Below are 56326 nucleotides of genomic sequence, written 5' to 3'. Positions count from 1 at the left end.
CGCGCGATCGACGCTCTGCGAACCGGACAGGCCGGCACGCGACTCGTTGGATGGTGACACCCTGGCGTCCTCAGGTCGGTCCACGATATGGACCTTGTTCTTGTTCGTCGAGCGTAGTTCGACCGTTTGCGGATTGCAATGCAGAGACTGTCGTGTAATCTCCGCGACAACCAAATGTGATCCAGGTCACAGTATGGACCGCATCGACGGCTGCCCGACAAGCCACCAAGATCGATGCGCATGGGAGAGATGAATTCATGCCGATGCAGGCCACCAGCAGGGTCGCGGGCTCCGTGCCGACCACGACCGCCTTCTCGCCCGACCACCCGGTCGCGGCGCCTCGCGCGCCGCTTTGCGGCTGAGCCGGCGTCATGGTCGACATCGCCGACAGGATCGCCCTGCCCGAGGCCCTGGCCGAGCTGGACGACGTCCGCCCGGGCTCGCCCTTCATGCGCCCGGTCGAGGCGATCGCGGCAGCTCTCGTCGCCCTGATCATCGGCGTGCTTCTGCTCGGCGTCACCTCGCGCTACGTCTTCTCGCTGCCGGTGATCTGGATCGACGAGGTCGCCTCGATCTCGTTTCTCTGGCTCGCCATGCTGGGCTCCGCGATCGCGATCGACCGCAACGAGCATCTGCGCCTGACGCTGTTCATCGGCATGATGCCGGAGCGCCTGCGCGGCTTCGCCAACACCTTCGCGCTCTTGGTCGTCGCCGCCTTCCTGATGGCGATGATCTACCCGGCGATCGACTATGCGATCGAGGAGAGCTTCGTCACCTCGGCCGCGCTCAACATTCCCAACAGCTGGCGCGTCTCGGCCATCGCCACCGGCATCGCCCTGATGACGCTGCTGGCGCTGCGCCACGCCTATCGGACCTCGACCCTGCGTGACCTCGTGCTGGCGAGCGCGCTCGTCGTCGCCATCGGCGTGGCGTTCTGGCTGCTGACCCCGACCTTCAAGGGGCTGGGCTACGGCAACATCCTGATCTTCCTGCTCGGCGTCGTGGCGCTCTGCCTGGTCGCCGGCGTGCCGATCGCATTCTGCTTCGGCATGGGCACGCTCTGCTTCCTGATGTTCTCCACCAGCGTGCCGATGATCGTCATGGTCGGCCGCATGGACGAGGGCATGTCGAGCATCATCCTGCTGTCGGTGCCGATCTTCGTGCTGCTCGGCTGCGTGCTCGATGCCACCGGCATGGGCAAGGCGATCGTCGATTTCCTCGCCTCCATGCTGGGCCATGTCCGCGCCGGCATGTCCTATGTGCTGCTCGGCTCGCTGTTTCTGGTCTCCGGCATTTCCGGCTCGAAGGTCTCCGACATGGCGACCGTGGCGCCGGCGCTGTTTCCCGAGATGAAACGCCGCGGCTACAAGCCCAAGGAACTGATCGCGCTGCTCGCCACCGGAGCGGCCATGGCCGACACCGTGCCGCCCTCGATCGTGCTGATCGTGCTCGGCTCGGTCGCCGGCGTCTCGATCGCCGGGCTGTTCAACTCCGGCTTCGCCATCGCCATGGTGCTGCTGCTGGCGCTCGCCATCCTCGCCCGCTGGAAGGCGCGCCACGAGGACATGCAGGGCGTGCGCCGCGTCTCGCTCTCGGTCATCGGCAAGACCGCGTTGATCGCCGGCCCGGCCCTGGTTCTGCCCTTCATCATCCGCGGCGCGGTCGGCGGCGGCGTCGCCACAGCGACGGAGGTCTCGACGATCGCCGTGCTCTACGCGCTGATCATCGGCATGATCCTGTATGGCGGCATCAGCCGGCGCAAATTCTACGCGATGTTCGTCGAGACCGCGGCTCTGTCGGGCGCGATCCTGATGATCCTCGGCACCGCGCTCGCCATGGCCTGGGCCCTGACCCAGACCGGCTTCGCGCGCGACCTGGCGAACGTCATGGTCGGGCTGCCCGGCGGCTGGCTGACCTTCATGGCGGTGACGATCGTCGTCTTCATGATCCTCGGCTGCGTGCTGGAGGGCCTGCCGGCCATCGTGCTGATGGCGCCGCTGATGTTCCCGATCGCCAAGAACCTCGGCATCAACGACGTGCATTATTCGATGGTCGTGGTCACCGCGATGAACATCGGCCTGATGACGCCGCCGATCGGCATCGGCTTCTACATCGCGTGCAAGATCGGCAACGTCTCGCCCGACGAGGCGATGGGCGCAATCTGGCCCTATCTGATCGCGCTGCTGGCGGGCCTCATCGTCATCGCCGTCGTGCCGGGCCTCTCGACCTGGGTGCTGTGAGGATGGGCTGTTTACCTGCCCCCACCCACAGCCCTCATCCTGAGGAGCGAGCCCGCAGGGCTCGCGTCTCGAAGGATGTTCCAGGAGGCTCCGGAACCGTCTGGAGCATCCTTCGAGACGCTGCTGCGCAGCTCCTCAGGATGAGGGCTGAGGGGATGAGATCGAACGGGTAACAGATCGACTTCGACACCAATCAAAACAAAACCACCACAGGGAGAAACGACCATGACCATCTCACGCCGCATCCTGCTCCAGGGCACCGCCGCCGCCTCCGCGATCGGCACCTTCCATATCGGCACGGCTTCCGCCCAGACGCCCGAATTCTCCTACAAATACGCCAACAACCTGCCGCTGGCGCACCCTTTGAACGTGCGCGCCAATGAGGCGGTCGAGAAGATCAAGGCCGAGACCAAGGGCCGCGTCGCCATCCAGATCTTCCCCAACAACCAGCTCGGCTCCGACACCGACATGCTGAGCCAGGTCCGCTCCGGCGGCGTCGAGTTCTTTACGCTGTCGCCGCTGATCCTCTCGACGCTGGTGCCCAACGCCTCGGTCTCCGGCATCGGCTTCGCCTTCCCCAACTACGACTCCGTCTGGAAGGCGATGGACGGCGAACTCGGCGCCTATGTCCGCGGCCAGATCGGCAAGGCCAATCTCGTCGTCATGGACAAGATCTGGGACAACGGCTTCCGCCAGATGACCTCGTCGAAGGCCCCCATCAACACCCCCGACGATCTCAAGGGCCTGAAGATCCGCGTGCCGGTCTCGCCGCTCTGGACCTCGATGTTCACCGCCTTCCAGTCGGCCCCCGCGAGCATCAACTTCGCCGAGGTCTACACCGCGCTGCAGACCAAGATCGTCGACGCGCAGGAGAACCCGCTCGCGATCATCTCGACCGCCAAGCTGTTCGAGGTGCAGAAGTACCTCTCCGTCACCAACCACATGTGGGACGGCTTCTGGTTCCTCGGCAACAAGCGCGCCTGGGACCGCCTGCCCGAGGACCTGCGCGCCATCGTCGCGAAAAACCTCAACGCCGCCGCCGAGCTGGAGCGGGCCGACGTCGCCAAGCTCAATGCCGGCCTGCGCGACGACCTCACAAGCAAGGGCATGGTCTTCAACGACACCAAGGCCGATCCCTTCCGCGACGCCCTGCGCAAGGCCGGCTTCTATGCCGAGTGGAAGAAGAAGTATGGCGACGAGGCCTGGGCGATCCTCGAGAAGGCCGTCGGCGGCTCGCTGAGCTGAGGCCTTCGACGACCGCGCCCGTCATTCTCGGGCGAAGCGCAGCGCAGACCCGGGAATCTCCTGCAGGAGATGCTCGGGTCGAGCCCGAGCATGACGGCGCGGTTCGACCGCGAGACGAAGGAAGACCACCATGGCCGACCGGCTCAAGGGCAAGATCGCCGTCGTCTTCGGCGCCGGCTCCTCCGGCGAGGGCTGGGGCAACGGCAAGGCGGCCGCCGTCGCCTTCGCCCGTGAAGGCGCCCGCGTCGCCTGCATCGACATCAGCCAGCCGGCGGCGGACGAGACCGCGCAGATCATCGCCGATGAAGGCGGCGTCGCCATCGCGCTCGCCGCCGACGTCACGCGGCAGGACTCGATCGATGCCGCCGTCGCCGCGACGATGACGCGCTTCGGGCGCATCAACATCCTGCACAACAATGTCGGCGTCACCCATATGGGCGGGCCGGTCGAATTGTCGGAGGAGCAGTTCCAGGCCGCGATCGACCTCAATCTCGGCCCGGTCTATCGCTGCTCCAAGGCCGTCATTCCGCATATGCTGGCCGGCGGCGGCGGCGCCATCGTCAACATCTCCTCGATCGCCGCGATCCGCTGGGTCGGCTATCCCTATTTCGCCTATTATGCGACCAAGGCCGCCGTGAACCAGGCGACGGTGGCGATCGCCATGCAGTATGCCCGGCAGGGCATCCGGGCGAACTGCATCATGCCCGGGCTGATCGACACGCCGATGATCTACAAGCAGATCTCCGCGCAGTACCCATCCGTCGAGGAGATGGTCGCCGCCCGCGACGCGCTCGTGCCGATGGGCAAGATGGGCACCGCCTGGGACATCGCCAACGCGGCCGTTTTCCTCGCCTCCGAAGAGGCCAAGTTCATCACCGGCGTCTGCCTGCCGGTCGATGGCGGCCAGACCTGCGGCGCGAGCGGGGTGGGGTAGAGGTCTGCCGTCATTCCGATCATGCTTTGAAACGCGCCGTCATCCTGGGCGGCCAAAGGCCGACCGGGATCCATCATCGGGCGCCGCGGAGCCCGATGATGGATCCCGGCCTGCGCCGCGGAGCCTGTCCTCGGGCCTGCCGCAGGCAGGACCCGGGGGCGGCTTGTCCAGGATGACGGGGGTGGCTCTGGCTGCAAGTTGCGACGGTTACCCCCGCCTTGCGATCCAGTCCGCCAGCGGTCCCGCCAGCCCCACGCTCTCCTTGCCCGCCGGGCGCGCGAAGCTGCCCGTGCGCGCCTTGAGCGGGCGCAGCAGCGCCAGCGTCTCGGCCTGCTTCACCGCCGCCTGAACCTGGTCGATGACGGGCACGGGAATACGCTCACGCACCTTCGCTGCCAGCCCCGCCAGCGGCGCCCCGGCCAGGATCACGACATCGGCCTGCGTGCTGGCGACCGCATCAATGGCGAGCGCGACCAGCAACTCCTCCTTCTCCTCCTGCACGTCGGAGATCGAGCGGAAGGCGCCGTCGAGCATGCGGATGCCGGCGCAGCGATCGGCCATGCCGTGCATCTCGACGCATTCCTGGTACCAGGGCCCCAGCGCGCTCGCGAAGGTGACGATCGCGAAGCGCCGGCCGAGCATGCAGGCGGTCAGCATCGCGGCCTCCGCCATGCCGACCACCGGAACCTCGAACAATTCGCGCGCCGCAAACAGGCCCGGGTCGCCGAAGGCCGCGATCACCGCCGCATCATAGCTGCCCGCCCGCTCCGCCAGCATCTCGAGCGCGATCGCGCCGCCGATCTGCGCCTCCGCCCGCGTCGAGATGTAGGGAACGCCGCGCGGTGCGGTCGCGGGCACGATCTGCGTGTCAGGGCCCACGACCTGCACCGCCGCATCGCGCAGCCGCGTCGTCAGGCTCTCGCTGGTGTTGGGGTTCAGCAGCAGAATCTTCATCGGGGCTCGCTCTCTTGGGATGGCGCGCCGCGCCTGCAGGCTGCGTGCCATGGCGCCGGCCTCCGATCCAGCCCGGATCGCGCGCACGCCGCAGCGCGTTCCATCTCTGGAACACTTGATCCATTCCGCGCACGCTGCCAGAAGGGCTGACGCGCGGCGCGCGGCCGGGAGAGCGATTACATGACGGACGAGACGGCCCTTTCGGCCCCTCGCGATTTCGACGGCCTGAGATCGCTGATCCTCGCCCGCCGCCAGTCGCTGCCAAAGCGGATCGCCCAGGTCGCCGCCTATGCGCTCGACAATCCCGACGAGATCGCCTTCGGCACGGCGGCCAGCATCGCGGACGCTGCCGGTGTCCAGCCCTCGACGCTGGTGCGCTTCGCCCAGCATCTCGGCTTCGACGGCTTCACCAGCCTGCAGAGCGTCTTCCGCGAGCGGCTGCGCGAGCGCAATTCGAGCTATGAGGAACGGCTCAATGCGTTGCGCGCCGATGTCGGCGGCAACGGTGCCAATCACCGCATCCTCGAGGGGTTCCTGACCGCGTCCGGCACCTCGCTCGACCTCATGGCCCGCTCGCTCGACGAGGCGCAGCTCGACCGCGCCATCGCAGCGCTCGCCGGGGCGGAGACGGTCTATATTCTGGCGCGACGTCGCTCATACCCGGTGGCGAGCTACATGGCCTATGCGCTCGGCAAGCTCGGCGTGCGCAACCAGCTCGTCGAATCGGCCGCTGGCTTGAGCCCCGAGATCCTCTCCTTCGCGACCCAGCGCGACGTCGCGCTCGCCGTCAGCTTCTCGCCCTATGCGGCCGAGACGATCGACGAGGCCCGCCAGCTCTCCGAGCGGGGCGTGCCGGTCGTCGCCATCACCGACAGCGCCTTCTCGCCGCTCGTCCAGTTCGCGACGCTCTGGTTCGAGGTCGCGGAGGCCGATTTCGGCGGCTTCCGCACGCTCTCGGCCACCATGGCGCTGTCGATGGCGCTGGCCGTCGGCATCGGCGACGCGCGCCGGGACCGCAAGCCCGGCAAGCCACGCGGACCCACACGCAGCGCCTCCTGACACGCGCTGCCGCTGTCCAGATCGGGAACATACGTTCCGAATTGACTGGAAAGTAGAACTGTTATTTCGTAAGCGACGGATCGCCCGGAGCGTGCTGCGCAGCCGGGACCAGGGGCAGGACAAGCCGGGAGAACGACATGGCCGGACCGCAGGGCGGACCCGCGCAAACGCTCGACGTCATCACCATCGGCCGGGCCTCGGTCGATCTCTACGGCCAGCAGATCGGCTCGCGGCTCGAGGATGTCGGCAGCTTCGCCAAATCGGTCGGCGGCTGCCCGGCCAACATCGCCATCGGCACGGCTCGGCTGGGGCTGCGCTCGGCCCTGCTGACACGCGTCGGCGACGAGCAGTTCGGCCGCTTCCTGCGCGAGCAGCTCGCCCGCGAGGGCGTCACCCTCGACGGGCTGAAGACGGACCCGACGCGACTGACGGCGCTGGCCATCCTCTCGGTCGAGAGCGACAAATCCTTCCCGCTGCTGTTCTACCGCGAGAACTGCGCCGACATGGCGCTGGAGGAGGCGGACGTCGACGCGGCCTTCCTCGCCACGGCCCGCGCCGTCGTCGTCACCGGCACCCATTTCGCGAGGCCCAACACCGAGGCCGCCCAGCGCAAGGCGATGCGGCTGATGCGGGCGCAGAGCGGCAAGGTCATCCTCGACATCGACTACCGGCCCAATCTCTGGGGGCTCGCCGGCCATGCCGCCGGCGACAACCGCTACATCGCCTCAGCCGCCGTCTCGGAGCGGATGAAAAGCGTCCTGCCCGGCTGCGACCTCGTCGTCGGGACCGAAGAGGAGATCCTGATCGCCTCGGGCGAGAGCGAGCTGCTGCCGGCGCTGAAGACGATCCGCGCGCTCACCCCCGCCACCATCGTGCTCAAGCGCGGCCCGATGGGCTGCATCGTCTATGAGGGCGAAATCTCCGACGATCTCGAGGACGGCATCATCGGCAAGGGCTTCCCGATCGAGGTCTACAATGTGCTCGGCGCGGGCGACGCCTTCATGTCCGGCTTCCTGCGCGGCTGGCTCGGCGGCGAGACCCTGCAGACGGCCGCGACCTGGGCCAATGCCTGCGGCGCCTTCGCCGTCTCGCGCCTGCTCTGCTCGCCCGAGAGCCCGACCTTCGCGGAGCTGCAGTACTTCCTCAAGAACGGCAGCCCGCATCGCGCGCTTCGCAAGGACGAGGCGATCAACCACATCCACTGGGCGACGACGCGCCGCCGCGACATCCCCTCGCTGATGGCGCTCGCCTGCGACCACCGCGCCCAACTGGAAGAGGTCGCGCAGAAGCTCGGTGCCGACCCCGCCCGCATCCGCGACTTCAAGGTGCTGGCGGTCAAGGCTGCCGCCCGCGTCGCGGCCGGCCGGCCGGGCTACGGCATGCTGCTCGACGAGAAGCATGGCCGCGAGGCGATGTTCGAATTCGCCCGCCACCCCTTCTCCTGGCTCGGCCGCCCGGTCGAGCTACCGGGCTCGCGGCCGCTGCGCTTTGAGGGAAGCCAGGATATCGGCTCGGCTCTGCCGGAATGGCCGGTCGATCACTGCATCAAGGCGCTGTGCTTCTACCACCCCGACGACGAGCCCGCGCTCAAGCAGGCCCAGCAGGAGACGCTGCGCGGCCTGTTCGAGGCAGCCCGGAAGGTCGGCCGGGAGCTGCTGGTCGAGATCATCGCCAGCAAGCATGGCCCGCTCGGCCCCGACACCATCGCCTGCGCGATGCAGGAGCTCTACGACCTCGGCATCAAGCCCGACTGGTGGAAGCTCGAGCCGCAGGCCTCTCCCGCCGCCTGGGCCGCGATCGAGCAGACCATCGCCCGCAACGACCCCTGGTGCCGCGGCGTGCTGCTGCTCGGGCTCGACGCCCCCGCCGAGGCGCTGGAGGCCGGCTTCGCCGCCACGGCCGCCACCCCCATCGTCAAGGGCTTCGCCGTCGGCCGCACCATCTTCATGGCCGCCGCCGAGGCCTGGCTCGCCGGCCGCATCGACGACGAGGCCGCCATCGCCGATATGGCCCGCCGCTTCGGCGCGCTGACCGAGCTCTGGCTCGCCACGCGTGGCCGGAAGGCGGCCTAGGCCGTGTTCGGCCGGACGCCACCTCTGTCATTCCGGGGCGCGCCGCAGGCGCGAACCCGGAACCCACGACCGGGTAAGACATCTCAAACCCGATTGCGACCGGCTCACCCGGTCATGGGTTCCGGGTTCTTCGCTGCGCGAAGCCCCGGAATGACAGCGTTATTCGTGATGGAGAGTCGAAACCCGACATGACCGCCACCATCCGCCTCACCATGGCTCAGGCGCTGACGCGCTATCTCAGCCGCCAGATGACCGAGATCGACGGGGAGCGCCTGCCCATCTTCGGCGGCGTCTGGGCGATCTTCGGCCATGGCAATGTCGCAGGCCTCGGCGAGGCGCTCTGGCAGGAGCGCGAGCGCCTGCCGACCTTCCGCGCCCATAACGAGCAGGCCATGGCCCATGCGGCCATCGCCTATGCCAAGACGAACATGCGCCGCCGCTTCATGGCCGCGACGACCTCGATCGGCCCCGGCGCAACCAATCTGGTGACGGCTGCGGCGCTCGCCCATGTCAACCGCCTGCCGGTGCTGCTGCTGCCCGGCGACGTCTTCGCCAACCGCATCCCCGATCCCGTCCTCCAGCAGGTTGAGCATTTCAGCGACGGTACGGTCTCCGCCAATGACTGCTTCAAGCCGGTCTCGCGCTATTTCGACCGCATCACCCGGCCCGAGCAGATCATCCCGGCGCTCCAGCGCGCCATGCAGGTGCTGACCGACCCGGCCGAATGCGGCCCGGTGACGCTCGCGCTCTGCCAGGACGTGCAGGCGGAGGCCTATGACTATCCCGCGAGCTTCTTCGAGGAGCGGCTCTGGACGCCGCGCCGCCCGCGGCCCGACCGCGGCGAGCTGGCTGCGGCCGCAGCCGCGCTCAAGGCCGCGAAGCAGCCGCTGATCGTGGCCGGCGGCGGCGTGCTCTATTCCGGCGCAAGCGACGAACTCGCCCGCTTTGCGACGCAGACCGGCATCCCCGTCTGCGAGACGCAAGGCGGCAAGTCCGCCCTGCCCGACGATGCGCCGTTGAACATGGCCGCCGTCGGCGTCACCGGCACGGGCGCCGCCAACCGCCTCGCGGCGGAGGCCGATCTCATCCTCGCGGTGGGCACGCGCCTGCAGGATTTCACCACCGGCTCCTGGGCCCTCTTCGCCGCCGGCAAGAGCGTGATCGGCCTCAACGTCCAGGCGTTCGACGCCGGCAAGCACCGCGCCTTGCCGCTGGTGGCGGACGCCCGCGAGGGCCTCGCCGAACTGCGCGACGCGCTCGGTGGCTGGCAGGCACCCGCCAGCTGGACCACCGGCGCCAAGGCCGGCAAGGCCGCCTGGCGCCAGGAGGCGCAGGCCGTCACCGCCGCGACCAATGCGGCGCTCCCCTCGGACGCGCAGGTCATCGGCGCCGTCCAGCGCAGCCTCGGCGCGGAGGTCATCCTGCTACATGCGGCCGGCGGGCTGCCCGGCGAATTGCACAAGCTCTGGCAGGCGGGCTCGCCCGGCTCCTACCACGCCGAATACGGCTTCTCCTGCATGGGCTACGAGATCGCCGGCGGGCTTGGCGCCAAGATGGCGCGGCCCGACCGCGAGGTCGTCGTCATGGTCGGCGATGGCTCCTATCTGATGATGAACTCCGAGATCGCGACCTCGGTGATGCTCGGCCTCAAGCTCACCATCGTGCTGCTCGACAACCGCGGCTTCGGCTGCATCAACCGTCTCCAGAACGCGACCGGCAGCGCCTCCTTCAACAACCTGCTCAAGGACGCCCGGCATGAGACCCTGCCCGAGATCGACTTCGTCGCCCATGCCGGAAGCCTCGGCGCGATCGCGCTGAAGGCCGGCTCGATCGCGGAGCTGGAAACCGCGCTCGCCCAGGCGAAAGCGAACACCCGCACCACGGTCGTCGTCATCGACACCGACCCGCTGGTCTCGACCGGCGCTGGCGGCGCCTGGTGGGATGTCGCGGTGCCGGAGGTCAGCGAACGCGCCGAAGTCCGCGCCGCACGGGCAAGCTATGACGAGCGCCGCAAGCGGCAGACGATTGGTATCTGAAGCCCGGATAATCGCGCCGTCATCCTGGGCGACCGCAGGTCGACCGGGATCCATCCAAGGCAACAGCGCCCTCCGATGGATCCCGGCCTTCGCTTCGCGAAGTCCAGGATGACGACCGAAGACGATCAGCGAACGTAAGAGAGACCCCACACATGATCCGCATCGGCGCAAACCCCATCGGCTGGTCGAATGACGACATGCTGGAGATCGGCGGCGACATTCCGCTCGAGACCTGCCTCAGCGAGGCCCGCACGGCCGGCTTCACCGGCATGGAGCTCGGCAACAAGTTCCCGCGCACCGCCGCCGCGTTGAAGCCGATCCTCGACGCCCATGGCCACACGCTCGTCTCCGGCTGGTACTCGACCGAGTTGCTGATCCGCGACGTCGCCGCCGAGATGGCGGCCGTGAAGGCTCACGCCACCCTGCTGCGCGACATGGGCTGCACCGTGCTGATCGCCGCCGAGACCTCGAACGCGATCCATTCCGACATGGCCAAGCCGCTCTCGGCCCGCCCGGTTCTGGCGAAGGATGGCTGGGCGCCGTTCGGCGCGCGCTACACGAACTTCGCTCAAGGCCTGAAAGCCGAATACGGCCTCCAGCTCGTCTATCACCACCATATGGGCACGGTGGTGCAGACCGAATCCGAGATCGACCGCTTCATGGCCGTGACCGGCGACGCCGTCGGGCTCCTGCTCGACACTGGCCACGCCACCTGGGGCGGCGGCGATCCCGCCCGCATCGCAAGACACTGGAAGCCCCGCATCCACCATGTCCATTGCAAGGACATCCGCGAGGCCGTGATGTGGCAGTCCAACAAGGAGGACTGGTCCTTCCTGCAGTCGGTGCTGGCTGGCGTCTACACCGTGCCGGGCGACGGGCTGATCGACTATGTCCGCGTGCTCAAGGAGTTGCAGGGCTATTCTGGCTGGATCGTCGTCGAGGCCGAGCAGGACCCGAAGAAGGCAGAGCCCAAGACGTACGCGAAGCTCGGCCACGCCAATCTCAGCTGCTTCATCACCGAAGCGGGGCTGGTGTGAAGCCAGCGTCATTCTCGGGCGAAGCGAAGCGCAGACCCGAGAATCTCTTGCAGGAGATGCTCGGGTCGAGCCCGAGCATGACGAACCCGGATTGGAGCACCCCATGTCCCACCTCAAGATCCGCCCCTCCGGCAGCCACGGCCGCGTCACCCGCGTCACGCCTGAGAGCGCCGGCTGGACCTATGTCGGCTTCGAGCTGCACCGGCTCAAAGCCGGCGAGAGCGTCGCTGCGGCAACGGGTGATCGCGAGGCCTGCCTCGTCTTCGTGACCGGCAAGGGCAACGTCGCCGCCGGCGGGCAGGCTCTCGGTGAACTCGGCCAGCGCATGTCGCCCTTCGAGGGCAAGCCCTGGTCGGTCTATGTCCCGCAAGGATCAAGCTGGTCGGTGACGGCGACCACCGATCTGGAGCTGGCGGTCTGCACCGCGCCCGGCCTGGGCGGCGGCCTGCCGGTGCGGGTGATCGCGCCCGATGATCTCGGCCAGGAGGTCCGCGGCAAGGGCTCCAACACCCGCCACGTCACCAACATCCTCCCCGAGAACGAGCCGGCGGATTCGCTCCTCGTCGTCGAGGTGATCACGCCGGCCGGCAACACCTCGAGCTATCCGCCGCACAAGCACGACCGGGACGACCTGCCGCGCGAAAGCTATCTGGAAGAGACCTACTACCACCGGCTGAACCCGCCGCAGGGCTTCGGCTTCCAGCGCGTCTACACGCACGACCGCAGCCTGGACGAAGCCATGGCGATCGAGGATGGCGACGTCGTTCTGGTGCCCAGGGGCTACCACCCCTGCGCCACCTGCCACGGCTACGACCTCTATTATCTCAACGTCATGGCCGGCCCGAAGCGGACCTGGAAATTCCACAACGCCGCCGAGCACGAGTGGCTGACGAGGCTGTGAGGCGGCCGACGTCTTGGCGTCGTTCTCGGGCTTGACCCGAGAACCTCGGGACGAGAAGGCTGGAGCCGGAGATGGTCGGGTCAAGCCCGACCATGACGAGACCCCTCACGCGCCGCATTTGTAGACCGTCCCCGTGGTGGACGGCCCCTTCCACTTGATGTCGGCGACGCTGCTGAGGACATGGGTGCCGCCCATGTCGGCCGCGCGGATCTTCAGCCGCGAGATCGCCGCTTCGCGCGCCTTGTCGAGCACCAGGATCGCATGCAGCTCCGAGGCGCCGTCGATCTCGCCGAGCTTGGTGCAGGGCTCGACCACGCTCTTGTTCTCGGTCAGCACGACGATGTTGGAGCGCGAGGTCGGGATCGCGCAGGCGCCGAGCAGGAGGGGCAGCGCCAGAGCGGGCAGCAGCGGGAGACGGGGCATGAAGGCTGTCCTCGGGCGGTGACGAAACATCGGGCGCCATGATCCGCCGCTTTGCCGCAATTTCAAGGCCGGATCGACCGCCTCAGCGCACGGTCGGCCCGCCGAGATGCAAGACCGCCTCGAGCAAGGTCCGGGCATAATCGGTCTGCGGCGCGGCAAACAGCGCCAGGCTCTCGCCCTGCTCGACGATGGCGCCGTTCTGCATCACCACGGTGCGCTCGCACATCATCCGGACGACGTTGAGGTCGTGGCTGACGAAGAGCAGCGCCAGATCGTCCTCGCGCCTCAAGCGGTCGAGCAGCTGCAGGATCACCGCCTGGACGGAGACGTCGAGCGCCGCCGTCGGCTCGTCGAGGATCAGGAGCCGCGGCCGGCAGGCGATGGCGCGCGCGATGCCGACACGCGCCTTCTGCCCGCCCGAGAGCTGATGGGGGAAGCGCTCCAGCAGGCTGCTCGGCAGCCCGGCGCGCTCCGCACATTCGCTGACGCGTGCGGTGAGTGCCGCCCCGTCCTTCATGTTCAGCAGCCGTCGCAGCGGATGGGCGATGCAGTCGAAGGCGTTGAAGCGCGGGTTGAGGCTGTCGGTCGGGTCCTGGAAGACGATCTGGATGTCCTTGCGTAGCGGCGAGCGATGAAAATCGCGCGCCGGCAGCGTGCCGATCGCCTGGCCGTCGAACAGGATCTCGCCCTCGCTGGCGTCGATCAGCCGGCAGACCAGCCGCGAGATCGTGCTCTTGCCCGAGCCGGATTCGCCGACGAGCCCGAGGCTCTCCCCGGCCCGGATCGCAAAGGAGACGTCGTTCACCGCGACCACGCCGCGGTCGTAGCGCTTAACCAGGTTCTGGACTTCGAGCAGCAGCGGCGTGCCGGGGGCGGGCTTCTTCCCCGAGCCCTCATCCTGAGGAGAAGCCACAGGCTTCGTCTCGAAGGATGCTCCAGAAGGCTCCGGGACCGCTGAACCATGCTTCGAGACGGCCGCTGGCGCGGCCTCCTCAGGATGAGGGCTATGGGAGACGGCTGACGGCAAAAGCGCTTCCGGCGCGAGATCCGCGATCGTCGAAGTCGCGGTCGGCGAGGCCGCGACGAGGCGCTTGGTGTAGGGGTGCTGCGGCGCGCTGAACAGCGACAGCGGCTGCGCCTCCTCGACCACCTGGCCCTGTTCCATCACGCAGACGCGCTGGCAGTAGCGCGAGGCCAGCCCGAGATCATGCGTGATCAGGATCATCGCCATGCCGCGCTCGGCGGTGATCTTGGCGAGAAGGTCCATCACCGTCTTCTGCGTGGTGACGTCGAGCCCCGTCGTCGGCTCGTCGGCAATCAGGAGCTTGGGGGCGCAGGCGATCGCCATGGCGATCATGACGCGCTGGCACATGCCGCCGGAGAGCTCGTGCGGATAGGCGTCGAGCCGCTTCTCGGGCTCGCGGATCAGCACCGCCTTGAGCAGCTCGAGCGCCCGCGCCCGGCCCGCGCCCGCCGAGATCGGCTCATGCGCCATGATCGCGTCTGCGATCTGCTGGCCGACCGTGCGGATCGGGTTCAGCGCGCCCCGCGGGTTTTGGAAGATCATCGATATCGCCGCGCCATGGATGCGGCGCAGCTGCTTCGAGGAGGCTCTGGTGATGTCCTCGCCGGCAAAGCGGATGCGGCCCTGGCTGACTCGGCCCGACGCATCGAGCAACCGCGTCACCGCAAACGCGGTCACCGACTTGCCGGAGCCGCTCTCGCCGACGACGCCGAGCGTCTCGCCCGCCGCGACCGAAAAGGACACGCCGCGCACGGCCTCGACCAGCCCGCGCCGCGTCGAGAAGGTGACGTGGAGGTCTTCGATGGCGAGCAGCGGGGCGGTTTCGGAAACGTTCACTGTCAAAACTCTGACGCCCAGCCAAACCGCGCCGTCATCCTGGGCCGAAGGCCCGGGATCCATCCTAGAGCGCTGTCGCCCTTCGATGGATCCCGGAGCTGCGCGGCTGCGCCGCTTGTCCAGGATGACGCCGTGTTTCCGAGAAAAGCCGGCATGATCACGTCCGCATCCGCGGGTCGAGGATGTCGCGCAGGCCGTCGCCGAGCAGGTTGAAGCAGAGCACGGTCAGCATCAGCGCCAGCCCCGGAAAGGCGACGAGCCACCATTTGCCGGTCGAGATGAAGCGCGCGCCTTCCGCGACCATGATGCCCCATTCCGGCGTCGGGGCGGAGACGCCCAGCCCGATGAATGAGAGGCCCGCCGCGTTCAGGATCGCCCAGCCGAGATTGAGCGAGACCTGCACCGCCATCGCCGGCAGCACGTTCGGCAGGAGGAAGCGCAGGACCACCGAGACATGGCTGTCGCCGCTGGCGCGCGCGGCTTCCACCCAGCCGGCATTGCGCCGGACATTCACCTCCGCCCGGGCGAAGCGGATGTAGAACGGCAGGTTGATGATCGCGGTGGCGATGACGATGTTCTCGACCCGGTTGCCGAGCGCGGCCACCATCGCCATCGCCAGCACGAAGAGCGGGAAGGCCATCAGCACGTCGACGAAGCGCCCGACATAGCGGTCGAGCCGCCCGCCGGTATAGCCGCAGAGCGCGCCGACCACCGCACCGAGCACGAAGGACAGGCTCACCGCCGACGCCGCGATGGCAAGATCGAGCCGGGTCGCCACGATCAGCCGGCTGAACACGTCGCGGCCGAGCTGGTCGGTCCCCGCCCAGTATTTCGCACTGGGCGGCTGCAGCGCATTGGCGACGTCGGACGCGATCGGGTCGAACGGCACGATCCAGGGGCCGATGATAGCGAGCAGGCACAGGATGAAGGCGCCGGCGGCCGCAATGGCGGTGACCGGATTGCCGCGCAGGATCCAGACGGTGTGGCGGAGGGTGGAGGAGGTCATGGGTACACCGCCCCCTTGTCTTTCCGGGGCGCGCCACGGGCGCGAACCCGGAACCCACGACCGGGTGAGCCCGTCCCGTCATTCTCGGGCGAAGCGAAGCGCAGACCCGAGAATCTCAAGCAGGAGAGGCTCGTTTCCGAGATGGTCGGGTCAAGCCCGACCATGACGCGCGTATGAAAGCCCCTCATTCCACCGACACCCTGGGATCGGCGATGCCGTAGAGCACGTCCACGGTCAGGTTCACCACGACGAAGATCGAGGCCATCAGCAGCACGAAGCCCTGCACCGGCGCATAGTCGGAGGAGAGCAGCGCATCGAGCGCATAGGAGGCGACACCGGGCCAGGAGAACACCTTCTCGACCAGGACATTGGCACCCAGCATGGTCGAGAACACGATGCCGGCGATGGTCAGCACCGGTAAAAGCGCGTTCCTGAGCGCATAGGTGACGATGACCTTGGACGGCGGCAGGCCCAGCGAGCGCGCCGTGCGGACGAAATCGCTGCCGAGCGAGGCCAGCATCGCGGCCCGCGTGATGCGCGCCAGCGGCGCCACCACGAACAGCGCCATGGTGAAGGCCGGCAGCACGAGTTGCGAGGCCGCGGCGCGCCAGCCCTCCCAGTCGCCTGCGACGGCAAAGTCGATCAGCAGGAAGCCGGTCAGGCGCGGCGGCAGCGAGGTGAAGATGTCGACCCGGCCCGTCGGATCGGGCGCGATGCCAAGCAGGTAATAGAAGGCGTAGATCAGCAAAAGCCCCGACACGAAGGTCGGCACGCAGACGCCGAGCGCGCAGATGAAGCGCACGATGTGATCGACCCATGAGCCCTGCCGCAGCGCCGCCGCCACCCCGAGCGGGATCGCAGTCACAAGCGCGATCAGCAGCGCCGAGAAGGTCAGCTCCAGCGAGGCCGGCAGCCGCGATTTCAGATCCGCCAGCACCGGCTGCCCCGTCGTCAGCGAACGCCCGAGATTGCCCGCGCCGATATCGCCGAGATAGCGCACGAGTTGCTCGGGCACCGGCTTGTCGAGGCCCATCTGCTTGCGGATCATCTCGATCTCTTCCTTGCCCGCGCTGGGGCCCGACGCGAAGAACACCGCCGGATCGCCCGGCAGCACCCGCATCAGCAGGAAGGTGAAGACCAGCACGCCAAACAGCGCCGGCAGCGACGATGCGAAGCGCCAGCCGGCCCGTTTGGCGGTGGTGGAGAGTTGCGACATGTGTTGTCTCGCTCGCCCTTGATCAATTCCTCACCGTCACCCTGGACAAGCCGCGAAGCGGCGCAGGCCGGGATCCATCATAGGGCACCGCAGTGCTTTATGATGGATCCCGGGACTTCGCATGCGCGAAGCCCCAGGATGACGGTGTGCGTTTGCGAGCCACTCAGCCCAACATCACTTCCGGCTCAGATCCCGGAAGTCGATCTGGCGGTGGAACTGGTAGACATAGCCTTCGACGGAAGGCGCCATCACCGCGTCCTGCGAGGGCTGCCAGAGCGGGATTTGCGGCATCAGCTCGAAATGCCGCGTGTTGAGCTGCTTGCCCAGCGCCGCGTACTTGGCCGCATCCGGCTCGAAACGGGCCGCCTGCGCCCATTCCGTGATCTGCGGATCGTTGATCGAGGAGTAGTTCCAGCGGATCGGGCCGATGTAGAAGTTGCGGTAGAAGTAATCCATCGAGGGCAGCCAGGCGACGATGCCCTCGGTGAAGAACGGCACCTTCTTTTCGTTGATCAGCGTCGACATCTGCGCGTCCGGCAGCTTCTGGATGTCGACCTTGATGCCGATCTTGGCGAGCGATTCCTTCAGCAGCGCCGCCATCGGCTCGGCCGTGCCGGCCTGCCCGACATTGAAGGAGAAGGTGGTCGAGAACCCGTCGGGGAAGCCCGCCGCGGTCAGCAGCTTCTTGGCCTCCACGAGGTCGGTCTTCACCGGCTGCGGGATCGGGAAGACGGCGCCGGTCGGGGCCTTGCCGTCCGCCCAGGTCGCGCCGTAGAGCGGCGCGCCGCGCCCGAACAGCGCAGCCTTGAACATGTCCTCATAGGGCAGCGCGGCGGCGATCGCCTTGCGCACCTCGAGCTTGTCGAAGGGCGCCATCTGGTTGTTGAACGAGACGAAGGTGATGGCGTTGTACTGCGGCGTCGAGATGACCTTCAGCTTGCCCTTCTTCTCGAGATCGGCGGCGTCCGTCGCCTGCAGGTCGATGGCGATGTCGGCATCGCCCTTCTCGACGAGGTTGGCGCGGGTCGCAGCCTCGGGGATCGTCTGGGTGATGATGCGCTTGAAGGCGGCGGGCTTCTCGGCCGAGCCGCGGTTCCAGTCCGGGTTGCGGCGCAGGATCGTGGTCTCGCCGGGCTTGAAGCTCTCGATGATGTAGGCGCCGGAGCCGGCGGTGTTCTCCTTCAGCCAGGCCAGCGCCCAGGGATCTTCGGCGGTCGCCTTCGACTTGGCGAGCTTGGAGTTGAAGATCACCGGATAGACCACGGCGAGGTTGGCCAGCGCCAGCTTGTCCGGCTTGGGCAGCGTCACCTCGAAGGTGTGCGCGTCGACGACCTTGAACTGGTCGGGGCTGGTCAGCGAGCCCGTCAGGAGCTGGCCCTTGCCGAGCACGTTGGCGGTCACCGCGCGGTCGAGCGACCACTTCACGTCCTCGGCGGTCACCGGCGTCCCGTCATGGAACTTGGCGTCCTTGCGCAGCTTGAAGGTGATCTTCAGCCCGTCGGGGCTGACCGTGTAGCTCTCGGCCAGCTCCGGCTTGAAGGTGTCGAGATCGAAGACCCATTTGCCGTCGAGCTGCTTCTTCCCGAAGGAGAGCAGGCGGTCATAGGTCAACAGCGACAGGCCGAAGGCCTCGCGGGTCGAGCCCGGAATGTTGGGGTCGAGCGTGTTGATCGCGGCGCCGGTGACATGGCGCAGCGTCTCGGCGCGGGTCTGCGCCAGCGCCGGCAGGGCGGTCGAAGACAGCAGCGCCGCGGCAAGGCCGACGGTCCTCAAGATGCTCATGATGATCCCCTCGCTTTTTTTTGGTGACGATCGACAGGTTGGTTCCGAACGGAACATTATGCAAGGCCGGTGCCATGCCCCGCGACTCAGGATGCGGGCTGGCCTGCTGGGTGCCGCACCACCGCCTGCGGCACGTCATAGGCCTGGAATTCCTCCCACAGCTTTTCGACATCGGCGCGGAACAGCCCCCGCGTCAGACCCGACACCAGCCGCGGCACGGCGGTCGTCATCGCGTTGATCGACGAGCCCGAGGCGCCGAAGCTCATCGTCGAGGCGATGCTGAAGAGATGAATGTCGGCGATCCAGGGCGTCGCGCCCGGCACGCGCTCGGTCAGCGCGTAATCGTCGCCGAGATAGGGAAAGCGGCCGAGCCGGTCGTCCCGCTCGGCAGCCGGCGGGGTGTAGCGATCGGCCCAGGTCGCGATGTTGCGGGAAAAGCGCGACAGCTCGGGCCGCGCCGAGAGGTCGATCTCGATGCCCGCGGCGCAGATCACGAAATCCACCGCCAGCGAACCCGTGGGCGTCGCCAGTTCGACGCCGCCGGACCCGTCGACAGCGCTCAGAACCGGCGCCCCCAGATGCAGCCGGAAGGCGTCGTGGTCGGCGCAGCGGTCATAGGTCGCCTGCGGAAAGCCCTCGCGCAGGCCCATCACCGCGCTCATGAAGCGCCAGCGCCAGGCATCGTCGAGATCGCCGAGATGGCGCAGGAAGCCGCGGAAGGTCAGCCAGCGATAGGGCTGCACCACCTGGATCTCCTTGCGCCGGCAGAGCAGATGAACCTCCGCCGCCCCAGCCTCGAGCGCGGTCGCGGCGTTGTCGAAGGCCGAGGCTCCCGCCCCGATCACGGCGACGCGCTTGCCCGCCAGTGCCCGAAAATCGATCGGCTCGGCGCTGTGCGCGCGCCGCCCCGCCGGCAGCGCCGCGATCAGCGCCGGCAGGCTCCAGTCGCCCATGCTCTCCTGGCCGGTCGCGAGCACGATCTTGCGGGCGTGCAGGCGCTGCGTCTGCCCGCCGCTGCGCACCGTCACCGCGAGCAGGCCGCCGGCGGGCGCGATGTCGACCACCTCTGCCTCGTTGCGCACGGGGATGCCGGTGACATGGCGATACCAGTCGAGATAATCCGCCCAGTGCCCCTTCGGGATCAGGGCAAGCTCGTCCCAGCTGTCGGTACCGAACTTCGCCTCGTGCCAGGACTGGTAGGTCAGGCAGGGCATGTCGAGGTCGGGGCCGGTGAAATCCTTCGGGCTGCGCAGCGTGTGCATCCGCGCATAGGAGCGCCAGGGCCCCTCCTGCCCGGCCGGCGCCTTGTCTAGCACGAGGATGTTGTCGACGCGCGAGCGCAGCAGCCCGAAGGCCGTGGCGAGCCCGGACTGGCCGCCGCCGACGATAATGACGTCATGGGCGGGCGTTCCGTCCGGCGCCGCGACGGGTTTCAGCCAGGGCGCGCGCGGATGCGCCGTGCGGGCGAGGTCGGCCGCAACGCGGCTTTCGAGAACGGAGAGGCCATCATGTTTCATGCTCGCCCCGAATGCAGCCTTCATGCCGGACAATCTTGCGCCGTTCGCGCGGCCTGTCGACAGGCTCAGGCCGCCAGCCAGCCGCCATCCACGACGAGCGTCGTGCCCGTGCTGAAGGAAGAGGCAGCGCTGGCGAGATAGAGGGCGCCCTGCGCGACCTCCTCGGCCCGGCCGAAGCGCTTCATCGCATGGCGGTTGCGCGAGGCCTCGCGGATCGGCTCGGGATCGGCATGGCGGGCAAAGCTGCGCCGCAGCATCGGCGTGTCGATGGCGCCGGGCGCAATCGCGTTCACGCGAATCCCGTCCGCCGCATAGTCCAGCGCCATCGTCCGCGTCAGGCTGAGGATCGCGCCCTTGGCCGCGATATAGGCGCTGTTGCCGCGCCCGCCGGCGAGCGCGAGCTGCGAGGCGAAGGTGACGATCGCCCCGCCGCCGCGCGCCTGCATCAGCGGGATCGCGGCACGCGCGAACAGGAAGGTGCCGCCGACATTGGCGCGGAACACCGCGTCCCAGTCCTCGGGAGCCGTCGTCGTCACCGTGCCGCCGCAGGAGTAGCCCGCCGCCGTGACCAGCACATCGAGCCCACCGAAGCGTTCAGCGCAGGCCGCGACCGCCGCACTGGCAAAGCCCGTCTCGCCGACATCGCCGCGCTGGATGATCGCCGCGCCGCCCGCCGCCGCGATCTGCGCCTGCGTCTCGGCGAGGCCGTCCTCGTTACGGTCGACCAGCGCGATTTGCGCCCCCTCGGCCGCGAACAGAAGCGCGATCGCCTGGCCGATGCCGGAGCCCGCGCCCGTCACCAGTGCCGTCTTCCCGGCGAGTTTCATCGTCCCGTCTCCATGGTCCGTCCGTGGGTGTGCCACCAGGCCGCGAGCCTGTCGGCCGTCTCCAGATCGTCCGTTGTCGCGTGCCAGCCGAGATCCTGCGCGATCCGGGCCACCGCCATGGGCGCGCGGTCGGTCGGGCCGTGAAAGTCGATCGTCGCAGCCTCGCCGGGCGCCGCCAGCCGGCAAACGAAACCCGGGAAGGCTTTCGCCAGCCGCGTGCCCCAGTCGAGCAGGGTGAAGCGGCGCCCGGTCGAGACATTGTAGACGCCGTGCGCCAGCGTCGAAGCGCCCGTCACGGCCAACACCGCATCGGCGACATCGGGCGCATAGATCCAGTCGCGCAGGCCCGGCCGCGGCAGGATCGCCGCCTCGCCCGCCACAGCCGCCGCCAGGATCTGGCAATGCGGGCTCAGCGTGTCGCGCACACCCGTGGCGCGCTCCCAGGGACCGAAGACGCCGCTCAGCCGCAGGCTGACGACGTCGAGACCCCAGAGATCGCCAAGCCGCGCGCCGACGCGTTCGCTCGCCCATTTGGTGATGGCATAGAGCCCGACCGGATCGCCCGGCGTCGCCTCGTCGAGTTGAGGCAGTCGCTCGCCAGCCGCGCCATAGGCCGCCGCCGAACTCAGATTGATGACGCGGCGCACCCCGGCCGCCCGCGCGGCTGCGAGGATCGGCACCTGCGCCAGCAGATTGACCTTGAGTGTCGTGGCCGGATCGCTGGCGTCGCGTGCGCGGCCTGCGGTGATCGCCGCCCCCATCAACACGATGTCGGTGCCCGCACGCACCGCTTCGGCGACAGCGGTCTCGTCGGTGACGTCCCCCAGGATCGCCTCGAACCGCCCCGGCAGGCCGGCAAAAAACTGGGCGGCAGCTTCGGGCACCGGCGCGCGGTCGAAGACCGCGACATCATGCCCGGCGCGCAGGGACATCTCGGCGATGTTGAGACCGACGAAGCCGACGCCACCGAAGATCAGGATTTTCACGAGGGCCCTTTCGCGTGGAAAACGTCGCCACGACCGGCACCGGCGCGCCGAACGGTGGCCTCGCGCCCTGCAGGGACGCGGGCGGATGAGGGCGAGCTAAGGACGTCGGGCGGCGTTCGGCAAGCCCGTGCCGGGCGGGGGCGCCTGCGGATTCGACAGGGCGGACGCGATTGCACGGCGCGCCGCCATGGGCTAGGCGTCCCAGCATCAACCTCCGGTCCGCCCCTCGCTTCGGCAGCGCGCGCTCTCGCGACGCGCCGCCGTGACCACGCCGGGCGATCCCGGGGCGACCCGCGTTCAAGAGGAGCCTGTCATGGCCCGCAAGAAGTCGAAGCCGCTCGAGGCTGAGTTCGTGATGTTCGACGTCGTCTATGTCGACGGCTCGCGCCGTTCCAACCGGCGGGTGCCGACCGAGCTGCTAGGCGGGCTCGACGGGGACGAGCCGGCCCGCGACGCCATCATGGAGCAGGACCGGCTCATCGCCGAGAAATCCGGCATGCCGCCGCTCGAGATCGAAAGCCTGGTGCGCTCGGGCAAGCCCGTCGAGAAGCCCGCCCGCAAGGCTGGTTGAGCGGGGCCGAGGCCGCGCCGCAACCGATCTTCGTCGCGGACGCCGGGATACTGGGCGTGAGCACGCGGCTTTGCCGTCACGCGAGCCAGGGATTTGTTTCCAAATGGCGCTGTTGTGCTTGACCTCCCCCAGGTCCTGCATTTTAGTCCCCGACAGCCTTTGGGAGGCTGCAAAAAGGGACAAGAAATGCGTACCATTCTGATTGTCGGAGCTTTGGCGACGCTGCTCGCCGGCTGCCAGACGGCGCAGGAGTCACTCGCCGACGCCGAGATCACCTGCGAGTCTCAGGGCTTCCGCCCCGGCACCCGTGCCTATCAGCAGTGCCGCTCCGCCAACTATGTCGAGAACCGCCGCGCCTCCAACGAGACCGCCAGCGCGGTCACGGCAGGTGTCGCCGCCGGCGTCATCGGCGGCGCGATCGCGGCCTCCGCCGATCGTGGCTATTACGGCCGTGGCTATTACCGCCGCGGGTACTACGGCGGCGGCTGGTGGTGAGCCACCGCCCCGGGATGGCTCCAGCCATCCGCGTCTGACATGAAGAAGCCCTGCCGCAGCGATGCGGCAGGGCTTTTTTTAAAACGACGACGCGATCCGGCCTTCCGGCCGGTTCGCGAGCGTCGTCAGCGCTTGGTCGTGCGCCGACGGGCCGGGGGGCTGTCGCTGGCGGTCGCCGAGGCGATCAGCGACCCGATGAAGTAGACGGCAATGCCGACGCCCAGCAGCGCTGCGACCGGCTCGCGCTCGGCCCGCTTGGCGATCATGCGCCCGCCGTAATCGGCATAGTCGCGCGCCTGGCTGGCATAGTCGCGTGCGTGGTCACGCGCCGACGAGCCATGGCTGCGCAGCCACTTCTCGCTGCTCTTGAGTGCGCTCTCGCCTGTATCGGCGGCCTCGTGGCGATAGCTGTCGAAAAGGCTGCGCAGACGGCCGTATTCGGGCTCGTAGCGCTCGAAGCGCGACGCGGACGACGAACCGCGCAAGGTCGCCCAGGCGATCAGGCCGACGCTGAGCGCGCCAAGCCCGAAGGCGGCGAGCGGATGCCGCTCGACGGCATCGCGAACCGCCTCGCCGCCTTCGCGCACCATCTCGGCCGGGTCGGCCTCGGTGAGCGCGTCCTTGGCGCGGTAGTAGCCGTCGCGCACGGTCTCGGTCGCCTTGTCGGCAAGGTTGGAGGCCTTGGCCCGCACGGTGCCGACGGCGCCCTCGATGTCGTCTTGCGCCTCGTCCAGATCCTTGGGCACGTCGGGCGGGAAGCTGTTCATGGTCGCCATCGCGAAATCTCCATTTAGCGGACAAAGGTCTCGAAGCCGCGCCCGCCGCCGACGGTGTCCATCGGGCGGCGTTGGCGAGCTGTTGCCGACAAAACGGGCCACGGCCCCGAGAGTTCCCGGCCGCGGCGAGAAAGCCGCTGCGCACAAGGCTGGAAACAGTTTCGACGCTCATCATCCGCATGCGGCCATCACCCGGCCGCGATTGGCTGCGAATATCGTGGCCCGCCAGCGAAAGGAGACGCTCATGGCCATTCAGCACCTCCTGACCCAGCATCCCGGCGTGATGTCGGATCCCCAATGGATCGCTCTGGAGAGCATCGGGGAGCAGACCCAGCGCTTTGTCTTCGACGACGCGATGCTGAGGATCCTCGAAAGCCTCGGCCTGGTCGAACCGGCCGGCGAACATTGGCAGATCACCGAGCGCGGCCAGCGCACCCTGCACGAACGCAGCGCCTGACGCGCGGCGATCCAGCCAGCCGCCACGCGCTGCGGCTGGCCGCGGACCGCCGCAGGCGCCTGCGCGTAAGCGTGACGCCGATCCGGCGATCGTCTGGAAATTGCGGTTCCGCCTCCCCATTGTCAGCAGCCGCGTTCGCAATCGCGCATGGAGCGTCATGGCCAAGCCCGTTACCATCTCCGTCTCGCATGACCTCGGCCGCGAGGGTGCCACTGCGCGCCTGCGCGAGGGCATCGACCGCATTCGCGACCGGCTGGGTGTCGTGAAGATGCAGCTCGTCGAGGAGCGCTGGGAGGGCGACAGCCTGCATTTCGGTGTGGCGGCGCTGGGCTACACCGTCCGCGGCCGTCTCGATGTCGAGCAGGCGCTCGTCCGTGTGGAGATGGTGCTGCCCTGGATGCTCGCCATGTTCGCAGAGAAGCTCAAGATCGGCGTCGAGAAGCAGGGACAGATCCTCCTGGAGAAGCCGAAGGCCTGACCGCGCGCGGTTGAAATCACGCGGCGCAGCCGGCATGGTCTGCCCCGCCGCCCCTCGTCACCGCGCATCGTTTGGGAGAACCATGCATCACGGCCCGCTGATCGCCATTCTCGTCGCGGGCCTCGGCCTCGCCTTCGTCTTCGGGGCGCTGGCCCACAAGCTTCGGATCTCGCCGCTCGTCGGCTATCTCGTCGCCGGCGTGGCGGTCGGCCCGTTCACGCCGGGCTTCGTCGCAGACCAGAACCTCGCCAACGAACTCGCCGAGATCGGCGTCATCCTGCTGATGTTCGGCGTCGGCCTGCATTTTTCCCTGAAGGACCTGCTCTCGGTCAAGGCGATCGCGGTGCCCGGCGCCCTCGTCCAGATCGGCACGGCCACGCTGCTCGGCATGGGGCTGGGCTATCTGATGGGCTGGACGTGGGTAGCGGGCTTCGTCTTCGGCCTGGCGCTCTCGGTGGCGAGCACGGTCGTGCTGCTGCGCTCCCTGCAGGAACGCCGCCTCGTCCAGACCGAGAAGGGCAAGATCGCGGTCGGCTGGCTGATCGTCGAAGACCTCGCCATGGTTCTGGCGCTGGTCATGATCCCCGCCGTCGCCGAGGCCCTGCGCGGCGCGCAGCCCGGCATGCCCTCGCCGCTGTCGGGCCAGTTCGATCTCGGCCTGTGGGGCGTGCTCGGCTTCACCCTGATGAAGGTCGTCGCCTTCATCGCCTTCATGCTGGTCGTCGGCCGGCGCGTGATCCCCTGGATCCTGCACTGGGTCGCCCATACCGGCTCGCGCGAGCTCTTCCGCCTCGCCGTGCTGGCGGTGGCGCTCGGCGTCGCCTTCATCGCCGCCAGCCTGTTTGGCGTCTCCTTCGCGCTCGGCGCCTTCTTCGCCGGCATGATCCTGAGCGAATCCCCGCTGAGCCAGCGCGCGGCGGAGGAATCGCTGCCGCTGCGCGATGCTTTCGCCGTGCTCTTCTTCGTCTCGGTCGGCATGCTGTTCGACCCCGGGATCCTGCTGCGGGCGCCGGGGCCACTGCTGGCGACGCTGGCGATCATCCTGATCGGCAAATCGCTCGCCGCCTGGCTGATCATGCGCGCCTTCGGCAAGTCGAACGCGGTGGCGCTGACGATCTCGGCCTCGCTGGCGCAGATCGGCGAATTCTCCTTCATCCTGGCGGGGCTCGGCGTCTCGCTGGCAATCCTGCCGGCGCAAGCGCGCGACCTGATCCTCGCCGGCGCGATCCTCTCGATCCTGCTCAATCCGGTGCTCTTTGCCCTTGTCGATCGGTTCGTCGGCGAGACCGGCTCCGTCAGGCAGAAACCCGCTCCTGCGGAGGCCGCCCCCGCCACCGCGACGGAGTTGGAGCCCGAACTGGACATCGTGCCCACCACCTTGTCCGACCACATGGTCGTCGTCGGCTATGGCCGCGTCGGCGCGCTGCTCGGCGCCGGCCTTCTGGCGCGCGGCGAAACCGTGCTGGTGATCGAGGAACAGGGCGACGCGGTCGCGATCGCCAAACGCGACGGCGCCGAACTCCTGCGCGGCAACGCCGCCGACCCGGCGGTGCTGGCGGCCGCCGGGCTCGGCCGGGCCAAGCGGCTCTTCGTCGCCATCCCGCAGAGCTTCGAGGCCGGCCAGGTCTGCGAGCAGGCACGGCGCGACAACCCGGCCCTGCCGATCGTCGCCCGGGCCCATTCGGACGCCGAGGTCGCGCATCTCACCAAATGCGGCGCGACGTTGACGATCATGGGCGAGGCCGAGATCGCCCGCGCCATGCTGGCGCTGTGCGGGGCGGGAGAGCCGCCGGCGGAGGGTGAGCCGCAGCCGGCGGCGTGACACGAAGGACGTCGGATGCGGAAGCACGACCGTCATCCTGGGCGGCCGCTGGCCGTCCCGGGATCCATCATCGAGCGCGACAATGCCCTATGATGGGTCCCGGCCTGCGCAGCTTCGCTGCTTGTCCAGGATGACGGGGCCCGTGGGCGCCGGTGCCGCAGCAGACCCTCAGACCATCTCGAACTTGATCTCCTGCGCGCCCTCCCAGAGCGTCTTGCGGCCCAGCGTGTAGAGGTTCTCCAGCCCCGAGGTCAGGGTGATGAAGTGGTTGCCGGCGAGCTGGCCCATCTTGCTGGCGAAGTGCACGCCGCCATAGGCGAGCAGGATCTCGGTCTCGCTGATGCCGCCGGGATAGAGGATGATCTGGCCGGGAGCCGGATAGCTGGTGTGGTTCTCGTAGCCGACGCCGAAATCGAGCTCGCCGAGCGGCATCCAGACGCCCTCGCCGCTCCAGCGCACATGCACGATCTTGCTGGTGAAAGGCATGTGCCGGAGGAAGGCGGCGCAGGTCTTGGGCGCGTTCTCGAGTTCGAGCTTGGCCTCGAAGGTGAAGGGGCCGGCGGTGACGATGAGCTGGGACATGGGACGACCTTTCGCGTGGCTTCGCCGGGATCGGATGAGGCGAGGGAGATGGGGCCTTGAGCCCTCATCCTGAGGAGTCGCGAAAGCGGCGTCTCGAAGGATGCTTCAGGAGGCTCGCGAACCATCTGGAGCATCCTTCGAGACGCGTGCTGCGCCCGCTCCTCAGGATGAGGGCTGGTGAGATATCGCGCGTTCTCTACGAGAACGCCGCCTTCAGGTCGAGGGTCCCGACCGTGCCGATCGCCTCGTAATTGCGCTTCAGCCAGCGCTTGGCCGCCGCCCGGCCGATGTCGCGCAGGCGCAGAAGAAAATCCCAGTCCGCGTTGAGCCGCGAGGACGAGGTCATCTCCGCCAGTGGCGGGCCGCCGTCGATCCGGTGCATCAGCACGCGCTTGTATTCGGTCTTGTCGAGCTTGCCGCCATCGACCAGCCGGTTGACGAAGTCGATCGCGCGCAGCTCGCGCATCAGCGAGGCGTTGAAGGTGATCTCGTTCAGCCGGTCCTGGATGTCGCGCGCCTTGGTCGGCAGATCCTTGCGCTGGAGCGGGTTGATCTGGACCAGCAGGATGTCGTCGCCCGCCGCCTCGTAGAACAGCGGATAGAGCGCCGGATTGCCCATATAGCCGCCGTCCCAATAGGCCTCCTTGCCGATCTCGACCGCCTGGAACACCATCGGCAGGCAGGCCGAGGCCATCAGATGGTCCGCCGTCAGTTCCGGGCCGTTGAACAGCTTGATCTTGCCGGTGCGGACATTGGTGGCGGCGATGAACAGCTTCACCTGCGTGCAGGCGCGCACCTTGTCGAAATCGATCAGGTCCGCGATCACCCCGCGCAGCGGATTGATGTTGAGCGGGTTGATGTCGTAGGGGCTCGCCACCTTCGAGAACATCTCGAACCAGATCATGCCCGGCGGCACGCCGTTGGAGCCGCCCCAGGCGCCCAGCATCGTGTCGATCAGCGAGCGCTCCGAACCGCCATACTTCCCGTCGACGCTGATCGCCCGCCAGAACGCCTCGAGCTTGCCGCGCGCGCCCTCCGGGCCGCCCTCGATCCAGCCCTCCGCCAGCACGACCGCGTTCATCGCACCCGCGCTGGTGCCCGACAGCGCCTCGATGGCGAGCCGCCCATCCTCAAGGATCGCATCGAGCACGCCCCAGGTGAAGGCGCCATGCGCGCCCCCGCCCTGCAAGGCGAGCGAGATCGACTTCTGCGCCTTCGGACCGGCGAGCCCGAGAACGGGAGAAGTCGCCTTCTTGCGCCCGCTCACGCGGCGGTCCAGCCGCCATCCATCGGCAGCGTCGTGCCGGTGATGGACTTGGCGGCATCGGTGCAGAGAAACACGGCCAGCGCCGCCACCTGCTCGACCGTGACGAACTCCTTGGTCGGCTGCGCCGTCAGCAGCACGTCATTGATGACCTGCTCCTTGGTCAGTCCGCGCGCCTTCATCGTGTCCGGAATCTGCTTTTCGACCAGCGGTGTCCAGACATAGCCGGGCGCAATCGCGTTCACGGTGATGCCCTTGGTGGCGACTTCGAGCGCGACCGTCTTGGTCAGGCCGGCGATGCCATGCTTGGCCGCGACATAGGCGCTCTTGAAGGGCGAGGCGACAAAGGCATGCGCCGAGGCGGTGTTGATGATCCGCCCCCAACCCTTCGCCTTCATCTTCGGCAGCGCGGCGCGCGTCGTGTGGAAGGCCGAGGACAGGTTGATCGCGATGATCTGGTCCCATTTCGCCAGCGGGAACTCGTCGACCGGCGCGACATGCTGGATGCCGGCATTGTTGACGAGGATGTCGACCGCCCCGAACTCGGCCTCCGCCTGCGCGATGAAGCCGGCGATCTCCTCGGGCTTGGTCATGTCGGCGGCCGAGAACAGCACCTTGACGCCGAACTCGCTCGACAGTTCGGCCCGGAGCTTTTCGGCCTCGTCCGGCGGCAGGATGCCGTTGATCACGAGATGGGCGCCTTCGTTGGCCAGGGCCCGCGCATAGGCGAGCCCGATGCCCGAGGTGGAACCCGTGATGGCGGCCGCGCGGTCTTTGAGAAACATTGGCTTCAAGGCTCCTGACAATCGCTTGGAAAATGCTTAGGTTCGGGCGCGACAAGGCCTTGTCGCGATGACGAGACAGCCTGGACAGGACAGCCCGCACGTTGCCCGATGACCCTTCGCAACGCAACATGACCGAAATGCAGCCGCACGCCCACAGCCATGCCGACCACGACCACGCCGCCCATGACGAGGCCGGCTGCCGGCATGCGCATGACCATCGCGCGCATGCAGCCGAAGCGCTGGCGCGTGCCGAGCGGGTCTGCCGCGAGCGCGGGCTGCGGCTGACGCCGATCCGCGCCAAGGCGCTGGAGGCGCTGCACGCCGACCACCGCCCTGTCGGCGCCTATGATCTGGCGGACCGGATTTCGCCGGCCGGCGGGCGCAGGCTGGCGCCGATCTCGATCTATCGCGCGCTGGATTTTCTGGTCGAGCAGGGCTTCGTCCATCGCCTGTCCTCGCGCAACGCCTATGTCGCCTGCCTGCACGGCCATGGCGCCGGCGAGGTCGTGGCCTTCCTGATCTGCGAGGCCTGCGGCGGCGTCGACGAGGATTCCTCGCCCGCGATGAAACTGGCGGTCACCGCCATGACCCAGTCGCGGCATTTCGCGCCCTCGCACCAGGTCGTCGAGATCGTCGGCCGCTGCGAGCATTGCCGGACCGCACAGCCATGACGGGCTTGAGAGCCAGGGGGCACAGCCGATGAACGAGCGGGCCTTTCCGGGTCTGGCAGCGGAGCATTCCGGGCCGCAGCCGCGCCACCTCACCGTGCCCGTCAGGGTCGGCAACGTCGTCGTCGGCGGCGGCGCGCCGATCGTCGTCCAGTCGATGACCAACACCGACACCGCCGACATCGACGGGACGGTCGCGCAGGTCGCGGCGCTCGCCCGGCAGGGCTCGGAACTGGTGCGCATCACGGTTGATCGCGACGAGGCGGCGGCCGCCGTGCCGAAGATCCGCGAGCGGCTCGACCGTGTCGGCATCGACGTGCCGCTGATCGGCGACTTCCACTATATCGGCCACAAGCTGCTGGCCGATCACCCGGCCTGCGCGCAGGCGCTGGCGAAATACCGCATCAACCCCGGCAATGTCGGCTTCAAGGACAAGAAGGACCGCCAGTTCGGCCAGATCGTCGAACTCGCGATCAAGCACGGCAAGGCGGTCCGCATCGGCGCCAACTGGGGCTCGCTCGACCAGGAATTGCTGACCGCGCTGATGGACGAGAACGCGCTCCAGCCGCGCCCGCTCGACGCGCGTGCGATCATGCGCGAGGCGATGGTGCAGTCGGCCCTGCTGTCGGCGGTGCGCGCCGAGGAGATCGGGCTCGGCCGCGACAAGATCATCCTCTCCGCCAAGGTCTCGGGCGTGCAGGATCTGATCACCGTCTACCGCATGCTGGCGCAGCGCTCCGACTACGCCATCCATCTCGGGCTGACGGAAGCCGGCATGGGCTCGAAGGGCATCGTCGCCTCCTCGGCGGCGCTGGGCGTGCTGCTGCAGGAGGGGATCGGCGACACGATCCGCTTCTCGCTGACGCCGGAGCCCGGCGGCGACCGCACGCTCGAGGTCAAGGCGGCGCAGGAGTTGCTCCAGACCATGGGCTTCCGGGCCTTCGTCCCGCAGGTCGCCGCCTGCCCCGGCTGCGGCCGCACCACCTCGACGGTGTTCCAGGAACTCGCACGCGACATCCAGGACTGGATCGCCGACTCGATGCCGGACTGGAAGACGCGCTATCCCGGCGTCGAGGAGTTGAACGTCGCCGTGATGGGCTGCATCGTCAACGGCCCCGGCGAATCCAAGCATGCCGATATCGGCATCTCCCTGCCCGGCACCGGCGAGGAACCGACCGCGCCGGTCTTTGTCGACGGCAAGAAGGTCAAGACCCTGCGCGGGCCCGGCATCGCCGCCGAATTCAAGACGATGGTCGACGATTATGTGGCACGACGCTACGGCGGACGCGCCGATGCGGCCGAGTGAAGCTGTCCAACTGCGCGACGAGACCTTGTCCTGAAAGCATGACAGTGCCTTTGCGTGCTTCCGGCATTGTGCTAGAGGCCCCGGCCTTCCGCTGCTCTGCAGCGCGCGCGGAGAACCCCTATGGGGCATGACCAGACGAATCCACCGGCCCCGTGCGCGGAGGATTCTCGTAACGGCCAGCACGACGGACATCACGGCGCGACCAAGCACAGCCATGGCGGCTACGCCGCGCTGGCGCTGGGCGCGCTCGGCGTCGTCTATGGCGACATCGGCACCAGCCCGCTCTACGCGCTGCGCGAAACCGTGCTGGCGGCGACCGGCGCCGCCTCGGGCGGCCATGGCGGCGCGGCCGGCATCGTGCTGGCGGCTCCCGTGCCGCGCGAAGTCATCATCGGTGTGCTGTCGCTGATCCTGTGGTCGCTCGTCATCGTCGTGACCCTGAAATATGTCGTCCTGCTGCTGGCGGCCGACAACAACGGCGAAGGCGGTACGCTGACGCTGGTCGCCCTGGCCCAGCGGGCGCTCGGTCGCGCACGCGGCGGCGTCGTGCTCTTCCTCGGCATGGCCGGCGCGGCGCTGTTCTATGGCGACGCCGTGATCACGCCGGCGATCTCGGTTCTGTCGGCCGTCGAGGGCATCAAGCTGGTGACGCCGGCGCTCAACGACTATGTCGTGATGATCGCCTCGGGCATCCTGATCGGGCTGTTCATGGTCCAGAGCCGCGGCACGGCCAAGGTCGCGAATTTCTTCGGACCCATCATGATGGTCTGGTTCCTGACGCTTGCAGGGCTGGGAATCTACCACATCGCCGACGATCTCGGCGTCTTCGCCTCGATCAATCCCTATTGGGGCCTGCATTTCTTCATCAACAACCCCGGCGTCTCGCTGGCCGTGCTCGGCTCGGTCTGCCTCGCGGTCACCGGCGCCGAGGCGCTCTATGCCGATATGGGCCATTTCGGGCGCGGGCCGATCCGCAGCGCCTGGATCTGGATGGTGTTTCCCGCCCTCTGGCTGAACTATCTCGGCCAGGGCGCGCTGATCCTCTCCGACCCGACGGCGATCGACAACCCGTTCTACAAGCTCGCCCCGGAAGGCTTCATCCTGCCGCTGGTGGTGATGGCGACGATCGCCACGATCATCGCCAGCCAGGCGGTGATCACCGGCGCCTTCTCGCTGACCCGCCAGGCGATCCAGCTCGGCCTGCTGCCGCGCCTCGAGATCCGCCACACCTCGGAGACCACCTCGGGGCAGATCTACATCCCGCGCATCAACATCATGCTGCTGGTCGTGGTGCTGCTGCTGGTGTGGACCTTCCGCACCTCGTCGAACCTGTCGCATGCCTATGGCATCTCGGTCTTCGGCGCGATGATGGTCGACTCGCTGCTCGCCTTCATCGTGATCTGGAAGGGCTGGCGCTGGTCGCTGGCGGCGACGATCGCGGTGGTGACGCCCTTCCTCGTCATCGACATTGCCTTCTTCTCGGCGAACATGCTGAAGCTGTTCAGCGGCGGTTACGTGCCCGTTCTGCTCGCCATCCTGCTGGTCGTGATGATGTGGACCTGGGTGCGCGGCACCAAGATCCTGTTCGACAAGACCCGCAAGACCGACGTGCCGTTGCTGGAGCTGGTCGGCATGCTCTCCAAGAGCCCGCCCTACCGGGTCAAGGGCATGGCGGTGTTCCTGACCAGCGACCCCGAGACGGCGCCCGCCTCGCTGCTGCACAACCTCAAGCACAATAAGGTCCTGCACGAGCGCAACGTCATCCTGACCGTGCGCTCCGCCGATACGCCGCGCATCGCCGAGGAGGAGCGCGTGCGCCTCTCCCGCATCACCGACGATTTCTGGCGGGTCGATCTGGTCTATGGCTATATGGAAAGCCCCAACGTCCCCAAGGGGCTCGCGGTGCTGCGCAAGCAGGGCTTCAAGTTCGACATCATGTCGACCTCGTTCTTCCTGTCGCGCCGCTCGATCAAGGCCTCGCCGCAATCGGGCATGCCGCCCTGGCAGGACAGCTTCTACATCTCGCTGACCAAGAGCGCGACGGACGCCACGAGCTTCTTCCAGATCCCGACCGGCCGCGTCGTCGAGGTCGGCACGCAGGTGACGGTCTGACCCGCCTTCATGGTTTCGGACTGAACCACCGCCGTCATCCTGGGCGACCGAAGGTCGTCCCGGGATCCACCATAGGGCGGCTCAGAGCCCGATGATGGATCCCGGCCTGCGCCGCTGCGCGGCTGGTCCAGGATGACGTCGTGTTTCTGAGCGATCGGACACGGACGGCTCCACTCCGCCCGGGAATGACGCTCTCGGTCAATCGATCCGCGCCGCCGGCCCAGGCACCTTCCGCACCCGCTCGCGATAGAGCAGGTAGAGGCCCGACGCGATCACGATGGTCGCGCCGGCGAAGGTCCAGCCATCCGGGAACTGCCCGAAGACGACCCAGCCCAGCAGCACCATCCAGACGATCTGCGAATAGATGAAGGGCGCGAGCACGGTCGCAGGCGCCAGCCGGTGCGCCAGGATCAGCAGCCAGTGACCGAAGCCACCCAGCAGCCCGGTCCCCAGCAGGATCGCCCAGGCGAGCGGCGTCTGCGGCATCGTCCAGACGAAGGGAATCACCGGCAGCATGACGAGCGTCCCGGCGACGCCGGAATAGACCATCGTCGTCTCGGGCGGATCATAGGCCGCGAGCTGGCGCGTCGCGAGCGCATAGAAGCTGTAGCAGATGCAGCCGAAGACGCTGAGGATCGCGGCCGGATGCATGCCGCCGAAGCCCGGCCGCGTGATCACCAGCACGCCGAGGAAGCCGACCGCGATCGCCGCCATCCGGCGCGGCCCTGGCCATTCGCCCAGCAGGGGCCCCGCCACCAGCGCCACCAGCAGTGGCCCCGCGAACATGATCGAGACGGCCTCCGCGAGCTGGAGATACTTGATCGCGATGAAGTTCAGGACCGTCGAGCCCAGCAGCAGCAGCGACCGCACGCCCTGCAGAACCGGCCGCTTCGTGCGCAGCACGCCCGGCCGGCTCCACGGGTTCAGCAGCATCAGCACCAGGACCATGCTGCCGGCATAGCGCGCGAACACCACCTGCAGCGGGTCCATATGCGCCGAGAGCCATTTGGCGCTGGCGTCGAGCAGGGCGAAGAACAGCACCGCGCCGCAGATCAGCGCGATGGCGATCAGCCGCGAGCGGCGCGTTTCCGGAAGATGGCTGGAGGCGGCGGGCAATTCGTGTCCGTCAAGGGGCGGCGAGAATGGCTGCGCCAGAGTGGACCGATTTGCGCCGGTGGGCCAGCGGCCCCGCGCATGCGCTCCATGCGCCGCCCGGGTCGAGGCGCCCCGGCCGCGCGCGCCGGCTCAGGCGTCGCTGTCGGCCTCGTCGCCATCCGCGTCGGGATCATCGACCTCGACGCCGGCCTTGGACAGACCCTTGGCGGCCTTGCGCAGCAGCCGGCGCAGCTGCTTACGTTCCTTGCCGTCGAGCTTGTCGAGCAGCTCTTCCTCGACCTGCGTCCAGACCGCATCGAGCGCGAGTGCGGTCTTCTGGCCGGAATCCGTCAGCGCGACCTGCACCAGCCGCCCATCGCGGCCGCCGCCCTCGCGCGTCACCAGCCCCTGCAGCGACAGCCGCCCGATGGTCTTGGACACGGTCGGCGGCTTGACCCTGAGCAGCCCGGCGAGTTCGCCCATCGTCATCGGGGCGGGCTGCAGCGCCTTCAGCGCCTGTTCCTGGCCGGGAAACAGCCCTAGCGCGTTCAGCCGCTCGCCCATGCGCGCGCGATGCAGGCGGGCGGTGACGAGCAAGGCCCGGCCGACGCTCTTTTCGAGTGCCTTGGTCATCTCGCTCGCTCCCAGCTCAACCTCGGGCTCGATCCTTATGCGGATCAGCAAGTCGCTTCGCCGGCTGCCTGTTCGCCTGCCAAGATGACGGTGTGATGACAGCCGCTCCGCGCGCTGTCACAGAGCCCGCATGCGCTCCGCGACCGACGCCAGGAAGGCCGCCCGGCTTTCCGGTGTCGCCCGGTTCATGTCGTAATGCGCATGGTAGCGCGGCCGCGCCGTCGGGTGGCAGACCGCCCGCAGCACCCGGCAGACCGCCTTGCGCGGCGGGTCGCCCATCAAAAGCGCGCGCCAGCGCGTGCCGCCATAGGTCGTTACCGCCACGAGCCTGCGGATGTTCCAGAGATTGGGCCGGACCTTGCCGTCGACCAGCTTGAACGAAATGCCGGGCAGGAAAACGCGGTCGAAGAACCCCTTCAGGATCGCCGGATAGCCGAAGTTCCAGACCGGGAAGCACAGCACCAGCGCCTCCGCCGCCTGCACCCGCGCGACATAGCCGGCAACGGGGTCGGTGTTCGTCGCCAGGTCGTGATAGCCGACGCGCTCGGCCCGGCTGAGAACCGGCTCGAAGTCCTCGGCATAGAGGTCGCAGTCGTCGACCTCGTGCCCGGCCGCCGTCAGCCCCGCGACCACCGCGGCATGCAGCGCCGCGCCGTAGCTCTCCGGATTGGGGTGGGCATAGAGGACCAGCACGCGCATGCTTAGCCGACCCCGGCTTCGGACAGGCTGCGGAACAGAAAGGTGCCGCCCGCCTTGTAGTCGTAGGAGGGGTCCTCCCAGGCGATCATCTTGCCCGGGTTGAGCAGCCCCTGCGGGTCCGCCTCGCGCTTGAAGGACAGCTGCGCCTCGTCGGTCTGCTTCATGCCGCCCTCCTCCAGCGTGTAGCGGTGCGGATTGAAGATCGGCGCGCCCATCTCCTCATGGATGGCCATGATCTCCTCCAGCCGCTCCTCCGTGGTGAAGCGCACCAGGGGCAGGCCGAAGCAGGTGACCTTGCCGTCGAAGCGGACGAATTCGAGATGGCAGATCACCTCCTCGCCGAAGCGGGCATGGATGGCCTCGACCAGATCGACCTGGTTCGGGAAGGGATAGAGCACCTGCAGATAGGTGATCGCCGGATCAACCCGCAGCGCCCGCAGCGTGGTGTGGTTCCAGCCCAGCTCGTAAGCCGGCGGCAGGCCTTTCGCCTCCTCCGGCGACAGCCGGTCGGAGCGCATCAGCAGCTCCGCGCCCCTGAAGCGCCGCGCATAGGCCAGCAGCGACTCGACCGCGAAATCGGCGACCATGACGATGACGAGATGGCTGTCGCGCGGCAGGAACTTGCGGTGGCGCAGGAAATAGTCGTGCGGCGCTGGCGCAGCGACGACACAGAGGTTCTTCAGCGCCAGACCGTCCTGCTCGCCGAGGCTGTTGGCGAACTCCGTCGCCCCGCGCAGGGTGTCGAAGCCCAGGATCGCATCAACCCAGGCATAGGCCGGCGCCAACGGCATTTCGACCTGGGTGATGATGCCGTTGGTGCCATAGGCATGGGCGACCTTGTGCAGGTCCTCGCCCTGGAGTTCGAGGATACGCGGCTGCGCTTCCATCGTCGCGACCCTGAGACGAATGATGTTGCCCCAGTCGCGCAGGCCGCCCCATTTGATCGAGCCGACGCCGCCCGAGCCGCCGGCGATGAAGCCGCCGATCGAGGCCGTCTGGTAGGTCGAGGGGTGGAGCCGCAATTCCTGCCGCGAATGCGCCCGCGTCTGCTCGTCGATCCGGGCCATGATCGCCCCGGGCTCCGCGACATAGCGGCCGGGCGCGATGTCGAGCACCTTGTCGAAGCCCGAGAGATCGAGCAGCACCCCGCCCGAGAGCGGCATGGCCTGGCCGTAATTGCCGGTCCCCGTGCCGCGCGGCGTCACGGGGATGCCGAGTTCGTGGCAGGCGGCCAGCACCTCCAGCACCTGCGCCTCGCTGGTGGGCGAGACCACGAGATCGGCCGTGACATGGTCGAGCTGCCGCTTCAGCACCGGCGAGTACCAGAAGAAGTCGCGGCTCTTCTGCTTCACCAGCGCGGGATTATCCTCGCTGCGGATGGAGCCGAGGCGAGCCTTGAGCGCGGCGATGTCGTAGCGGGTGGTCATGGCTGCCGGGTTCCCCAAGCTGGCTCGATCCCTTCGATACCCTCCACCGTCATCCTGGCGCGAGCGAAGCGAAGCGCCGGGATCCATCGAAGGGCGATGCGCTCGACGATGGATCCCGGGCCGGCCTTCGGCCGCCCAGGATGACGTCGAGGGTGGGCCGACGGGGCGAACCTCACGACCGCCCGCCCATCAGATGATCCAGCTCGCGATGGTCCGGCAGGGTCGTGTCGATCGCGCGGCCGGCGACCAGCACCGTGCGGTCCGACTGCGGACGGGCGAAGAACTCGGTCCAGTCCCGCGCCCGGGTCAGGATCAGGTCGGCCGGGCTGCCGGGCGACAGCACGCCCTTCCCGTCCAGCCCCATGAGGGATGCTGGCGTCCGCGCCACCGCATTGGCCCAGTCGGTCCCGGCATGGTCGAGCTGGAGGATGCGGGTGCCCTCGCGCAGCACCTCGATCAGGTCGAGGTCACCATAGGCGTAGAACGGGTCGCGGGTGTTGTCCGACGCGATCATCACCGGCACGCCCGCCGTCTTCAGCTCGTGCAGCGCGGTGACGCCGCGCCAGCGTGGGGTGCGGCCGGGCGTCCTGTCCTGCAGATACATGTTGCACATCGGCAGCGAGACCACTGCGATGCCGGCCTCCCTGACCTTGGCGATGATGCGCGCCTCGGCCTCGGGCTCCTGCAGCGCCAGCGAGCAGCAATGCCCGGCCAGGATCTTGCCCGTGAAGCGATGCCGGATCGCCGCGTCCGCAATGTGCTCCAGCGAGCGCGCGGCCGCGTCGTTCGTCTCGTCGACATGGAAGTCGAGGTCGAAGCCGTTCTCGATCGCGGTGCGGAAGATCACGTCCAGCGCCGCGTCGAGCTCGGGGATCATGTAGCTGACGCAACCGAACAGGCGGTCGCCATGCGCCTTCACCGCCGCGACCACATCGCGAACATGGGCCGCATCCAGCGCGAACTGGATACCGAAGAGCGGCGAACCCTGAACCGCGATCCGCCCCGCCCATTCCGCCCGCAGCTCCGCCAGCACCGGCCAGGAAAGGCCGATCTGCTTTCCCAGCGAATCGATATGCGTCCGGACGGCGGCGGTGCCATGCGCCAGGGCGCAGCGCAGGCCGAACGCCATCCGCGCGCGGACATCGGTGGCCGACCAGTTCGCCTCGCGATCGGCCATCACGCTGTTGAGCGCGCCCATGAAGCTGCCGTCGGGATTGCGCCGGCGCGGCCAGATATGGCCCTTGTCGAGATGGACATGGCAGTCGACCAGGCGCGGCAGCACGATGCCGCCGTCGAGATCGAGCACAGGGCCGTCCTGCAGCCCCTCCGTGCCTGCCGGCAGGATCGAGGCGATCCGCCCCTCCTCAACCGCAAGGTCGACCAGCGTCAGCCCGTCGCGGTCGGCGGCGAGCCCGCCCGCCGCGACGAGACAGAGCGGCACGCGGGCCTGCGTCAGGCGAAAGGACGGCGCGGACGGCACAGCGGCGAAACCGGTACTCACGGGAACAGCATCTCCATCGGCCTCGCCATGCACGATCGATACCGGCGCGCTTGACGGCGGGCAAGCCGGCGCCGCATGAGGGCGGCTTCCCGCCGATGGAGAGTGTCCCCATGCCGCAGGCCAGACTGATCGATGGCAAGGCCATCGCCGCCGCCTTGCGCGGCGAGATCGCGACCGAGGTCGCCGGCATCAGGGCGGCGAGCGGCAAGGTGCCGGGCCTGCATGTCGTGCTGGTCGGCGACGATCCCGCCAGCCGCGTCTATGTCGCGTCCAAGGAGAAGCTGGCGGTCGAGGTCGGCATGAACTCGGCCGCCCACCGCCTGCCGGCCGAGACGACCCAGGCCGCACTGCTGGCCAAGCTCGCCGAGCTCAACGCCGACGACGCGGTCGACGGCATCCTCGTCCAGCTGCCGCTGCCGAAGCATCTCGACACCGCCGCCGTGATCGACGCCATCGACCCGGCCAAGGATGTCGACGGGCTGCACCCGCTCAATGCCGGCCGCCTCGCCGGCGGCAAGATCGACCCCGAGCAGCTGCTCGTGCCCTGCACGCCGCTGGGCTCCATGCTGCTGCTGAAGAGCGTCCTGCCCGCGCTCGCGGGCCTCGAGGCGGTGGTGATCGGCCGCTCCGAACTCGTCGGCCGTCCCGTCGCCCAGTTGCTGCTTCAGGCCGACTGCACGGTGACCATCGCCCATTCGCGCACCAGGGACCTGGCTGCCGTGGTGCGCCGCGCCGACATCGTCGTCGCCGCCGTCGGCCGCCCTGGCTTCGTCAGGGGCGAGTGGATCAAGCCCGGCGCCACCGTCATCGATGTCGGCAACAACCGCCTGCCCGACGGCAAGCTCACCGGCGACGTCGCCTTCGCCGAAGCCGTCGAGATCGCCGGCGCGATCACCCCCGTCCCCGGCGGCGTCGGCCCGATGACGATCGCCTGCCTGCTGCGCAACACGCTGACGGCGTTCAAGGCGCGGAGGGGCTGACGTTCAACTTCGCAACCGTGCCAGAAGGTCCGTCACCGCAGTTCGCAGCGGCGGGAGGTCGTCCATTGCAATCGCCCAGATCAATTGAGAGTCGACGCGCCAATACTCATGCCTGATCCTGTTGCCGAGCGCCCGGACATCGACCCAGGAAATTTCCGGCCTCACATCGAGAAGAGTATCCGGGAGATGGCGCACCGCTTCGGAAATGATCTCGAGTGCCCGTTCGGTGCCCCGCTGCACGAAGATGGCCGTCGCGAACGATGCCTGCGTATGATTGGCAAGGGCCTGATCGATCAGAGTGATCGCTTCGAGTATCTCCTCGAGAACGACATCGCTCCGGCGCGCCATCAGAAAATCTGAACGGCTTCGCGCTCGATCTCTGCCCGCAACTTGGGATGCAGGCTGTTGCGCGTCGTCAGATCGATCTCGACACCGAGCTCATCCGCGAGATAGCGCTGCATCCCGACAAGATCGAGCAAAGAGAACTTCCGGCCAGGCTCGATATCGATGAAGATGTCGATATCGCTGTCGTCCCTGGCCTCATCGCGCGCCGTCGAGCCATAGACGAACGCGGCCCTTGCGCCACGATCGCGCAAGGCGTCCGTATGACGGACCAGTTCAGTAGTGGCCTCATCCCGCGTCATGGCCCCATCTTACACCAGACGGGGCCGGACGCGAAGAACGGCGCCAGATCACATATGGATCTGGCGCTTCTCCACCGCCATCGCCGCTTCCTTGACCGTCTCGGCCAGCGTCGGATGGGCGTGGCAGGTGCGGGCGAGATCTTCCGACGAGCCGCCGAACTCCATCAGCACGGTCACTTCGGCGATCAGATCGCCGGCGCGCGGCCCGATGATGTGGCAGCCCAGGACACGATCGGTCTTGGCATCGGCCAGCACCTTCACGAAGCCGTCGGTCTGGCGCATGGCGCGGGCGCGGCCATTGGCGGTGAAGGGGAACTTGCCGACCTTGTAGTCGACGCCCGCCGCCTTCAGCTCCTCCTCGGTCTTGCCGAGCGAAGCGACCTCCGGCGAGGTGTAGACGACGCCGGGGATCGCGTCGTAGTTCACATGGCCGTGCTTGCCGGCGATGATCTCGGCGACCGCGACGCCCTCGTCCTCGGCCTTGTGCGCCAGCATTGGGCCGCGCACCACGTCGCCGATGGCATAGATGCCCGCGACATTGGTCTTGAAATGATCGTCGATGACGACGCGGCCGCGCTCGGTGGCGACGCCCGCCGCATCGAGCCCGAGCCCGTCCGTGTTCGGCCGGCGGCCGATCGCGACCAGCACGATGTCGGCGTTCAGCGTCTTCGCTTCGCCGCCCGCGGCAGGTTCGACCGTCACGGTCGCACCGCCCTTGGTGCCGGTCTCGACCTTCGTGACCTTCGAGCCGAGGATGAATTCGAAGCCCTGCTTGGCCAGGATGCGCTGGAACTGCTTGGCGATCTCGTCGTCCATCCCGGGCAGGATGCGATCGAGATACTCGACGACCGTGACCTTGGCGCCGAGACGGCTCCAGACGGAGCCGATCTCGAGCCCGATCACGCCCGCGCCGACCACGACCAGCTCCTTGGGAACCGCCGTCAGTTCGAGCGCGCCGGTCGAGGTGACCACGGTCTTCTCATCGACCGCGACGCCGGGCAGGCTCGCAGCCTCGGAGCCGGTGGCGATGACGATGGCCTTGGTCTCAAGCTCCTTGATGGAGCCGTCCTCGGCGGTGACCACGACCTTGCCGGCGCCGGGGATCGAGGCGGTGCCGTGGAAGGGCTCGATCTTGTTCTTCTTCAGCAGGAAGGCGACGCCGTTGACGTTGGCGTCCACCGTCTCCTGCTTGTGGGTCATCATCTGCTTGAGATCGAGCGTCGGGGTCCCGACGACGACACCCAGGCTCGGGAAGACGTGACCGGCCTCCTCAAACATCTCGGAGGCGTGCAGCAGCGCCTTGGAGGGGATGCAGCCGACATTGAGGCAGGTGCCGCCATGGCTCTTGCGCTTTTCCACGACCGCGACCTTGAGGCCGAGCTGGGCAGCGCGGATGGCGCAGACATAGCCGCCGGGGCCGGTACCGATGACGACGAGATCGTAGGACATGGGTTTCTCTTCAGGATTGGCGATTATTCGGCGGCTGAGCGGTTCGCGGCGTATTGAGCCGCCAGCTGTTCGACCAGAGCGGTCTCGATGGCGATCCGGGCCTCATCAGGGCAGAAATCGATCTCGTGACCGGCCTTGTCGAGGTTCCAGCCGAAGGAACGCCCTTGGGGCGCCACAGCGACGGTCTCGAAATAGGCACGGTCCTTCAGGGGGGAGGACGCCGCCCCCCTTTCGATCCAGTCTGTCAGATCATACTCGCCCGACAGCCCGTCATCGAACGTGACCCGGAGAACCGGGTAACGCACGGCTGCGACGTCCTTGATCCGGTACCTCATGTGATCTGGCCTCCGCTATAGCGGCCTTCCCTGATCTCGACCCAGATCGAGGCGACCTGTTCGCGATGGGCCGCCAACCATGCCTTGACCAACCTGGTCTTGGCCGGCGGCAGCGATCCGCTGAGGATATCACCGGTCACAATCGAAATCTGCGCCTCATGCCCAGCGAACATCGCGTGAAGATGAGGCGGGAGGTGATCCTTGAGATGGATCACGATCCGAACGCCGTCGATGATCGCAATCGTCGGCATTCGGACGGGGAACTCGCCTCAGAGATCCAGCACGAGACGCGCCGGGTCCTCCAGGGCCTCCTTGATGCGCACCAGGAAGGTCACCGCCTCCTTGCCGTCGATGATGCGGTGATCGTAGCTGACCGCCAGATACATCATCGGGCGCACCACGATCTGGCCGCCGACGACCATCGGGCGCTCCTGGATCTTGTGCATGCCCAGGATCGCCGACTGCGGCGCGTTCAGGATCGGCGTCGACATCAGCGAGCCGTAGACGCCGCCATTCGAGATGGTGAAGGTGCCGCCCTGCATGTCCTCGATCTTGAGGGCGCCGTCGCGGGCCTTCTTGCCGAGCACGCCGATCGCCTTCTCAACGCCGGCGATGGAGAGCTGGTCGGCATCGCGCACGACCGGCACGACGAGGCCCTTGTCGGTGCCGACGGCCACCGCGACATGGTAGTAGTTCTTGTAGATGATGTCGGTGCCGTCGATCTCGGCGTTGACGGAGGGGATCTCCTTCAGCGCCTGCACGCAGGCCTTCACGAAGAAGCCCATGAAGCCGAGCTTCACGCCGTGCTTCTTCTCGAACACGTCCTTGTACTGGTTGCGCAGGCTCATCACCGCCGACATGTCCACCTCGTTGAAGGTGGTCAGCATCGCGGCCGTCGCCTGGGCTTCCTTGAGGCGGCGCGCGATGGTCTGGCGCAGCTTGGTCATCTTGACGCGCTCTTCGCGCGAGGCGTCGTCGACCGGCGACGGCGCGCGGACCTGAACGGGCGCAGCCGGAGCCGAGGCGGCAACCGCGGGGCCGGTCGCGATCGCGGCCAGCATGTCGCCCTTGGTGACGCGGCCGTCCTTGCCGGACGCATTGACCTTCGACGGATCGACGCCGCTCTCGGCCGCCAGCCGCGACACGGCGGGGCCTGAATCGGCAGCCTTGGTCGCGGGCTTGATCTGGGTGTCGCCGGCGACTTCGCCGGTCTTGGCCTCGGCGGCGGCGGTCGTCGCCTCGCCGGCCTTGCCCGACGCCTGCGCGACGGCGGCATCGGATTTGGGCGCGGGGGCCGCGGCCTTGCCGTCGCCGGCCGAGATCATGCCCAGCAGCGCGCTGACGCCGACCGTGTCGCCCTCCTTGGCGACGATCTCGCCGAGCACGCCGGCGGCCGGCGCGTTGACCTCGAGCGTCACCTTGTCGGTCTCGAGCTCGACCAGCGGCTCGTCGGCCTTGACCGTGTCGCCCGGCTTCTTGAACCACTTGCCAATGGTCGCCTCGGAGACGGATTCGCCGAGGGTGGGTACGCGGATTTCGGTCGCCATGTCAGGCCTCTGTTCTTGTGTCTTTGTCTGGCGTTCGGGGGACTGGTCGTCAGCCTGCGAAGGCTTCGTCCAGGAAGGCGTTGAGCTGGGCGAGATGCTTCGACATCAGGCCGGTCGCGGTCGCGGCCGAGGCCGGGCGCCCGACATAGCGCGGCCGCTTCGACTTCGCGCCGGCATGGCCGAGAACCCATTCGAGATAGGGCTCGACGAAAGTCCAGGAGCCCATGTTCTTGGGCTCTTCCTGGCACCAGACCACGTCGGCGCCCTTGAAGCGCGCCAGCTCCTGCGCCAGCGACTTCAGCGGGAACGGATAGAGCTGCTCGACGCGCATCAGGTAGACATCGTCGATGCCGCGCTTCTCGCGCTCGTCCAGCAGGTCGAAATAGACCTTGCCGGAGCAGAGCACGACACGGCGGATCTTCGAATCCTTGACCAGCTTCGTCGTCGAGTTGCCGCGCTCGGCGTCGTCATGCAGCACGCGATGGAAGGTCGAGCCCTCGGCCAGTTCCTCCAGCGTCGAGACGCAGCGCTTGTGGCGCAGCAGCGACTTCGGCGTCATCAGGATCAGCGGCTTGCGGAAGTCGCGCTTCAGCTGGCGGCGCAGGATGTGGAAATAGCTCGCCGGCGTCGAGCAGTTCGCCACCTGCATGTTGTCCTCGGCGCACATCTGCAGGAAGCGCTCGAGACGGGCCGACGAGTGCTCCGGCCCCTGGCCCTCATAGCCATGCGGCAGCAGGCAGACGAGGCCCGACATGCGCAGCCACTTGCGCTCGCCCGACGAGATGAACTGGTCGAACACGACCTGCGCCCCATTGGCGAAGTCGCCGAACTGCGCCTCCCACATCGTCAGCGCGTTGGGCTCGGACAGGGTGTAGCCGTATTCGAAGCCGAGCACCGCCTCTTCCGAGAGCATCGAGTTGATGACCTCGTAGCGCGACTGGTCGTCGCGGATGTGGTTGAGCGAGGTGTGGCGGGCCTCCGTCTCCTGGTCGATCAGCACCGAATGGCGCTGCGAGAAGGTGCCACGCTCGCAATCCTGCCCCGAGAGACGCACCGGATGGCCGTCGAGCAGCAGCGAACCGAAGGCCAGCGCCTCGGCGGTCGCCCAGTCGATGCCCTGCCCGGTCTCGACCGCCTTGCGGCGGTTGTCGAGGAAGCGCTGGATCGTCTTGTGGACGTTGAAGCCCGGCGGCACCGCCGTGATCTTCTCGGTGATCTCCTTGAGCACGGCCGCATCGACGCCCGTGGCGCCGCGGCGCGGATCGTCCTCGTCGGCGCGGATCGCCTTCATGCCGGCCCAGCGGCCGTCGAGCCAGTCGGCCTTGTTAGGCTTGAAGGCCTGGCCGGCTTCGAACTCGATCTCGAGCTTGGCCTTCCAGGCGGCGCGCGCCTCGTCCAGTTCGCTCGGCTGGATCACGCCCTCGGCCTCGAGCTTGGCCGAATACAGCTCCAGCGTCGTCTTGTGGCCGCGAATCTTGCGGTACATCAGCGGCTGGGTGAAGCCCGGCTCGTCGCCCTCGTTATGTCCGAAGCGGCGATAGCAGAACATGTCGATGACGACCGGCTTGTGGAACTTCTGCCGGAACTCGATCGCGACCTTGGCCGCGAAGACGACCGCCTCGGGATCGTCGCCATTCACATGGAAGACCGGGGCCTCGACCATCTTCGCCACATCCGACGGATAGGGCGAGGAGCGCGAATAGCGCGGATAGGTCGTGAAGCCGATCTGGTTGTTGATGATGAAGTGGATCGAGCCGCCGGTGCGGTGTCCCTTCAGGCCCGACAGCCCGAGGCATTCGGCCACCACGCCCTGGCCGGCGAAGGCGGCGTCGCCATGCAGCAGCAGCGGCAGCACCTTGGACCGCTCGACCACGTCGCCGAACTGGTCCTGCTTGGCGCGCACCTTGCCGAGCACGACGGGGTCGACGATCTCGAGATGCGACGGGTTGGCGGTCAGCGAGATATGGACGTTGTTGCCGTCGAACTCGCGGTCGCTGGAGGCGCCGAGATGATACTTGACGTCGCCCGAGCCCTCGACGTCGTCGGGGGCGAAGGAGCCGCCCTTGAACTCGTGGAAGAGCGCGCGATGCGGCTTGCCCAGAACCTGGGTCAGCACGTTGAGGCGGCCGCGATGGGCCATGCCGAAAACGATGTCGCGCACGCCAAGCGCGCCGCCGCGCTTGATGATCTGCTCGAGCGCCGGGATCAGCGACTCGCCGCCATCGAGGCCGAAGCGCTTGGTGCCGGTGAACTTCAGGTCGATGAACTTCTCGAAGCCCTCGGCCTCGATGAGCTTGTTCAGGATCGCCTTCTTGCCCTCGCGGGTGAAGGCAATCTCCTTGTCGGGCCCCTCGATGCGCTCCTGCAGCCAGGCCTTCTGCTCCGGATCGGAGATATGCATGAACTCGATGCCGACCGTGCTGCAATAGGTCCGCTGCAGCACCGCGACCATCTCGCGGATGGTCGCGAACTCCATGCCGAGCACGTTGTCGATGAAGATCTTGCGGTCGAGATCGGCCTCGCCGAAGCCGAAGGCGGCCGGTGACAGCTCCTCGGGGTCCTTGACCTGCTCGATGCCGAGCGGATCGAGCTTGGCGTGGAGATGGCCGCGCATCCGGTAGGCGCGGATCAGCATGATCGCGCGCACGGAATCGCGCGTCGCCTGCTGCACATCGGCCGCCGAGATCTCGACGCCCTTGGCCTGCGCCTTGCCCTTGAGCTTGTCGGAAACGACCTTCTCGACCACGGCCCAGTTGCCGTCCAGCGCCGAGACCAGCTCGCCATTGGCATGAACAGGCCAGTTCGGCTTGGTCCAGGACGCGCCCTTGGCGTTCTGGATGATGGACTGGCCGTCATCCTTCAGCCCGGCGAAGAAGCCCTGCCACTGCTCGTCGACCGACTTGGGGTCGGCCTGGTAGCGGGCATAGAGATCCTCGATATAGGCCGCGTTGCCGCCATAGAGGAAACCCGTCTGCGCGAGAGCCTCGTTGATGTCCTGGCGAGCCATGGTCGTTTCTGCCCTTTTCCTGCCTGCCTAGCGCGTCATGGTCGGCCTTGAGCCGACCATCTCTTCGGGAGTTCCGCGCGTCACGAGATGGTCGGGTCAGGCCCGACCATGACGTGCGAAACCCTCAGCCCTTCAACACCTCGACCAAGGTCTTTCCAAGGCGCGCCGGCGAGGGCGAGACCCGGATTCCGGCCGCTTCCATGGCTGCGATCTTGTCCTCGGCGCCGCCCTTGCCGCCCGAGATGATCGCGCCCGCATGACCCATGCGGCGGCCCGGAGGCGCCGTGCGACCGGCGATGAAGCCGACCATCGGCTTCTTGCGACCGCGCTTGGCCTCGTCCTTGATGAACTGCGCCGCGTCTTCCTCGGCCGAACCGCCGATCTCGCCGATCATCACGATCGAGGTCGTCTTCTCGTCGGCCAGGAACATCTCGAGCATGTCGATGAACTCGGTGCCCTTGACCGGGTCGCCGCCGATGCCGACCGCGGTGGTCTGGCCCAGGCCCTCGCGGGTGGTCTGGAACACCGCCTCATAGGTCAGCGTGCCCGAGCGCGAGACGATGCCCACAGAACCCGGCTTGAAGATGTTGGCCGGCATGATGCCGATCTTGCACTCGCCCGCCGTCACGACGCCGGGGCAGTTGGGCCCGATCAGGCGCGACTTGGAGCCCGACAGCGAGCGCTTGACCTTGACCATGTCCAGCACCGGGATACCCTCGGTGATGCAGATGATCAGCGGGATCTCGGCGTCGATCGCCTCGCAGATCGCATCGGCCGCGCCCGGAGGCGGCACATAGACGACGGACGCGGTCGCGCCGGTCTTGGCCTTGGCCTCGTACACGCTGTCGAAGACCGGCAGGCCGAGATGGAGCGAACCGCCCTTCCCCGGGGAGGTGCCGCCGACCATCTGCGTGCCATAGGCGATCGCCTGCTCGGAGTGGAAGGTCCCGTTCTTGCCGGTGAAGCCCTGGCAGATGACCTTGGTGTTCTTGTCGATCAGGATGGACATCTAGATCTCGCTCTTATGTCGAAGCCCCGAGGGCGCGAATACGGACGCCGCAAAGGGGATTTGCGACAGGATTACAATCAAGACGCTCAGCGAACTTGTGATGAGAAGCGGAAAAGACAGGTCGCAGCGGAACTCGGCATCGGCATAGTTAGCCACACACAGATCACGGTGCGCATCCAGCAGGCCTAACCAAATCAGGCCGACCAGCAGAAAACCGGCGACGAGAGCGAACGCCTTACTTCTGCTCCCCCCAAATTTCCCGACAAGCTGCGGAAGCACACGCAGCAGGACCAGTGACAGCAGAGCTGCCACCAATCCTGAAACGATAAGTGCTCCCGCGTACGTCACGATCAGACCTTCTTGATCGCGGCGACGATCTTCTGCGCGGCGTCGTCGAGATCGTCGGCGGGGATGACGTTGAGGCCGGAGGACGAGATGATGTCCTTGCCTTCCTGGACGTTGGTGCCCTCGAGCCGCACGACGAGCGGGACCTGAAGGCCGACCGCCTTCACCGCGGCGATGACGCCGCGCGCGATCACGTCGCACTTCATGATGCCGCCGAAGATGTTGACCAGGATGCCCTTCACCTTCGGGTCGGCGGTGATGATCTTGAACGCCGCCGTCACCTTCTCTTCCGAGGCGCCGCCGCCGACGTCGAGGAAGTTCGCAGGGCTTTCGCCGTAGAGCTGGATGATGTCGAGGGTGGCCATGGCGAGGCCGGCGCCGTTGACCATGCAGCCAATCGTGCCGTCGAGCGCGATATAGGCGAGGTCATACTTCGAGGCCTCGATCTCCTTCTCGTCCTCTTCCGTCGTGTCGCGCAGGGCGACGATCTCGGGGTGACGGTAGAGCGAGTTGGAATCGAACGAGATCTTGGCGTCCAGGCACTTGATCTGGCCCGCCGTGGTCACGATCAGCGGGTTGATCTCCAGCATGTCCATGTCCTTGGCCACGAACGCGGTGTAGATCTGCGCCAGGACGGCAGCGGCCTGCTTGGCCTGGTCGCCCGACAGGCCCAGGATGCGAGCCATGCTGCGGCCGTGATGGGGCATGATCCCGGTGGCGGGATCGACCGAGAAGGTCTCGATCTTCTCCGGCGTGTCATGCGCGACGGCCTCGATGTCCATGCCGCCTTCGGTCGAGATCACGAAAGCCACGCGCGAGGTCGTGCGGTCGACCAGCGCCGACAGGTAGAACTCCTTGGCGATGTCGGAGCCGTCCTCGATATAGAGGCGGTTGACCTGCTTGCCGGCCTCGCCGGTCTGCGCGGTCACCAGCGTGTTGCCGAGCATCTCCTTGGCGTGGGACTCGACCTCTTCGACCGACTTGGCGAGCCGGACGCCGCCCTTGGCGTCGGGGCCGAGCTCCTTGAACTTGCCCTTGCCGCGGCCGCCAGCATGGATCTGCGACTTCACGACGAAAAGCGGGCCGGGCAGCTTCTTGGCGGCCTCGACGGCTTCCGCAACCGTCAGCGCCGGGAAACCGGCGGAGACGGGCGCGCCGAACTCCTTGAGGACGGCCTTGCCCTGGTATTCGTGGATGTTCATGTGCTCGGTTTCCCTGAAGCGAAGGTTATTTGGGCAGTCGGCAATCGGCATTGGGCAGTGAGACAGTGAGCCATCGCATGGTCACGACGGCTCACGGCCCCTCGCCGACTGCCCTAGATCACGCCAGTGACGAATCGATAGCCTTGCAGGCCTCGATCAGGCCCTGCACGGACGCCACCGACTTCGACAGCATCTCCTGCTCGGTCTTGTTGAGGCGGATCTTGACGACGCGCTCGACGCCCTTGGCGCCGATCACGACCGGCACGCCCAGGAACATGTCGCGCACGCCATACTGGCCCCGCAGCGCGGCCGCCGCCGGCAGCACGCGCTTCTGGTCCTTGAGATAGCTCTCGGCCATGGCGATCGCGGACGCGGCGGGCGCATAGAAGGCCGAGCCGGTCTTGAGCAGGTTGACGATCTCGCCGCCACCCTTGCGGGTCCGGTCGACGATGGCGTCGATGCGCTCCTGCGTCGTCCACTTCATCTTGATCAGGTCGGGCAGCGGGATGCCGGCGACGCCGGAGTAGCGCACCAGCGGCACCATGTCGTCGCCATGACCGCCCAGCACGAAGGCCGAGACGTCCTTGACCGAAACCTGGAACTCGTCGGCGAGGAAGTGGCGGAAGCGGGCGGAGTCGAGCACGCCGGCCATGCCGCAGATCATGTTGGGCTTGAGGCCCGAGAACTTCTGCAGCGCCCAGACCATCGCGTCGAGCGGGTTGGTGATGCAGATCACGAAGGCCTTGGGGGCATAGGTCTTGATGCCCTCGCCGACGGCCTTCATCACCTTGAGGTTGATGCCGATCAGGTCGTCGCGGCTCATGCCGGGCTTGCGCGGCACGCCGGCGGTGACGATGATCACGTCGGCGCCCTTGATGTCCTCATAGGACGAGGTGCCCTTGTAGGCCGCGTCGAAGCCGTCGACCGGGGACGACTCGGCGATGTCGAGGCCCTTGCCCTGCGGGATGCCGTCGGCGATGTCGAACAGCACGATGTCGCCGAGTTCCTTCAAGCCGGCGAGATGGGCGAGCGTGCCGCCGATCTGGCCGGCGCCGATGAGGGCGATCTTCTTGCGGGCCATGGCCTAGTCCTTTGTCCTGACGCTGCGAAATGCCGGAGAACCGGCGAAACCGTCGGCTCCTTTGGCCCAAATGGCCCTTTTGCCGCAACCCTGACGCGCTGGAGCCGGACAGGCCCGCGCCAGCGCCACAGCTGCCGAAGCGTCACCCGCGTCGCCTGACTTTTCAAGGACTTGGCGGGATTTGCCCCGAATCCTGCCCCAGAATGGCACGAGACAGCCACAATGACAATTTACAGAAGATGTAATTCGTCACAGGATTTTTCAGACCAGACCGCTGATCAGCACCCGCAGCGAGACCCGGATCAGCGTCGACAGGCGGATGTCGATCGAGGCCTGCGGCACGTCCGATTCCAGCTCCAGCGCCGCAGGATGGATGAAGCGGTGCGTCGCGTCGATGACGAAGGCGATCGCCCGGTCGCGGTCGCGCGGCTCGAAGGTGCCCGACGCGATGCCCTCGTCGATCACCCGCTCGAACAGCGCCCGCACCCGGGCCCGGTTGCGCCGGCTGATCGCATGGCGCTTCGCCACCGCCTGCGACAGGGCCGCAAACAGCTGCGGCTCCTCGGTCAGCAGGTCGCGATTGGCCTTGGCCAGCGCCAGGATCAGCCGCTCGAGCTTGTCGTCGGCGGGATCGGGCCCATCGGCGATGTCGGCGAGCCGCCGCTCGGTCGCCTTCAGCCAGACATCGACCACGGCATCGACCAGCGCCGCGCGCGAGGGGAAGTAGCGGTAGACATTGGCATGGGTCATGCCCGCCTCTTCGGCCACCGCGACGACCGTGAAGCGCTTCAGCCCGAACCGGCGCAGATGCTCGCTGGCGACCGTGAGGATGCGGGTCTCGCTCGGCTCGCGCAGGGTCATGGCGCTATCGGGACCTTTGACCGAAACGCGCCGTCATCCCGGGCGCAGCCCTCGGGTCCGATCTACGATCGGCCCAAGGATAAACTCCGCGCAGATCCGGGATCCATTCCGGAGCGTTCATCGGCCAGGCTCCGGAATGGATCCCGGATCGGCGCGGCTTCGCCGCTTGTCCGGGATGACGGCGGAGGGATGAAAGCAACGGTTTCACCTCACGTCTCCACCAGCCCGCCGCTGTCGCCGCTCGCCGCCGAATCCGCCCTTCCATGCGGCAGGCGCAGATAATCGTCCGAACGCATCTCGATCAGCCGCGACACCGTGCGGTCGAATTCGAAGGCCTCGCGCCCGGTGGTGGCGCGGTAGAGTTCATGCGGCTCGGCCTGGGCGGAGGCGACGAGCTTCACATGATGCTCGTAGAGCGTGTCGATCAGGATGATGAAGCGCTTGGTCTCGTTGCGCTGCTCGTCGGCGAGCACCGGGATGTCGTCGAGCACCAGCGTGTGGAAGCGCTGCGCCAGGGCGATATAGTCCGAAGCGCCATAGGCCTTGCTGCAGAGATCGCCGAAGCCCGCCCGTGCCACGCCGGCCGCCGCCTGCGGTACGACGAGGTCGTGGCCCTTCACGTCGATGACGAGGCGCTGCCCCTTCGTCGCTCCGGAAAGCTTGCGGAAGGCGTCGTCGAGCGCGGCCTCAGCCGCCGCATCGGCCGGCACGCGGTAGACCGGCGCGCCGCCGAGCTTCTCCATCCGGAAATCGGTGCGCGCCTCCAGCTTGAGCACCTCGACCTTCTCGGCCAGCAGCGCCACGAAGGGCAGGAACAGCGCCCGGTTCAGCCCGCCCTCATAGAGCCGCGACGGCTCGACATTCGAGGTCGCGACCACCACCACCCCGGCCGCGAACAGCGCCGTGAACAGCCGCCCCAGGATCATCGCATCGGCGATGTCGGTGACGGTGAACTCGTCGAAGCAGAGCAGCCGGGCCTCCTTCGCCAGATCCGCCGCGACGGGTCCGATCGGATCGGGGTCCTTGACCTCGCCGGCCTTGAGCTTCTGGCGATAGGCGTGGATGCGGCCGTGAACATCGGCGAGGAAAGCGTGGAAATGCACCCGCCGCCGCAGCGGCATCGGCACGGAGTCGTAGAACAGGTCCATCAGCATGGTCTTGCCGCGGCCGACCGAGCCCCAGATGTAGAGCCCCTTGGGCACGTCCCTGGCCGCCGCCTTCTTGCCGAAGAGCCAGCCCAGCGCGCTGCTCTTCTGCGCCAGCCGTTGCGCCGCCAGCGTCTCGGCCAGCGCCGACAGCCGCTTCACCACCACGACCTGCGCCGGATCGCGCTCGATCGCCCCGGATTCGACCAGGGCGGCATAGCGTTGGGAAAGCGTGGCGGTCATGGCAGGGTCTTCGGGCGGGCGCTCGGAACCTCCCGGTTACGGCAGCCCCGCCGGCCCGGCAAGAGCGGAGGGGCGGTGCGCGCCGCTTCCCCTCTCATGACCAGCCCTCTCCCCCGCGCGGTCATCCCGGACGCAGCGAAGCGGAGATCCGGGATCCATGCCTGACCCGTTCCGGAATGGATCCTGGATCGGCGCCGCTGCGCGGCTTGTCCGGGATGACGGCGTATGTCTGAACCTGTGTCACGCCCCGACCGACGCACCGAAACCCCCGGCCGGCTCACGCCGCGGGGTTTCGGGCTCTCCAAGGCGTATCCGAGGGGATGCGCGGGACGGGGCGGCGTCGCAGTCGACGGCTGCGTGCCGATGTCGATGTCTGTGTCGAAGCAGCGCCAACAGCCGCTACCCCGTCCCGCACGCGGGTCTTTTGTGCCGACCAGATCGCCTTCTGGTTATCCGTGTCACAGGTCGCGCGGCCTGACTCACCCGCGCGATGGCGATCTGCGCCTCCGCCGTCTTTGGCCCGCAACGGCCTCGAACGACGAAACCCGCAAACCCCGCCCGGCCGCACGATGCCTCGCGACAGCCCCCTTGGTCGGGCGGAGCGAGGGGAGAATAGGCACGGGTGCGGGGGACGGGGATAAGATTGAAGGGAAGCGCAACGCCACTTCCCTTCTCCCGGATGGGAGAAGGTGGCGCGGAGCGCCGGATGAGGGCCTGCGGCTTCAGGTCGAAGCGCGACGGCGCCGTGCCGTTTCAATGAGCAGCCGCGGTCCCTCATCCCTGCCCTTCTCCCATCCGGGAGAAGGGTTCCCCGCGCCCTGCCGTCACGGGGCACCCGCCCCTCAACCCCGCCCGGGGATCATCCGGATGGCGTTGCCGAGATGGGTCGCGCAGCCCTTCATGTCGTCCTTGGCCATCCGGTCGGTGGCGAGGGTCAGTTCCTTCATCGCGACCGCCTTCTTGTCCGGGTCGGTGATCTTGGCGGTCTCGGCGTTCATCTTGGACAGCTCGACCGTGCTGCAGGTGGTCGGCGGCAGCGGCGTGGTGTCCGGCGCCGCCGGCGCGGTCTGCGCCCCGGCCGGCGACAGCGCCAGCACGAATCCGAGCGCGGCGAGGGTTAGGGTGGTCCTGAACATGGTTTTATCTCCCTGACGGGGCCGGAAGGGCCCTTTCGCGGGAAACAGAGCGTGGGGAGGATTGTTCCGGGTGGCGCAGGCTTGGTGCGGAACCTCGACGCAGAACCCTCTCCTGTAAGGAGAGGGCAGGGTGAGGTGTAGGCCGTCCGTCGCAGAGGGCGAGCCCTCCCCGCCGGCTGCGGTTGGCTCGACGCCTTACGGGTCGAGGGGCCGACACCTCTCCCCTGCCCCTCTCCTTACAGGAGATGGGTTCCCCGCGTTTTACCGGATCCACGAAGCACAGCTGGCCGCTTGACACACGCCAGTTCGGTTGACATATTCAGATAATCGCCCGGACCTTAGGAGAAGTAGACAATGCTGCCTTGGGACTACCACCCGGAGTTAACCAAAGACCGGCTCGTCAAGGTTGCGCAGTTGCTCGCTATCGGGCGCGGCAACGCAGTTGACCGCTTCGATCCGGCTATCGGCGACGATAACTGGACGCTCGGAGTTTGCGCGTACAATTTCGGCTGCTTCCAGATCATCCAGGTTGCCGGCAAACCAGGCTTCGAGTGGCTGGCGGTGATTGATCCCAGCAAACATTTCCAATTCAGCGTTGGGGGTGTCCCGATGCGCTTCTGGCGGGGTGACCCCGTAGAACCTACGAGCAAAATTTCATCGGCGACACCCCGAGAACAGCTTTTGCTCGACTTAGAGCCCGACATCCTAACCGCTGGCGTACTTTTTCGACTCGGCGTGACGACTGACCTAGATGGTTCGCTGCTGGACGCCAGCTTTGTTGCCCTACGAAATAAACAGCCTGAATTGGTTTGGCCGCTTCCGCTCGCTGACGCAGCCCCCCTCATCGTGTCGATTAGCGACGCCCGGCCTGAGGGCCTCGAGCTTCCTCCGCCATTTGTCGGAGATCCTTCGGACAAAGCCGGCGATCGTATTGACGAGACCGACTCCGCCCCCAACAGAGCTTGAGTGTGACAATTAAAGGAATAATGCCGGGCCAACGCTCGGCATTAAATGCGCAAATGTTCTATGGCGACAAACTACGACTGGCCCGACTTGTTGCTGGGCTCTCGCTTGATGATCTGGGTGGGCGCGTTGCGGCCAGCCGACAGTTTATTCATCAGCTTGAGACGGGCGCAAAGGAACCCACAGTTGAAATGCGTGAGGCTTTGGCAGCCGCGCTTTCCGTAACTTCGTCATTCTTCTCACTTCCCGCGGGAAACCCAGTACGGGAAGAAGATTGTCATTTTAGACGGCTGGCAAGCGCGCCACGCGGACTAGTTGCGCAAACGGTAGCTCGCGGTACGGTTCTAGAGTCATTGGTCGATGCACTAGAAGATCAAGTGCGGATGCCCAATGTAAACTTCCCAGACTCAGGGCGCCCAGCATCACCGGACGCAATTGAACGTACCGCTGAATACACAAGATTGCACTGGAGACTAGGACTCGATGGCCCGATTACTAGTATGATGCGTGTGGTAGAGAATGCTGGCGCAGTCGTAGTCAATTTCGATGACCTCACGGATCGGATCGACGCGCTTTCTATATCTCGGCGGCGACCAATCATCGTTCGATCGATGGCCAAAAATGCGGGCTCCCGCTTGCGCTTCGACCTCGCTCACGAAGCTGCTCACATCATCATGCATCAGGGGATTGTAACAGGCGACAGCGCCACGGAAGCGGAGGCCCATAGATTTGCTGGCGCATTCTTGATCCCGCGCGCCGCTTTCGCGCGCGAATTTCCAAGAGGCAGAAGGACGCTCGACTGGAATGCGCTGTTCCAAATGAAACTTCGCTGGAAAGTATCAGTACGCGCAATCGTCCGTCGCGCGCTTGATTTAGGAATAATTGATGCAGCGCAGTACAGGACTGCAAATATACAACTTGTGAAAACAGGGCAATCTAAAATTGAGAAATATGATGAAAACATCACACTCGAAGAACCGGAGCTACTAAACGCAGCCATTAATTGGATCACCAACCGCGACATAATCTCAATTCATCAGACAATCACAAGCGTTGGAATTACACCGGAACTATTAGCAAACATAACAGGCCAAAGAATACCACTCTTACCGGAAAAAATTGCGCTTCTGAGCCTCTCAAAAAATTGATAATTAACCCCTGCTCTCCACATCGCTCATCGTCCCCAGCCAAGTCCGCGGGTCCCCCCTCTCCCGGATGGGAGAGGGGCAGGGGTGAGGGACCGCCGCTCATCGCTTAAACGTAACGGAGCCGTGGCGCCTGTTTGCTGCGACGGCAGGCCCTCATCCGGCGCTCCGCGCCACCTTCTCCCATCCGGGAGAAGGGAAGAGTCGTTGCGGATGTGGAGAAGGGCGCGGGGAACCCCTCTCCTGTAAGGAGAGGGGCAGGGGAGAGGTGTCGGCCCCTGGACCAGCGGGGCGCAAGCCTCACCGCTGCTGACGCGCGAGCCTCATGGCCTGCTGCCGGTTTCGTGGACGGTCAGTTAAGCTAATCCCACCTTCATTTCGAACTCGGCCGGGCTGAGATAGCCGATGGCCGAGTGCCTGCGGATCGTGTTGTAGAACCTCTCGACGTAGTCGAACACATCTGCCCT

Annotated in this window: 53 protein-coding genes (1 of these 53 cut by a window edge); 19 read left to right on the top strand and 34 right to left on the bottom strand. The window is 67.2% G+C overall.

Annotated elements, in window-relative coordinates; genetic code table 11:
- Window positions 1–60 carry the 5' portion of an IclR family transcriptional regulator gene (locus tag Q8S38_RS23620; RefSeq protein WP_371125957.1) on the bottom strand. The gene continues 804 nt to the left of window position 1, outside the view, so the window shows 60 of its 864 coding nt (coding positions 1–60); its start codon is at window positions 58–60; its stop codon lies off the left edge, out of view.
- 311 nt (window positions 61–371) lie between these two features.
- On the opposite strand from Q8S38_RS23620, the gene Q8S38_RS23615 reads away from it, so the two are divergent.
- The 3 genes from Q8S38_RS23615 to Q8S38_RS23605 all read left to right on the top strand — a co-directional run bounded on the left by Q8S38_RS23615 (window position 372) and on the right by Q8S38_RS23605 (window position 4419).
- On the top strand, window positions 372–2240 hold the full coding sequence (locus Q8S38_RS23615) for a TRAP transporter large permease (protein WP_305682780.1): 1869 nt from the start codon (window positions 372–374) through the stop codon (window positions 2238–2240).
- A 225-nt stretch (window positions 2241–2465) separates the two neighbouring features.
- Entirely contained in the window at window positions 2466–3485 is a 1020-nt protein-coding gene (locus Q8S38_RS23610; protein ID WP_305682779.1) for a TRAP transporter substrate-binding protein, read from the top strand.
- A 130-nt stretch (window positions 3486–3615) separates the two neighbouring features.
- On the top strand, window positions 3616–4419 hold the full coding sequence (locus Q8S38_RS23605) for an SDR family NAD(P)-dependent oxidoreductase (protein ID WP_305682778.1): 804 nt from the start codon (window positions 3616–3618) through the stop codon (window positions 4417–4419).
- Window positions 4420–4626: 207 nt separating this feature from the next.
- Here the strand turns inward: Q8S38_RS23605 and Q8S38_RS23600 are convergent, their stop codons facing one another.
- Window positions 4627–5373 carry an aspartate/glutamate racemase family protein gene (locus Q8S38_RS23600; RefSeq protein WP_305682777.1) on the bottom strand — a complete coding sequence of 249 codons (747 nt, stop codon included), beginning with the start codon at window positions 5371–5373 and terminating at the stop codon, window positions 4627–4629.
- 180 nt (window positions 5374–5553) lie between these two features.
- On the opposite strand from Q8S38_RS23600, the gene Q8S38_RS23595 reads away from it, so the two are divergent.
- The 5 genes from Q8S38_RS23595 (at window position 5554) to iolB (ending at window position 12478) form a co-directional block, all read left to right on the top strand.
- Window positions 5554–6432: a MurR/RpiR family transcriptional regulator gene (locus tag Q8S38_RS23595; protein WP_305682776.1), complete on the top strand. Its 879-nt coding sequence runs from the start codon at window positions 5554–5556 to the stop codon at window positions 6430–6432.
- Between the two features lie 137 nt (window positions 6433–6569).
- Window positions 6570–8504 carry a bifunctional 5-dehydro-2-deoxygluconokinase/5-dehydro-2-deoxyphosphogluconate aldolase gene (locus Q8S38_RS23590; protein WP_305682775.1) on the top strand — a complete coding sequence of 645 codons (1935 nt, stop codon included), beginning with the start codon at window positions 6570–6572 and terminating at the stop codon, window positions 8502–8504.
- 188 nt (window positions 8505–8692) lie between these two features.
- Window positions 8693–10540: a 3D-(3,5/4)-trihydroxycyclohexane-1,2-dione acylhydrolase (decyclizing) gene (gene iolD / locus Q8S38_RS23585; RefSeq protein ID WP_305682774.1), complete on the top strand. Its 1848-nt coding sequence runs from the start codon at window positions 8693–8695 to the stop codon at window positions 10538–10540.
- 152 nt (window positions 10541–10692) lie between these two features.
- Complete coding sequence (gene iolE / locus Q8S38_RS23580) at window positions 10693–11577, top strand: myo-inosose-2 dehydratase (RefSeq protein WP_305682773.1); 885 nt, start codon at window positions 10693–10695, stop codon at window positions 11575–11577.
- Between the two features lie 103 nt (window positions 11578–11680).
- Window positions 11681–12478 (top strand): 5-deoxy-glucuronate isomerase, encoded by a 798-nt coding sequence (gene iolB / locus Q8S38_RS23575; protein WP_305682772.1) that lies wholly within the window; start codon window positions 11681–11683, stop codon window positions 12476–12478.
- Between the two features lie 105 nt (window positions 12479–12583).
- Here iolB and Q8S38_RS23570 read toward each other — a convergent pair whose 3' ends face one another.
- The 8 genes from Q8S38_RS23570 to Q8S38_RS23535 all read right to left on the bottom strand — a co-directional run bounded on the left by Q8S38_RS23570 (window position 12584) and on the right by Q8S38_RS23535 (window position 22096).
- The gene (locus Q8S38_RS23570; protein WP_305682771.1) at window positions 12584–12901 is read right to left on the bottom strand and encodes a hypothetical protein; all 318 of its coding nucleotides are present in this window, start codon (window positions 12899–12901) and stop codon (window positions 12584–12586) included.
- A gap of 82 nt (window positions 12902–12983) precedes the next feature.
- Window positions 12984–14762: a nickel ABC transporter ATP-binding protein NikE gene (nikE, locus tag Q8S38_RS23565; protein ID WP_371125956.1), complete on the bottom strand. Its 1779-nt coding sequence runs from the start codon at window positions 14760–14762 to the stop codon at window positions 12984–12986.
- Between the two features lie 157 nt (window positions 14763–14919).
- On the bottom strand, window positions 14920–15768 hold the full coding sequence (locus Q8S38_RS23560; protein WP_305682770.1) for an ABC transporter permease: 849 nt from the start codon (window positions 15766–15768) through the stop codon (window positions 14920–14922).
- Window positions 15769–15952: 184 nt separating this feature from the next.
- The gene (locus Q8S38_RS23555) at window positions 15953–16984 is read right to left on the bottom strand and encodes an ABC transporter permease (RefSeq protein ID WP_305682769.1); all 1032 of its coding nucleotides are present in this window, start codon (window positions 16982–16984) and stop codon (window positions 15953–15955) included.
- Between the two features lie 174 nt (window positions 16985–17158).
- Window positions 17159–18766 (bottom strand): ABC transporter substrate-binding protein, encoded by a 1608-nt coding sequence (locus Q8S38_RS23550; protein ID WP_305682768.1) that lies wholly within the window; start codon window positions 18764–18766, stop codon window positions 17159–17161.
- An 86-nt stretch (window positions 18767–18852) separates the two neighbouring features.
- Complete coding sequence (locus Q8S38_RS23545) at window positions 18853–20307, bottom strand: NAD(P)-binding domain-containing protein (RefSeq protein WP_305682767.1); 1455 nt, start codon at window positions 20305–20307, stop codon at window positions 18853–18855.
- Window positions 20308–20348: 41 nt separating this feature from the next.
- Complete coding sequence (locus Q8S38_RS23540) at window positions 20349–21110, bottom strand: SDR family oxidoreductase (protein ID WP_305682766.1); 762 nt, start codon at window positions 21108–21110, stop codon at window positions 20349–20351.
- A complete protein-coding gene (locus Q8S38_RS23535) occupies window positions 21107–22096 on the bottom strand; it encodes an NAD-dependent epimerase/dehydratase family protein (protein WP_305682765.1) in 990 nt (329 codons plus the stop codon). Before Q8S38_RS23535 ends, Q8S38_RS23540 begins: the two co-directional genes overlap by 4 nt.
- 313 nt (window positions 22097–22409) lie before the next feature.
- Here Q8S38_RS23535 and Q8S38_RS23530 point away from each other — a divergent pair, with 313 nt between their 5' ends.
- Both Q8S38_RS23530 and Q8S38_RS23525 read left to right on the top strand, forming a co-directional pair.
- Window positions 22410–22667 (top strand): hypothetical protein, encoded by a 258-nt coding sequence (locus Q8S38_RS23530; protein ID WP_305682764.1) that lies wholly within the window; start codon window positions 22410–22412, stop codon window positions 22665–22667.
- 186 nt (window positions 22668–22853) lie between these two features.
- Window positions 22854–23162 (top strand): hypothetical protein, encoded by a 309-nt coding sequence (locus tag Q8S38_RS23525; protein ID WP_305682763.1) that lies wholly within the window; start codon window positions 22854–22856, stop codon window positions 23160–23162.
- Window positions 23163–23287: 125 nt separating this feature from the next.
- Here the strand turns inward: Q8S38_RS23525 and Q8S38_RS23520 are convergent, their stop codons facing one another.
- Window positions 23288–23938, bottom strand: a complete 651-nt coding sequence (locus Q8S38_RS23520; protein WP_305682762.1) for a hypothetical protein — start codon at window positions 23936–23938, stop codon at window positions 23288–23290.
- Between Q8S38_RS23520 and Q8S38_RS23515 the strand changes: the two genes are divergently transcribed.
- The 3 genes from Q8S38_RS23515 to ybaL all read left to right on the top strand — a co-directional run bounded on the left by Q8S38_RS23515 (window position 23928) and on the right by ybaL (window position 26695).
- On the top strand, window positions 23928–24395 hold the full coding sequence (locus Q8S38_RS23515) for a hypothetical protein (RefSeq protein ID WP_305682761.1): 468 nt from the start codon (window positions 23928–23930) through the stop codon (window positions 24393–24395). The two genes, Q8S38_RS23520 and Q8S38_RS23515, sit on opposite strands and share 11 nt — an antisense overlap.
- 157 nt (window positions 24396–24552) lie before the next feature.
- The gene (locus Q8S38_RS23510) at window positions 24553–24873 is read left to right on the top strand and encodes a polyhydroxyalkanoic acid system family protein (RefSeq protein ID WP_305682760.1); all 321 of its coding nucleotides are present in this window, start codon (window positions 24553–24555) and stop codon (window positions 24871–24873) included.
- A gap of 82 nt (window positions 24874–24955) precedes the next feature.
- Window positions 24956–26695 carry a YbaL family putative K(+) efflux transporter gene (gene ybaL / locus Q8S38_RS23505; RefSeq protein ID WP_305682759.1) on the top strand — a complete coding sequence of 580 codons (1740 nt, stop codon included), beginning with the start codon at window positions 24956–24958 and terminating at the stop codon, window positions 26693–26695.
- A gap of 168 nt (window positions 26696–26863) precedes the next feature.
- On the opposite strand, the gene Q8S38_RS23500 is transcribed toward ybaL, so the two are convergent.
- From Q8S38_RS23500 to Q8S38_RS23490, 3 genes are all read right to left on the bottom strand, one after another.
- Window positions 26864–27277: a DUF3830 family protein gene (locus Q8S38_RS23500; RefSeq protein WP_305682758.1), complete on the bottom strand. Its 414-nt coding sequence runs from the start codon at window positions 27275–27277 to the stop codon at window positions 26864–26866.
- A gap of 196 nt (window positions 27278–27473) precedes the next feature.
- Complete coding sequence (locus Q8S38_RS23495) at window positions 27474–28544, bottom strand: patatin-like phospholipase family protein (RefSeq protein WP_305682757.1); 1071 nt, start codon at window positions 28542–28544, stop codon at window positions 27474–27476.
- The gene (locus Q8S38_RS23490; RefSeq protein WP_305682756.1) at window positions 28541–29326 is read right to left on the bottom strand and encodes a 3-hydroxybutyrate dehydrogenase; all 786 of its coding nucleotides are present in this window, start codon (window positions 29324–29326) and stop codon (window positions 28541–28543) included. Before Q8S38_RS23490 ends, Q8S38_RS23495 begins: the two co-directional genes overlap by 4 nt.
- A 128-nt stretch (window positions 29327–29454) precedes the next feature.
- Between Q8S38_RS23490 and Q8S38_RS23485 the strand changes: the two genes are divergently transcribed.
- From Q8S38_RS23485 to Q8S38_RS23475, 3 genes are all read left to right on the top strand, one after another.
- A complete protein-coding gene (locus Q8S38_RS23485; RefSeq protein WP_305682755.1) occupies window positions 29455–29997 on the top strand; it encodes a Fur family transcriptional regulator in 543 nt (180 codons plus the stop codon).
- A 28-nt stretch (window positions 29998–30025) separates the two neighbouring features.
- Window positions 30026–31300: a flavodoxin-dependent (E)-4-hydroxy-3-methylbut-2-enyl-diphosphate synthase gene (ispG, locus tag Q8S38_RS23480; protein ID WP_305682754.1), complete on the top strand. Its 1275-nt coding sequence runs from the start codon at window positions 30026–30028 to the stop codon at window positions 31298–31300.
- 120 nt (window positions 31301–31420) lie between these two features.
- Complete coding sequence (locus Q8S38_RS23475) at window positions 31421–33412, top strand: potassium transporter Kup (RefSeq protein WP_305682753.1); 1992 nt, start codon at window positions 31421–31423, stop codon at window positions 33410–33412.
- Between the two features lie 198 nt (window positions 33413–33610).
- Here the strand turns inward: Q8S38_RS23475 and Q8S38_RS23470 are convergent, their stop codons facing one another.
- The 5 genes from Q8S38_RS23470 to Q8S38_RS23450 all read right to left on the bottom strand — a co-directional run bounded on the left by Q8S38_RS23470 (window position 33611) and on the right by Q8S38_RS23450 (window position 38767).
- On the bottom strand, window positions 33611–34528 hold the full coding sequence (locus Q8S38_RS23470; RefSeq protein ID WP_305682752.1) for a DMT family transporter: 918 nt from the start codon (window positions 34526–34528) through the stop codon (window positions 33611–33613).
- 129 nt (window positions 34529–34657) lie between these two features.
- The gene (locus tag Q8S38_RS23465; RefSeq protein ID WP_305682751.1) at window positions 34658–35140 is read right to left on the bottom strand and encodes a MarR family winged helix-turn-helix transcriptional regulator; all 483 of its coding nucleotides are present in this window, start codon (window positions 35138–35140) and stop codon (window positions 34658–34660) included.
- A 117-nt stretch (window positions 35141–35257) separates the two neighbouring features.
- Window positions 35258–35839 carry an NAD(P)H-dependent oxidoreductase gene (locus Q8S38_RS23460; RefSeq protein ID WP_305682750.1) on the bottom strand — a complete coding sequence of 194 codons (582 nt, stop codon included), beginning with the start codon at window positions 35837–35839 and terminating at the stop codon, window positions 35258–35260.
- Between the two features lie 2 nt (window positions 35840–35841).
- On the bottom strand, window positions 35842–37266 hold the full coding sequence (locus Q8S38_RS23455) for an FAD-binding oxidoreductase (RefSeq protein ID WP_305682749.1): 1425 nt from the start codon (window positions 37264–37266) through the stop codon (window positions 35842–35844).
- A 172-nt stretch (window positions 37267–37438) separates the two neighbouring features.
- A complete protein-coding gene (locus tag Q8S38_RS23450; protein ID WP_305682748.1) occupies window positions 37439–38767 on the bottom strand; it encodes a cytosine deaminase in 1329 nt (442 codons plus the stop codon).
- A 110-nt stretch (window positions 38768–38877) separates the two neighbouring features.
- Between Q8S38_RS23450 and folD the strand changes: the two genes are divergently transcribed.
- On the top strand, window positions 38878–39747 hold the full coding sequence (gene folD / locus Q8S38_RS23445; RefSeq protein WP_305682747.1) for a bifunctional methylenetetrahydrofolate dehydrogenase/methenyltetrahydrofolate cyclohydrolase FolD: 870 nt from the start codon (window positions 38878–38880) through the stop codon (window positions 39745–39747).
- A gap of 3 nt (window positions 39748–39750) precedes the next feature.
- Here the strand turns inward: folD and Q8S38_RS23440 are convergent, their stop codons facing one another.
- The 14 genes from Q8S38_RS23440 to Q8S38_RS23375 all read right to left on the bottom strand — a co-directional run bounded on the left by Q8S38_RS23440 (window position 39751) and on the right by Q8S38_RS23375 (window position 53751).
- Window positions 39751–40095: a HepT-like ribonuclease domain-containing protein gene (locus Q8S38_RS23440; RefSeq protein WP_305682746.1), complete on the bottom strand. Its 345-nt coding sequence runs from the start codon at window positions 40093–40095 to the stop codon at window positions 39751–39753.
- The gene (locus Q8S38_RS23435) at window positions 40095–40391 is read right to left on the bottom strand and encodes a nucleotidyltransferase family protein (protein ID WP_305682745.1); all 297 of its coding nucleotides are present in this window, start codon (window positions 40389–40391) and stop codon (window positions 40095–40097) included. Before Q8S38_RS23435 ends, Q8S38_RS23440 begins: the two co-directional genes overlap by 1 nt.
- 48 nt (window positions 40392–40439) lie before the next feature.
- On the bottom strand, window positions 40440–41840 hold the full coding sequence (gene lpdA, locus Q8S38_RS23430) for a dihydrolipoyl dehydrogenase (RefSeq protein ID WP_305682744.1): 1401 nt from the start codon (window positions 41838–41840) through the stop codon (window positions 40440–40442).
- Between the two features lie 23 nt (window positions 41841–41863).
- The gene (locus Q8S38_RS23425) at window positions 41864–42175 is read right to left on the bottom strand and encodes a DUF2442 domain-containing protein (protein ID WP_305682743.1); all 312 of its coding nucleotides are present in this window, start codon (window positions 42173–42175) and stop codon (window positions 41864–41866) included.
- Window positions 42172–42426, bottom strand: a complete 255-nt coding sequence (locus tag Q8S38_RS23420; protein WP_305682742.1) for a DUF4160 domain-containing protein — start codon at window positions 42424–42426, stop codon at window positions 42172–42174. The genes Q8S38_RS23425 and Q8S38_RS23420 overlap by 4 nt, the downstream gene beginning before the upstream one ends.
- An 18-nt stretch (window positions 42427–42444) precedes the next feature.
- Window positions 42445–43722 carry a 2-oxoglutarate dehydrogenase complex dihydrolipoyllysine-residue succinyltransferase gene (gene odhB, locus Q8S38_RS23415; protein ID WP_305682741.1) on the bottom strand — a complete coding sequence of 426 codons (1278 nt, stop codon included), beginning with the start codon at window positions 43720–43722 and terminating at the stop codon, window positions 42445–42447.
- 49 nt (window positions 43723–43771) lie between these two features.
- Window positions 43772–46729 (bottom strand): 2-oxoglutarate dehydrogenase E1 component, encoded by a 2958-nt coding sequence (locus Q8S38_RS23410; RefSeq protein ID WP_305682740.1) that lies wholly within the window; start codon window positions 46727–46729, stop codon window positions 43772–43774.
- Window positions 46730–46853: 124 nt separating this feature from the next.
- Window positions 46854–47738, bottom strand: a complete 885-nt coding sequence (gene sucD, locus Q8S38_RS23405; RefSeq protein WP_305682739.1) for a succinate--CoA ligase subunit alpha — start codon at window positions 47736–47738, stop codon at window positions 46854–46856.
- Window positions 47739–48086, bottom strand: a complete 348-nt coding sequence (locus Q8S38_RS23400) for a hypothetical protein (RefSeq protein ID WP_305682738.1) — start codon at window positions 48084–48086, stop codon at window positions 47739–47741.
- 2 nt (window positions 48087–48088) lie between these two features.
- Window positions 48089–49285, bottom strand: a complete 1197-nt coding sequence (gene sucC / locus Q8S38_RS23395) for an ADP-forming succinate--CoA ligase subunit beta (RefSeq protein WP_305682737.1) — start codon at window positions 49283–49285, stop codon at window positions 48089–48091.
- 118 nt (window positions 49286–49403) lie between these two features.
- Window positions 49404–50366: a malate dehydrogenase gene (mdh, locus tag Q8S38_RS23390; protein WP_305682736.1), complete on the bottom strand. Its 963-nt coding sequence runs from the start codon at window positions 50364–50366 to the stop codon at window positions 49404–49406.
- Between the two features lie 261 nt (window positions 50367–50627).
- On the bottom strand, window positions 50628–51227 hold the full coding sequence (locus Q8S38_RS23385; protein WP_305682735.1) for a TetR/AcrR family transcriptional regulator: 600 nt from the start codon (window positions 51225–51227) through the stop codon (window positions 50628–50630).
- A gap of 209 nt (window positions 51228–51436) precedes the next feature.
- The gene (gene zapE / locus Q8S38_RS23380; RefSeq protein WP_305682734.1) at window positions 51437–52615 is read right to left on the bottom strand and encodes a cell division protein ZapE; all 1179 of its coding nucleotides are present in this window, start codon (window positions 52613–52615) and stop codon (window positions 51437–51439) included.
- A gap of 842 nt (window positions 52616–53457) precedes the next feature.
- A complete protein-coding gene (locus tag Q8S38_RS23375; RefSeq protein WP_305682733.1) occupies window positions 53458–53751 on the bottom strand; it encodes a hypothetical protein in 294 nt (97 codons plus the stop codon).
- A 354-nt stretch (window positions 53752–54105) separates the two neighbouring features.
- Between Q8S38_RS23375 and Q8S38_RS23370 the strand changes: the two genes are divergently transcribed.
- Entirely contained in the window at window positions 54106–54717 is a 612-nt protein-coding gene (locus Q8S38_RS23370; protein ID WP_305682732.1) for a hypothetical protein, read from the top strand.
- 53 nt (window positions 54718–54770) lie between these two features.
- The gene (locus Q8S38_RS23365; RefSeq protein WP_305682731.1) at window positions 54771–55862 is read left to right on the top strand and encodes a helix-turn-helix domain-containing protein; all 1092 of its coding nucleotides are present in this window, start codon (window positions 54771–54773) and stop codon (window positions 55860–55862) included.
- A gap of 353 nt (window positions 55863–56215) precedes the next feature.
- On the opposite strand, the gene Q8S38_RS23360 is transcribed toward Q8S38_RS23365, so the two are convergent.
- Window positions 56216–56326 (bottom strand): IS3 family transposase (locus Q8S38_RS23360; protein WP_305682042.1); only part of this gene is annotated, 111 nt, incomplete at its 5' end.

It is taken from the genome of Allobosea sp. (genome assembly GCF_030695125.1).
Lineage (GTDB): Bacteria > Pseudomonadota > Alphaproteobacteria > Rhizobiales > Beijerinckiaceae > Allobosea.
Note: the sequence above shows the minus strand (reverse complement) of the source record. Positions and strands in the feature narration are given on the sequence as shown.

Bases quoted from the DNA above. Each gene is read 5' to 3' on its own strand.
- ybaL (WP_305682759.1), top strand. From the start codon at position 24,956: ATGCATCACGGCCCGCTGATCGCCATTCTCGTCGCGGGCCTCGGCCTC.
- odhB (WP_305682741.1), bottom strand. From the start codon at position 43,722: ATGGCGACCGAAATCCGCGTACCCACCCTCGGCGAATCCGTCTCCGAG.
- Q8S38_RS23510 (WP_305682760.1), top strand. From the start codon at position 24,553: ATGGCCAAGCCCGTTACCATCTCCGTCTCGCATGACCTCGGCCGCGAG.
- Q8S38_RS23465 (WP_305682751.1), bottom strand. From the start codon at position 35,140: ATGACCAAGGCACTCGAAAAGAGCGTCGGCCGGGCCTTGCTCGTCACC.
- Q8S38_RS23590 (WP_305682775.1), top strand. From the start codon at position 6,570: ATGGCCGGACCGCAGGGCGGACCCGCGCAAACGCTCGACGTCATCACC.
- Q8S38_RS23475 (WP_305682753.1), top strand. From the start codon at position 31,421: ATGGGGCATGACCAGACGAATCCACCGGCCCCGTGCGCGGAGGATTCT.
- Q8S38_RS23365 (WP_305682731.1), top strand. From the start codon at position 54,771: ATGTTCTATGGCGACAAACTACGACTGGCCCGACTTGTTGCTGGGCTC.
- Q8S38_RS23545 (WP_305682767.1), bottom strand. From the start codon at position 20,307: ATGAAGGCTGCATTCGGGGCGAGCATGAAACATGATGGCCTCTCCGTT.
- sucC (WP_305682737.1), bottom strand. From the start codon at position 49,285: ATGAACATCCACGAATACCAGGGCAAGGCCGTCCTCAAGGAGTTCGGC.
- Q8S38_RS23490 (WP_305682756.1), bottom strand. From the start codon at position 29,326: ATGTTTCTCAAAGACCGCGCGGCCGCCATCACGGGTTCCACCTCGGGC.
- Q8S38_RS23455 (WP_305682749.1), bottom strand. From the start codon at position 37,266: ATGACCACCCGCTACGACATCGCCGCGCTCAAGGCTCGCCTCGGCTCC.
- Q8S38_RS23610 (WP_305682779.1), top strand. From the start codon at position 2,466: ATGACCATCTCACGCCGCATCCTGCTCCAGGGCACCGCCGCCGCCTCC.
- Q8S38_RS23525 (WP_305682763.1), top strand. From the start codon at position 22,854: ATGCGTACCATTCTGATTGTCGGAGCTTTGGCGACGCTGCTCGCCGGC.
- iolE (WP_305682773.1), top strand. From the start codon at position 10,693: ATGATCCGCATCGGCGCAAACCCCATCGGCTGGTCGAATGACGACATG.
- ispG (WP_305682754.1), top strand. From the start codon at position 30,026: ATGAACGAGCGGGCCTTTCCGGGTCTGGCAGCGGAGCATTCCGGGCCG.
- Q8S38_RS23370 (WP_305682732.1), top strand. From the start codon at position 54,106: ATGCTGCCTTGGGACTACCACCCGGAGTTAACCAAAGACCGGCTCGTC.
- Q8S38_RS23460 (WP_305682750.1), bottom strand. From the start codon at position 35,839: ATGCGCGTGCTGGTCCTCTATGCCCACCCCAATCCGGAGAGCTACGGC.
- Q8S38_RS23500 (WP_305682758.1), bottom strand. From the start codon at position 27,277: ATGTCCCAGCTCATCGTCACCGCCGGCCCCTTCACCTTCGAGGCCAAG.
- Q8S38_RS23555 (WP_305682769.1), bottom strand. From the start codon at position 16,984: ATGTCGCAACTCTCCACCACCGCCAAACGGGCCGGCTGGCGCTTCGCA.
- Q8S38_RS23515 (WP_305682761.1), top strand. From the start codon at position 23,928: ATGGTCGCCATCGCGAAATCTCCATTTAGCGGACAAAGGTCTCGAAGC.
- Q8S38_RS23600 (WP_305682777.1), bottom strand. From the start codon at position 5,373: ATGAAGATTCTGCTGCTGAACCCCAACACCAGCGAGAGCCTGACGACG.
- Q8S38_RS23520 (WP_305682762.1), bottom strand. From the start codon at position 23,938: ATGGCGACCATGAACAGCTTCCCGCCCGACGTGCCCAAGGATCTGGAC.
- Q8S38_RS23560 (WP_305682770.1), bottom strand. From the start codon at position 15,768: ATGACCTCCTCCACCCTCCGCCACACCGTCTGGATCCTGCGCGGCAAT.
- iolD (WP_305682774.1), top strand. From the start codon at position 8,693: ATGACCGCCACCATCCGCCTCACCATGGCTCAGGCGCTGACGCGCTAT.
- Q8S38_RS23530 (WP_305682764.1), top strand. From the start codon at position 22,410: ATGGCCCGCAAGAAGTCGAAGCCGCTCGAGGCTGAGTTCGTGATGTTC.
- Q8S38_RS23485 (WP_305682755.1), top strand. From the start codon at position 29,455: ATGACCGAAATGCAGCCGCACGCCCACAGCCATGCCGACCACGACCAC.
- Q8S38_RS23375 (WP_305682733.1), bottom strand. From the start codon at position 53,751: ATGTTCAGGACCACCCTAACCCTCGCCGCGCTCGGATTCGTGCTGGCG.
- lpdA (WP_305682744.1), bottom strand. From the start codon at position 41,840: ATGTCCTACGATCTCGTCGTCATCGGTACCGGCCCCGGCGGCTATGTC.
- Q8S38_RS23570 (WP_305682771.1), bottom strand. From the start codon at position 12,901: ATGCCCCGTCTCCCGCTGCTGCCCGCTCTGGCGCTGCCCCTCCTGCTC.
- Q8S38_RS23440 (WP_305682746.1), bottom strand. From the start codon at position 40,095: ATGGCGCGCCGGAGCGATGTCGTTCTCGAGGAGATACTCGAAGCGATC.
- Q8S38_RS23420 (WP_305682742.1), bottom strand. From the start codon at position 42,426: ATGCCGACGATTGCGATCATCGACGGCGTTCGGATCGTGATCCATCTC.
- Q8S38_RS23615 (WP_305682780.1), top strand. From the start codon at position 372: ATGGTCGACATCGCCGACAGGATCGCCCTGCCCGAGGCCCTGGCCGAG.
- zapE (WP_305682734.1), bottom strand. From the start codon at position 52,615: ATGACCGCCACGCTTTCCCAACGCTATGCCGCCCTGGTCGAATCCGGG.
- Q8S38_RS23540 (WP_305682766.1), bottom strand. From the start codon at position 21,110: ATGAAACTCGCCGGGAAGACGGCACTGGTGACGGGCGCGGGCTCCGGC.
- iolB (WP_305682772.1), top strand. From the start codon at position 11,681: ATGTCCCACCTCAAGATCCGCCCCTCCGGCAGCCACGGCCGCGTCACC.
- Q8S38_RS23425 (WP_305682743.1), bottom strand. From the start codon at position 42,175: ATGAGGTACCGGATCAAGGACGTCGCAGCCGTGCGTTACCCGGTTCTC.
- Q8S38_RS23595 (WP_305682776.1), top strand. From the start codon at position 5,554: ATGACGGACGAGACGGCCCTTTCGGCCCCTCGCGATTTCGACGGCCTG.
- Q8S38_RS23410 (WP_305682740.1), bottom strand. From the start codon at position 46,729: ATGGCTCGCCAGGACATCAACGAGGCTCTCGCGCAGACGGGTTTCCTC.
- Q8S38_RS23605 (WP_305682778.1), top strand. From the start codon at position 3,616: ATGGCCGACCGGCTCAAGGGCAAGATCGCCGTCGTCTTCGGCGCCGGC.
- Q8S38_RS23385 (WP_305682735.1), bottom strand. From the start codon at position 51,227: ATGACCCTGCGCGAGCCGAGCGAGACCCGCATCCTCACGGTCGCCAGC.
- folD (WP_305682747.1), top strand. From the start codon at position 38,878: ATGCCGCAGGCCAGACTGATCGATGGCAAGGCCATCGCCGCCGCCTTG.
- Q8S38_RS23435 (WP_305682745.1), bottom strand. From the start codon at position 40,391: ATGACGCGGGATGAGGCCACTACTGAACTGGTCCGTCATACGGACGCC.
- mdh (WP_305682736.1), bottom strand. From the start codon at position 50,366: ATGGCCCGCAAGAAGATCGCCCTCATCGGCGCCGGCCAGATCGGCGGC.
- Q8S38_RS23550 (WP_305682768.1), bottom strand. From the start codon at position 18,766: ATGAGCATCTTGAGGACCGTCGGCCTTGCCGCGGCGCTGCTGTCTTCG.
- sucD (WP_305682739.1), bottom strand. From the start codon at position 47,738: ATGTCCATCCTGATCGACAAGAACACCAAGGTCATCTGCCAGGGCTTC.